The 48,061-nt window shown below is 67.0% G+C and carries 51 protein-coding genes and 2 tRNA genes; 21 read left to right on the top strand and 32 right to left on the bottom strand.

The genetic code is table 11. The features are described from left to right. The 6 genes from AAG801_RS12030 to AAG801_RS12005 form a co-directional block, all read right to left on the bottom strand. Positions 1 to 473, bottom strand: a 473-nt coding sequence (locus AAG801_RS12030; protein ID WP_341888578.1) for a PepSY domain-containing protein, incomplete at its 3' end; no start/stop codon positions are given. A gap of 1 nt (position 474) precedes the next feature. After that, positions 475 to 2,640, bottom strand: a complete 2,166-nt coding sequence (locus AAG801_RS12025; protein WP_341888577.1) for a TonB-dependent receptor — start codon at positions 2,638 to 2,640, stop codon at positions 475 to 477. A gap of 118 nt (positions 2,641 to 2,758) precedes the next feature. Further along, the gene (locus AAG801_RS12020; protein ID WP_101492588.1) at positions 2,759 to 3,118 is read right to left on the bottom strand and encodes a hypothetical protein; all 360 of its coding nucleotides are present in this window, start codon (positions 3,116 to 3,118) and stop codon (positions 2,759 to 2,761) included. A 76-nt stretch (positions 3,119 to 3,194) separates the two neighbouring features. After that, on the bottom strand, positions 3,195 to 3,515 hold the full coding sequence (locus AAG801_RS12015) for a multidrug efflux SMR transporter (RefSeq protein ID WP_341888576.1): 321 nt from the start codon (positions 3,513 to 3,515) through the stop codon (positions 3,195 to 3,197). 5 nt (positions 3,516 to 3,520) lie between these two features. Then, on the bottom strand, positions 3,521 to 3,988 hold the full coding sequence (locus AAG801_RS12010; protein ID WP_341888575.1) for a carboxymuconolactone decarboxylase family protein: 468 nt from the start codon (positions 3,986 to 3,988) through the stop codon (positions 3,521 to 3,523). Positions 3,989 to 4,095: 107 nt separating this feature from the next. Further along, complete coding sequence (locus tag AAG801_RS12005; protein WP_341888574.1) at positions 4,096 to 5,517, bottom strand: PLP-dependent aminotransferase family protein; 1,422 nt, start codon at positions 5,515 to 5,517, stop codon at positions 4,096 to 4,098. A 141-nt stretch (positions 5,518 to 5,658) separates the two neighbouring features. Between AAG801_RS12005 and AAG801_RS12000 the strand changes: the two genes are divergently transcribed. Beyond that, on the top strand, positions 5,659 to 6,273 hold the full coding sequence (locus AAG801_RS12000; RefSeq protein ID WP_341888573.1) for an NAD(P)H-dependent oxidoreductase: 615 nt from the start codon (positions 5,659 to 5,661) through the stop codon (positions 6,271 to 6,273). Here the strand turns inward: AAG801_RS12000 and AAG801_RS11995 are convergent. From AAG801_RS11995 to polA, 3 genes are all read right to left on the bottom strand, one after another. Continuing rightward, positions 6,270 to 7,172, bottom strand: coding sequence for a LysR substrate-binding domain-containing protein (locus AAG801_RS11995; RefSeq protein ID WP_101492593.1), 903 nt, complete (start codon positions 7,170 to 7,172; stop codon positions 6,270 to 6,272). The genes AAG801_RS12000 and AAG801_RS11995 overlap by 4 nt on opposite strands. 22 nt (positions 7,173 to 7,194) lie before the next feature. After that, positions 7,195 to 8,481: a M20/M25/M40 family metallo-hydrolase gene (locus tag AAG801_RS11990; protein WP_341888572.1), complete on the bottom strand. Its 1,287-nt coding sequence runs from the start codon at positions 8,479 to 8,481 to the stop codon at positions 7,195 to 7,197. Between the two features lie 61 nt (positions 8,482 to 8,542). Continuing rightward, the gene (gene polA / locus AAG801_RS11985) at positions 8,543 to 11,356 is read right to left on the bottom strand and encodes a DNA polymerase I (RefSeq protein WP_341888571.1); all 2,814 of its coding nucleotides are present in this window, start codon (positions 11,354 to 11,356) and stop codon (positions 8,543 to 8,545) included. Positions 11,357 to 11,453: 97 nt separating this feature from the next. On the opposite strand from polA, the gene AAG801_RS11980 reads away from it, so the two are divergent. The 3 genes from AAG801_RS11980 (at position 11,454) to AAG801_RS11970 (ending at position 13,788) form a co-directional block, all read left to right on the top strand. Continuing rightward, positions 11,454 to 11,828 carry a hypothetical protein gene (locus tag AAG801_RS11980; RefSeq protein WP_101492779.1) on the top strand — a complete coding sequence of 125 codons (375 nt, stop codon included), beginning with the start codon at positions 11,454 to 11,456 and terminating at the stop codon, positions 11,826 to 11,828. 73 nt (positions 11,829 to 11,901) lie between these two features. Continuing rightward, a complete protein-coding gene (locus AAG801_RS11975; protein ID WP_341888570.1) occupies positions 11,902 to 12,948 on the top strand; it encodes a homoserine kinase in 1,047 nt (348 codons plus the stop codon). 9 nt (positions 12,949 to 12,957) lie between these two features. Continuing rightward, positions 12,958 to 13,788, top strand: coding sequence for a BPSS1780 family membrane protein (locus tag AAG801_RS11970; protein WP_101492597.1), 831 nt, complete (start codon positions 12,958 to 12,960; stop codon positions 13,786 to 13,788). A 15-nt stretch (positions 13,789 to 13,803) separates the two neighbouring features. On the opposite strand, the gene AAG801_RS11965 is transcribed toward AAG801_RS11970, so the two are convergent. From AAG801_RS11965 to AAG801_RS11955, 3 genes are all read right to left on the bottom strand, one after another. Then, entirely contained in the window at positions 13,804 to 15,291 is a 1,488-nt protein-coding gene (locus AAG801_RS11965) for a DUF3999 domain-containing protein (protein WP_341888569.1), read from the bottom strand. Continuing rightward, positions 15,288 to 19,118 carry a DUF2339 domain-containing protein gene (locus tag AAG801_RS11960; RefSeq protein WP_341888568.1) on the bottom strand — a complete coding sequence of 1,277 codons (3,831 nt, stop codon included), beginning with the start codon at positions 19,116 to 19,118 and terminating at the stop codon, positions 15,288 to 15,290. The genes AAG801_RS11965 and AAG801_RS11960 overlap by 4 nt, the downstream gene beginning before the upstream one ends. 109 nt (positions 19,119 to 19,227) lie before the next feature. Then, positions 19,228 to 21,681: a UvrD-helicase domain-containing protein gene (locus tag AAG801_RS11955; RefSeq protein ID WP_341888567.1), complete on the bottom strand. Its 2,454-nt coding sequence runs from the start codon at positions 21,679 to 21,681 to the stop codon at positions 19,228 to 19,230. Positions 21,682 to 21,883: 202 nt separating this feature from the next. Here AAG801_RS11955 and AAG801_RS11950 point away from each other — a divergent pair, with 202 nt between their 5' ends. Both AAG801_RS11950 and AAG801_RS11945 read left to right on the top strand, forming a co-directional pair. Beyond that, positions 21,884 to 22,537, top strand: coding sequence for an OmpW family outer membrane protein (locus tag AAG801_RS11950; protein ID WP_341888566.1), 654 nt, complete (start codon positions 21,884 to 21,886; stop codon positions 22,535 to 22,537). Between the two features lie 220 nt (positions 22,538 to 22,757). Further along, the gene (locus AAG801_RS11945) at positions 22,758 to 23,735 is read left to right on the top strand and encodes a GMP reductase (protein WP_101492602.1); all 978 of its coding nucleotides are present in this window, start codon (positions 22,758 to 22,760) and stop codon (positions 23,733 to 23,735) included. A gap of 34 nt (positions 23,736 to 23,769) precedes the next feature. Here AAG801_RS11945 and AAG801_RS11940 read toward each other — a convergent pair whose 3' ends face one another. Beyond that, entirely contained in the window at positions 23,770 to 24,636 is an 867-nt protein-coding gene (locus AAG801_RS11940) for an alpha/beta hydrolase (RefSeq protein ID WP_341888565.1), read from the bottom strand. Between the two features lie 88 nt (positions 24,637 to 24,724). Between AAG801_RS11940 and AAG801_RS11935 the strand changes: the two genes are divergently transcribed. Then, positions 24,725 to 24,799: transfer RNA gene (locus AAG801_RS11935), tRNA-Ala, on the top strand. A gap of 75 nt (positions 24,800 to 24,874) precedes the next feature. On the opposite strand, the gene AAG801_RS11930 is transcribed toward AAG801_RS11935, so the two are convergent. Beyond that, positions 24,875 to 25,582 (bottom strand): SDR family oxidoreductase, encoded by a 708-nt coding sequence (locus tag AAG801_RS11930; protein ID WP_341888564.1) that lies wholly within the window; start codon positions 25,580 to 25,582, stop codon positions 24,875 to 24,877. 150 nt (positions 25,583 to 25,732) lie between these two features. On the opposite strand from AAG801_RS11930, the gene AAG801_RS11925 reads away from it, so the two are divergent. The 3 genes from AAG801_RS11925 (at position 25,733) to AAG801_RS11915 (ending at position 27,174) form a co-directional block, all read left to right on the top strand. Beyond that, a tRNA-Lys gene (locus AAG801_RS11925) sits at positions 25,733 to 25,808 on the top strand. 124 nt (positions 25,809 to 25,932) lie between these two features. Next, the gene (locus AAG801_RS11920; protein ID WP_341888563.1) at positions 25,933 to 26,217 is read left to right on the top strand and encodes a hypothetical protein; all 285 of its coding nucleotides are present in this window, start codon (positions 25,933 to 25,935) and stop codon (positions 26,215 to 26,217) included. 24 nt (positions 26,218 to 26,241) lie between these two features. Then, positions 26,242 to 27,174, top strand: coding sequence for a Na/Pi symporter (locus tag AAG801_RS11915; protein WP_341888562.1), 933 nt, complete (start codon positions 26,242 to 26,244; stop codon positions 27,172 to 27,174). Between the two features lie 6 nt (positions 27,175 to 27,180). Here AAG801_RS11915 and AAG801_RS11910 read toward each other — a convergent pair whose 3' ends face one another. Beyond that, positions 27,181 to 28,182: an alpha/beta hydrolase gene (locus AAG801_RS11910; RefSeq protein WP_341888561.1), complete on the bottom strand. Its 1,002-nt coding sequence runs from the start codon at positions 28,180 to 28,182 to the stop codon at positions 27,181 to 27,183. 90 nt (positions 28,183 to 28,272) lie between these two features. Here AAG801_RS11910 and AAG801_RS11905 point away from each other — a divergent pair, with 90 nt between their 5' ends. Continuing rightward, a complete protein-coding gene (locus AAG801_RS11905; RefSeq protein ID WP_257884982.1) occupies positions 28,273 to 29,325 on the top strand; it encodes a DUF2272 domain-containing protein in 1,053 nt (350 codons plus the stop codon). A gap of 24 nt (positions 29,326 to 29,349) precedes the next feature. Here the strand turns inward: AAG801_RS11905 and AAG801_RS11900 are convergent, their stop codons facing one another. The 4 genes from AAG801_RS11900 to AAG801_RS11885 form a co-directional block, all read right to left on the bottom strand. Further along, complete coding sequence (locus tag AAG801_RS11900) at positions 29,350 to 29,604, bottom strand: DUF3297 family protein (RefSeq protein ID WP_101492608.1); 255 nt, start codon at positions 29,602 to 29,604, stop codon at positions 29,350 to 29,352. 64 nt (positions 29,605 to 29,668) lie between these two features. Continuing rightward, on the bottom strand, positions 29,669 to 30,133 hold the full coding sequence (locus tag AAG801_RS11895) for a ribonuclease HI family protein (RefSeq protein WP_341888560.1): 465 nt from the start codon (positions 30,131 to 30,133) through the stop codon (positions 29,669 to 29,671). A gap of 39 nt (positions 30,134 to 30,172) precedes the next feature. Next, entirely contained in the window at positions 30,173 to 30,640 is a 468-nt protein-coding gene (locus AAG801_RS11890) for a DUF4124 domain-containing protein (protein ID WP_341888559.1), read from the bottom strand. Between the two features lie 120 nt (positions 30,641 to 30,760). Next, positions 30,761 to 31,729: a LysR family transcriptional regulator gene (locus AAG801_RS11885; RefSeq protein ID WP_341888558.1), complete on the bottom strand. Its 969-nt coding sequence runs from the start codon at positions 31,727 to 31,729 to the stop codon at positions 30,761 to 30,763. A 108-nt stretch (positions 31,730 to 31,837) separates the two neighbouring features. Here AAG801_RS11885 and AAG801_RS11880 point away from each other — a divergent pair, with 108 nt between their 5' ends. From AAG801_RS11880 to AAG801_RS11855, 6 genes are all read left to right on the top strand, one after another. Beyond that, entirely contained in the window at positions 31,838 to 32,914 is a 1,077-nt protein-coding gene (locus AAG801_RS11880; protein ID WP_341888557.1) for an aromatic ring-hydroxylating dioxygenase subunit alpha, read from the top strand. A 3-nt stretch (positions 32,915 to 32,917) separates the two neighbouring features. Beyond that, positions 32,918 to 33,868, top strand: coding sequence for a PDR/VanB family oxidoreductase (locus AAG801_RS11875; RefSeq protein ID WP_341888556.1), 951 nt, complete (start codon positions 32,918 to 32,920; stop codon positions 33,866 to 33,868). Positions 33,869 to 33,930: 62 nt separating this feature from the next. Beyond that, positions 33,931 to 34,890 (top strand): tripartite tricarboxylate transporter substrate-binding protein, encoded by a 960-nt coding sequence (locus AAG801_RS11870; protein ID WP_341888555.1) that lies wholly within the window; start codon positions 33,931 to 33,933, stop codon positions 34,888 to 34,890. Positions 34,891 to 35,078: 188 nt separating this feature from the next. After that, positions 35,079 to 36,029 (top strand): hypothetical protein, encoded by a 951-nt coding sequence (locus AAG801_RS11865; protein WP_341888554.1) that lies wholly within the window; start codon positions 35,079 to 35,081, stop codon positions 36,027 to 36,029. Positions 36,030 to 36,085: 56 nt separating this feature from the next. After that, positions 36,086 to 36,574, top strand: a complete 489-nt coding sequence (locus AAG801_RS11860; protein WP_341888553.1) for a GFA family protein — start codon at positions 36,086 to 36,088, stop codon at positions 36,572 to 36,574. Between the two features lie 585 nt (positions 36,575 to 37,159). Further along, entirely contained in the window at positions 37,160 to 38,047 is an 888-nt protein-coding gene (locus AAG801_RS11855) for a toll/interleukin-1 receptor domain-containing protein (protein WP_341888552.1), read from the top strand. A 90-nt stretch (positions 38,048 to 38,137) separates the two neighbouring features. Here AAG801_RS11855 and AAG801_RS11850 read toward each other — a convergent pair whose 3' ends face one another. From AAG801_RS11850 to AAG801_RS11815, 8 genes are all read right to left on the bottom strand, one after another. Next, positions 38,138 to 38,407 (bottom strand): hypothetical protein, encoded by a 270-nt coding sequence (locus AAG801_RS11850; RefSeq protein WP_341888551.1) that lies wholly within the window; start codon positions 38,405 to 38,407, stop codon positions 38,138 to 38,140. A 167-nt stretch (positions 38,408 to 38,574) separates the two neighbouring features. Further along, a complete protein-coding gene (locus tag AAG801_RS11845) occupies positions 38,575 to 39,183 on the bottom strand; it encodes a hypothetical protein (RefSeq protein ID WP_341888550.1) in 609 nt (202 codons plus the stop codon). Positions 39,184 to 39,186: 3 nt separating this feature from the next. Continuing rightward, positions 39,187 to 39,546 (bottom strand): hypothetical protein, encoded by a 360-nt coding sequence (locus tag AAG801_RS11840; protein WP_341888549.1) that lies wholly within the window; start codon positions 39,544 to 39,546, stop codon positions 39,187 to 39,189. 32 nt (positions 39,547 to 39,578) lie between these two features. Then, the gene (locus tag AAG801_RS11835; RefSeq protein ID WP_341888548.1) at positions 39,579 to 40,739 is read right to left on the bottom strand and encodes an ABC transporter substrate-binding protein; all 1,161 of its coding nucleotides are present in this window, start codon (positions 40,737 to 40,739) and stop codon (positions 39,579 to 39,581) included. Between the two features lie 41 nt (positions 40,740 to 40,780). Continuing rightward, positions 40,781 to 41,359, bottom strand: coding sequence for a dihydrofolate reductase family protein (locus AAG801_RS11830; protein WP_341888547.1), 579 nt, complete (start codon positions 41,357 to 41,359; stop codon positions 40,781 to 40,783). Positions 41,360 to 41,390: 31 nt separating this feature from the next. Continuing rightward, on the bottom strand, positions 41,391 to 41,765 hold the full coding sequence (locus tag AAG801_RS11825) for a hypothetical protein (RefSeq protein WP_341888546.1): 375 nt from the start codon (positions 41,763 to 41,765) through the stop codon (positions 41,391 to 41,393). Positions 41,766 to 41,828: 63 nt separating this feature from the next. After that, on the bottom strand, positions 41,829 to 42,623 hold the full coding sequence (locus tag AAG801_RS11820) for an ornithine carbamoyltransferase (RefSeq protein ID WP_341888545.1): 795 nt from the start codon (positions 42,621 to 42,623) through the stop codon (positions 41,829 to 41,831). Positions 42,624 to 42,657: 34 nt separating this feature from the next. Continuing rightward, complete coding sequence (locus AAG801_RS11815) at positions 42,658 to 43,080, bottom strand: hypothetical protein (RefSeq protein ID WP_341888544.1); 423 nt, start codon at positions 43,078 to 43,080, stop codon at positions 42,658 to 42,660. A 151-nt stretch (positions 43,081 to 43,231) separates the two neighbouring features. Between AAG801_RS11815 and AAG801_RS11810 the strand changes: the two genes are divergently transcribed. Then, complete coding sequence (locus tag AAG801_RS11810; protein WP_341888543.1) at positions 43,232 to 43,516, top strand: helix-turn-helix transcriptional regulator; 285 nt, start codon at positions 43,232 to 43,234, stop codon at positions 43,514 to 43,516. Here AAG801_RS11810 and AAG801_RS11805 read toward each other — a convergent pair. Next, a complete protein-coding gene (locus AAG801_RS11805; RefSeq protein WP_341888542.1) occupies positions 43,513 to 43,797 on the bottom strand; it encodes a hypothetical protein in 285 nt (94 codons plus the stop codon). The two genes, AAG801_RS11810 and AAG801_RS11805, sit on opposite strands and share 4 nt — an antisense overlap. A gap of 173 nt (positions 43,798 to 43,970) precedes the next feature. Here AAG801_RS11805 and AAG801_RS11800 point away from each other — a divergent pair, with 173 nt between their 5' ends. Both AAG801_RS11800 and AAG801_RS11795 read left to right on the top strand, forming a co-directional pair. Then, complete coding sequence (locus tag AAG801_RS11800; RefSeq protein WP_101492631.1) at positions 43,971 to 44,957, top strand: LysR family transcriptional regulator; 987 nt, start codon at positions 43,971 to 43,973, stop codon at positions 44,955 to 44,957. A 4-nt stretch (positions 44,958 to 44,961) separates the two neighbouring features. Next, on the top strand, positions 44,962 to 45,426 hold the full coding sequence (locus AAG801_RS11795; protein WP_341888541.1) for a GNAT family N-acetyltransferase: 465 nt from the start codon (positions 44,962 to 44,964) through the stop codon (positions 45,424 to 45,426). Between the two features lie 15 nt (positions 45,427 to 45,441). Here the strand turns inward: AAG801_RS11795 and AAG801_RS11790 are convergent, their stop codons facing one another. Together AAG801_RS11790 and AAG801_RS11785 are read right to left on the bottom strand one after the other, a co-directional pair. Continuing rightward, on the bottom strand, positions 45,442 to 45,786 hold the full coding sequence (locus AAG801_RS11790; protein WP_341888540.1) for a hypothetical protein: 345 nt from the start codon (positions 45,784 to 45,786) through the stop codon (positions 45,442 to 45,444). Positions 45,787 to 45,874: 88 nt separating this feature from the next. Continuing rightward, a complete protein-coding gene (locus tag AAG801_RS11785) occupies positions 45,875 to 46,360 on the bottom strand; it encodes a DUF2165 family protein (protein ID WP_341888539.1) in 486 nt (161 codons plus the stop codon). A gap of 95 nt (positions 46,361 to 46,455) precedes the next feature. Between AAG801_RS11785 and AAG801_RS11780 the strand changes: the two genes are divergently transcribed. Next, complete coding sequence (locus AAG801_RS11780; protein ID WP_341888538.1) at positions 46,456 to 46,809, top strand: hypothetical protein; 354 nt, start codon at positions 46,456 to 46,458, stop codon at positions 46,807 to 46,809. A 6-nt stretch (positions 46,810 to 46,815) separates the two neighbouring features. Here AAG801_RS11780 and AAG801_RS11775 read toward each other — a convergent pair whose 3' ends face one another. Next, entirely contained in the window at positions 46,816 to 47,448 is a 633-nt protein-coding gene (locus AAG801_RS11775) for a heme-binding beta-barrel domain-containing protein (RefSeq protein ID WP_341888537.1), read from the bottom strand. A gap of 78 nt (positions 47,449 to 47,526) precedes the next feature. Continuing rightward, positions 47,527 to 47,952, bottom strand: a complete 426-nt coding sequence (locus AAG801_RS11770; protein WP_341888536.1) for a hypothetical protein — start codon at positions 47,950 to 47,952, stop codon at positions 47,527 to 47,529. Positions 47,953 to 48,061 lie beyond the last annotated feature (109 nt).

The following is a 48,061-nucleotide window of genomic DNA, read 5'->3' as shown; positions in this document are numbered from 1 at the left end:
CGCGAATGGGTGAATGCGTCTTCGTCGATGGTGCCCCGGTACCTGAGCAGCACGCCCTGGCCCCCATAGGTCTGCGCGCTCACCAGCGCACGGGCACGGTCGACCTGGCGCAGCACCGCGCCGGTCTGCGCATCGACGACGACCACGCCGCGCCCCGGCGGCGACCGTCGCGCGCCGGGCTCTGCTGCGCGCGCCGGCACCGCCAGGTACACCGGCCGCCCGCCGCTGGCCACGGCCAGACGCAGGTCCTGCAACGGCCCCGCAATGCCGGCCGCGTCGAGCGCCTGCCGCGGCCCCAGCAAGGGCGCCGACGCATCGAGCGGCGGCAGGTGCTGCAGGCGCTCGGCCTCGGTGAGCTTGGGGTAGCCCACGTACATCATCACCACGCCCGAGACGAACCACATCGCGAAGAAGGCGCAGACGACCACGCCCAGCCAGCGGTGGATCAGGAACAACCAGCGTTTGGCATGCATGTCAGAAGCTCACGCGCAGCGAGACGTCCGCCGTGCGCGGCGCGCCGAGGTAGGCGAAGCCGGCGCCGACGTTCGCGGCATACACCCGGTCGGTCGCGTTGCGGATGCGGCCCACCACTGTGACGGTGCGGTTCACCTGCCAGCTCAACCCGAGGTCGAGCAGCGTGTAACCGGGCCAGTGCATCGTGTTGGCCGCATCGGCATACACCTTGCCCACGTGCCGCACGCCCGCCGTGGCCTGCAGGCGCGGCGTGAAGGCATAAGACACCCAGAGGTTCGCGACGACCGCCGGCGTGTTGGTCGGCGTGCGGCCCGCGAGCGACACGCCACCCTGGCGGAACTGGTCGTAGCGCGCATCGACATAGGTGAGGTTGCCCTGCAGCGACCACTGCGGCGTGGGCTGCAGCCCGAGTGCCAGTTCGACGCCCTTCGACGACTGTTCGCCGACGAGCACCGTGAGCGCGCTGTTGTTCTGGTCCTGCGTCGCGATGTTCTTGCGGCGGATGCTGTAGGCCGCGAGCGTGGCCGTGCCCTTGCCCTGCCAGAAGTCGAGCTTGGTGCCGACCTCGACCTGCCGGCCGGTGGTGAGCTCGCTGTTGTTGCGCACGTCGGCGAACGAGGCGGTCGAGAGCACGCCCGACGGCGGATCGGCCGCCGTCGCGTACTGCGCGTACAGGTTGGCACCGGGCGCGAAGTCCCACACCAGGCCGATGCGTCCGGTGGTGGGCTTGTAGCCGCGATGGAAGGTGGCCGGGTTCGCCGCGTCCACGGTGCGGCGGTTGACCAGGTCGAGGTCGATGCGCTCGTGACGCAGCGCCGTCACGAGGTGCAGCGACGGCTGCAGCGCGGTGCGGTTCTCCAGATACAGCGCGGTGGTCCGCACCTTGTTGTCGCGGTCGGGCCGAAAGCCCGGCGTCATGCCCGGCACGTCGAAGAAGCGCTCGGTAGCAAAGACGTACGGGTTCACCGTGCTCACGGTACCGGGCAGGCTGTTGGGAAAGCGCGTCTGCCGGTTCACGCTGAAGTCCAGCCCGAAGGACCAGTCGCTCTTCAGCCCGCCGATCTGCCCCTTGTAAAGGCCCTCGACGCGGTTGCCCCACACGTCCTGGTCGTGCCGCTGCAGCAAGGCGCCCGAGCGGATGACGGCCGTGTTGCGCGCGTTGTAGCGGTAGTTCTCGACGTTGCGGTAGTCGCGCAGCGCGTCGTAGGCATAGAAGGTGTTCTTGAACTGCAGCGCGTCGCTGGCCTGCCATTCGGTGACCGAGCGCAGCCACTGCACGCGCTGCGCGTAGAGGCCGTCGGCGCTGTTGTAGTTCTTGAAGCGCGTGCCGCGGTCGATGCGCATCTCGCCACCCGCCGGGTTCAGCACGGGCGTGCCCCAGTAGGGCCGCGTCACGTCTTCGTCCTGGTATTCGTAGGCCAGCGTGTGCTTCAGGCCGCCGCCGAAGTCCGACAGCAGCGAGGCGGCGAGCTGCGTCGACTTGCTTTTGGTGCCGTCGGTCCAGCCGTTGGCGTCACGGTGGTTCACGTCGATGCGCGCGTAGTGGCTGCCCGCGCCGCCATCACCGGCGATGCGGCGGTTCAGGCCGAAGGAAGCTTCCTTCAGGTGCTGCGTGCCCAGGCGCAGCTGCGCTTCGGCGAAGTCGCTGCGCTCGGGCGCCTTGGTGATGTAGTTGATCGAGCCGCCCAGCGCGCCCGAACCGAACAGGAAGCTCGACGGGCCACCGATGGCCTCGACGCGGTCGTAGATCCAGCTGTCGACCGGACGGGCCGCGATCGAATACTGCAGGTTGATGCCGTTGAACAGCTGCGCGATCGAGCCGCTGCCAAAGCCGCGGTAGCTCACGCCGACGTTGCCGGGCGCGTCGTGCGCGGTCACGCCGGGCACCGCACGCAGCGCCTCCTGCGTGTTCTGCGCGCCGCGCGCGTCGAGCACCGCGCGGTTCACCACCGTGACGGAAGCCGGTGTCTCGCGCGGCGTGAGGCCCAGGCGGCTCGCGGTGTCGGCGGGCGTGTCGAGGTCGAGCCGACCGTTGGGGCGCGGGGCGTCGTCGGCCACCTCGATCAGGGGCAACGACGAGACAGTGGTCTGGGCATGGACAGGCGAACTGACGGCGCCGAACAAGGCAAGCAGCCCCAGGGCGGGGGCACGGGAAAGGGTAGGCATGGCATCTCTCTTGCGACGGCGCTGGCGCAAAACAAAGGCGCACAGCGCCGGCCGCACAACGACCGGGAACGCACCGCGCGGCCCGTTCAGGCGGCGTCAGGTGCAGGAACGACGAAGCTCAGGAGAGATGCGTGGGCGGCGCTCGCGCCGGCGGCGGCGAGGCCGTGGCTGCCGCGAGGCGGGCAGCGGGAATCGATTGCAGCGCGCGGCCCAGCGGCAGCGGCGTGGGCAACGTCACCTGCACGGTGGCAGGCGGCGGGCCGGAGACCATGCACAGCGGACAGTCCATCGCCGCCATGCCGACTTCGGTCGCGCCGTCGTCGCCCTGCACGATGAGCTTGACGGTGCCCGCAGCGGAACACACCAGCTCCATCGCCTGCGGATTCACGAGCGGCGACGCGCCCGCGATCAGCAGCGACGCCATGAACCACGCCAGCACCAGGCGGTGCATTGCGCAGAAGGTTCGAAGGGCGTGCATGGGCGCGAATTATGGCGTGCCCCGGCGCCGCGCGTTCGTATCGCCAACGGGCGCTGCGGGGCTTTGCCGTGTTCTTTCAGGGGGTCGAGACGAGCTTCAGCCCGACCACGCCCGCGAGGATGAGCCCGATGCACAGTAGCCTCATCGGCGCGGCCGAGTCCCCCAGCACCACGATGCCCACGATGGCGGTGCCCGCCGCGCCGATGCCGGTCCAGACCGCATAGCCCGTGCCCATCGGCAACGTGCGCATCGAGAGCGCGAGCAGCACCACGCTCGACAGGCCAGCAGCGACCGTGAACAACGCCGGCACCAGCCGCGTGAAACCCTCGGACGACTTCATGGCGAAAGCGAAGGCGATTTCCAGCAGCCCCGCGATGCCGAGCCATACCCAGGCCATGCCGTTCAGGCCCTGGCAGCAGCGGCAGCCGTGGCGGCCGGCGTGGCGCGGAACGTGACGCCGAAGCGGTTGAAGGCGTTCATCAGGCTGATCGCGTAGGTGAGATCGACCAGCTCCTTCTCGCCGAACTCGGCAACGGCGGCTGCGTAGTCGGCGTCGGGCACGCCGGTCTCGGCGACGCGCGTCACGGTTTCCGCCCAGGCGAGCGCCGCGCGCTCGCGGGCACTGAACACGGCGCCCGCGTCGTGCCACACGGGCACCAGCACCAGCTTGTCGACCGCGAGGCCGGCCTTGAGCAGGTCGCGCGAATGCATGTCGATGCAATAGGCGCAGCCGTTGATCTGCGACACCCGCAGGTAGACGAGATCGACCAGTTCCTTGGGCAGGCCGGTTTTCTGGACGGCCACGTACACCCCGCCGAAAGCCTTGTAGACCTCGGGCGAAACTTTGGCGTAGTCGATGCGATGGCTCATGAGAAGTCCTTGTGTGTGTGAATGAAGAAGGACTTGATCGTCGGCCATCTTGGCTCAGTCAAGAAGAGCCATGAACAGCCTTCGGTTCTAGGCCATGATTCTTCGGATCACATCAAGGCCAGGATGCGCTTGCCCAGCTTCTCGGCCGTGGCCCGGGAGTCGATGTTCGTGAAGTTGACGAGCAGTGCCGAGCTGCCTTTGCCGCTCTGCGTCCACTCCGACAGCGCCTCCGCGAACAGGCCCGCTTCGCGCATGCGCGCCACGAGCTTGCGGTCCGACTGGCGGCCCGCGAGCCGCAGGATCAGGTGCATGCCGCCGGGCAGCGCGTCGATGCGCACCTGCTTGCCCAGCACGCTCGCCAGGCCCGCGCTCGTCGCTTCGCGGCGCTCGGCGTAGAGCTTGCGCATGCGCTGGATGTGGCGCGCGAAGTGGCCCTCCTGGATGAACGCCGTGACGATCGACTGCGTGAGCTCGGGGCTGCCGCCCGCAAAGGTCTGGAGGATCTGCTCGAAGCGCTCGACCTGCGCCGGCGGCACCACGAGGTAGGCCAGCCGCAGGCTCGGAAAGAGCACCTTGCTGAAGGTGCCCGCATAGAGCACGCGCCCGTCGCGGTCCAGGCTCTTGAGGGCCGGCAGGGGGCGGCTCACGTAGCGGTACTCGCCGTCGTAGTCGTCCTCGACGATCCAGGCGTTGTGGCGCCCGGCCCAGTCCAGCAGCGCCATGCGCCGCTTGAGCGAGAGCGACACGCCCAGCGGGCTCTGGTGCGCCGGCGTGACCACGGCCGCGCGCGCACGCGGCGCCGACTTGATGCCTTCGGCCACCACCATGCCTTCCGCGTCCACGGGCACCGGGACGGTCGCGATGTGCATCTGCGCGAACAGCTCGCGTGTCGGCGGATAGCCCGGGTCTTCGAGCCACACGCGGTCGCCCGCCTTCAGCAGCGCCAGGCCGATCAGCTCGATGGAGTGGCGGTAGCCCGAGGTCACGAACACCTGCGACGGGGCGCAGGTGATTCCCCGCGACACCTGCAGGTAGGCGGCGATTTCCGCGCGCAGCGCCGGCTGCCCGTAGACGGAAGGATGCGTCATGTCGAGCGGCTGCATCGCACGCACGCACCGCGCGCCCAGCCGCGCCCATATCTTTCGGGGGAACTCATCCAGCGCGGGCAGGCCCATCTGGAACGGCAGGATCGATTGCGGGCGAAAGCCGATCGACGACGTGGCGGGCTCGGGCGCAGGCGTAACCGTCGCGGGCGTTCGCGGCTTGAGGCCCGGCGTCACGATGGTCCCGGCCTGGCCGCGCGCCTGGATGTAGCCCTCTGCGGCCAGCAGCGAGTAAGCGGCGTCGATGGTGCCGCGGGCCAGGCCCAGCTCCTGGGTCAACGCGCGCGCCGAGGGGACGCGGTCGCCCGGCTTGAGCAGGCCACTGGCGATGGCGCTGCGGAAACGCTCGTAGATCTGCCGGTAGAAGGGCTCGGCCGCTGCGGGGTCCAGAGGCGAGAGGTTGCTGCTGGTCTTCGCGGCGGTCATGGTTTGTGGAGCCCGCTCGGGATGAACGCGCTGTGGTGATGACGCCAAATTATGGCTTAGCACCAAGCTTCATTCATGGCTCTATGACCTAGGCCATGTACTTCCTAGACTTCCCGTTTCACAAGCACCGAAGTCGTCACCATGAAGATTCTGCATGTCGTCTGCAGCCCCCGCGGGGAAGCCTCCGAGAGCCTTCGGCTCTCTCAACAAATCGTCGCGCGACTCATGGATCGAGAGCCAGCCGCCACGCTGGTGCGCCGCGTGATCGGCGGCAACGCCCTGCCCCACATCGACGCGAACTACGCGCTGACCCAGCATTCGGCCACGGCGCAGACCACGCAAGACGGCTCTGTCGCCCGGTCCGACGAACTGATCCGGGAGCTGGAAGCTGCCGATGTCGTGGTCATCGGCACGCCGATGCACAACCTGGGGGTGCCCTCTGCGCTGAAGGCGTGGATCGACCATGTCGTCCGGGCGCGCCGGACCTTCAACACAGGCCCGGGCGGCAAGGTCGGCACGCTGCGCGACCGCCCGGTGTTCATCGCGATCGCCTCGGGCGGCAGGTTCATGGGAGAACACGCGCGCCAGCCGGATTTCCTGACGCCCTACCTCAGCGCCATCCTGGGCATGGTCGGACTGAAGGACCTGAGTTTCTTCGCCGTGCAGGGCACCGGCCTCGGCGACCAGGCCGTCGCCGAAGCCCGCACGCAGGCGGACCACGCGCTGCAAGCGCACTTCGCCGCGCGCGTCGGCTAGATGGTTTCCTGGATCGCCTGCTGCATGCAGCGCGTGATGCCGCGCACGGCCACCGAGTCGGGCCGGCCCGCAAAGCGCAGCGCGCGCACCGGCACGGGAATGTGCGGCTCGAGCGTCAGCACCTCGACCTTGGTGCGGTCGGCCGAGCGCGCCGTGCAGCCGTCGACCAGCGCCACGCCCAGCCCGTGGTGCGCCATGGCCAGCGCCGCGTGGTAGGTCTGCACCGTGACCACGGCCTGCTGGAAGCCCACGCCGGCCTGCCGGCAGGCCTGGCTCAGGCTGGTGCCGACCGGGTCGCGGCCGTCCAGGCCGATCACCGGGCGGTCGATGAGGTCGTGCAGCGCCACCGAGCCGTTGCGCACCAGCGCGCGCGGCAGCATGCCCTTGGGCGCGACGCACACCATGCGGCTGTCGGCCAGCGTCTCCTGCGTGAGCGACGGATGCACCGCGGGGCTGAACGCAAAGCCCACATCGGCCTCTTGCAAGAGCAGCGCCGACATGATCTGCGGCGAGTGCAGCGACTCGACCGTGATCGCGTAGCCCGGGTGCATTTCGCGAAAAGCCTTCAACGCGCGCGGCAGGATTTCGTAGCTCAGCGCGAGCACGCTGAGGATGCGCAGCTCGCCGGTGTCGTTGCCCGCGCGCAGGTTCGCCGCCAGCCGCTGCACCTCGTCGAGCTGCGCAAACAGCCGCTCGATGTGCGGGTACAGCGTGAGCGCCTCGGTGGTCGGCGTGAGCCGCCCCTTGGTGCGCTGGAACAGCGGAAAGCCCAGCTGCAGCTCGGCATGCTGCAGCGTGCGGCTCACGGCCGGCTGCGTGATGTTGATGAGCCGCGCAGCCGCGCTCACGCTGCCCGCGAGCATGATCGCGTTGAAGACCTCGATGTGGCGCAGCCGCATGGCCGACAGTGGTCGGTGGCGGTCAGCGAACGGTGGTCTTGCCGGTGGCGATGTCCATCACCATGCGCACGCCCAGATAGAGACGCGGCTCGATCGAATCGATCAGCACGTACTCCGCGTCAGCCGAGTGCGCGCCGAAGCCCTGCAGGCCGAAGCGCTCGATGACCGGCGCCTTGGTCTTGAGCGAGGCAAACGCCGCGTCGGTGCCGCCACCGGCCGCCTTGTCGTCGGCGCCCAGCGGGCGGCCCAGCTCGTCCTTGTAGATGGCCTGCGCATGCTTGGCGAGCGCGCGCGACGCGTCGGTGGCCTCGAGTGGCGGACGGCGGCGTTCGAACTTGAGCTCGACCTTGGCCTCGGGCACCAGCTGCTTCTTCACGCGCTCGTTCACCTGCTGCTCGATGCGGTCGTAGTCGGCCACCTTGAGCACGCGCACGTCGGCGCCCGCGGTGGCGCTGGCCGGGATCACGTTGCGGTTGGAGCCCGACTTCGAGATGGTCCAGTTCATCTTCAGGCCCGTGGCCGGGTCCGACAGGTCGCGCATCTGCAGAATTTGATGCGACAGCTCGTACAGCGCGTTCACGCCCAGCTCGGGCGCCGAGCCCGCGTGCGAGGCCTTGCCCGAGACGTTCAGCGTGACCGAGGCGATGCCCGCGGTGGCCAGCGAGAGCTTGTCGTCCTTGATGGATGCGCCTTCGAACGACAGCACGGCGTCGTGCTCGCCGCCCAGCTTGGTGAGCAGCGCGCGCGAACCCGGCGAGCTGATTTCTTCGTCGCCGTTGATCAGCACGGTGAGCGTGCCGTAGTCCTTGAACTTCAGCGTCTGCAGCATCGACACCAGGTGCGTGATGACGGCCACGCCCTGCTTGTCGTCCGAAATGCCCAGGCCGTAGGCCTTGTCACCGTCGATGCGGAACGGCTGCTTGTTGAGCATGCCGATGGTGTAGACCGTGTCCATGTGCGCGATGAGCATGATCTTCTTGGTGCCCGTGCCCTTGAAGGTGGCGCGCACCACGCGGCCGATTTTCTCGGGCGTGTCTTCCATGCGGTAGGCGTCGGCGCTCGGGTCGATGAGCTCGACCTCGCCGCCCAGCGCCTTGAGCTTGGCGGCAATGAGGTCGGAGATTTTCTCGAGGCCTTCGAGGTCGCGGCTGCCCGACTCGATGGAGACCAGCTCCTTCAGCGTCTCGAGCAGCGCGGGCTTTTCCTTGGCGGCGAGTGCGGCGATGCGGGCATCGGGCGCGGCGGAGGCGGTGCCGAGGAAGACCGCGCAGACGGCGGCGAGCAGGAAGGTGCGGGGCTGGAGTTTCATGGAGGTGCTTCTTGTTTCTGTCGTTTGTCTCGGGGGTCGTGCGAACGTGGATCGATGCGGATCAGTGGGCCTTGTCCCAGTTGGGACCGACGCCGATCTCGGCGAGCAGCGGCACCTTGAGCGCCGCCACGCCGGCCATCAGGCGCGGGATTTCGGTGCGCACCCATTCGATCTCGGCCTCGGGCACTTCGAACACCAGTTCGTCGTGCACCTGCATGATCATCCTGGTGGCGCGCTTTTCTTCGTCAAGCACGTTCTGTACCTTGACCATGCTGAGCTTGATGAGGTCGGCGGCCGTGCCCTGCATTGGCGCGTTGATGGCTTGCCGTTCCGCAGCCTTTTTGCGAGGGCCATTCCCGCCATTGATTTCACTGAGGTAAAGGCGCCGGCCGAACGCCGTCTCAACGTAGCCGTGCTCCCGCGCAAACTCCACGGTCTCATCCATGTACACCTTCACGCCCGGGTAGCGCGCAAAGTAGCGCTCGATGTACGAGGCCGCGGCCTTGGTCTCGATGCCCAGGTTCTTCGCCAGTCCGAAGCTGCTCATGCCGTAGATGAGGCCGAAGTTGATGACCTTGGCGTAGCGGCGCTGCTCACTCGACACTTGGTCGGGCGTGGTGCCGAACACCTCGGCGGCCGTGGCCCGGTGCACGTCGACACCGTCGGTGAAGGCGCGCAGCAGCGACTCGTCGCCGCTGATGTGGGCCATGATGCGCAGCTCGATCTGCGAGTAGTCGGCGCTGGCGATCACGCAGCCCGCGGGCGCCACGAAGGCCTCGCGAACGCGCCGGCCTTCGGGTGTGCGGATCGGGATGTTCTGCAGGTTGGGGTCGTTGCTGCTCAGGCGGCCCGTGACGGCCACGGCCTGCGCGTAGTGCGTGTGCACACGGCCGGTGCGCGGGTTGGCCAGTTGGCCGAGCTTGTCGGTGTAGGTGCCCTTGAGCTTGGACAGGCCGCGGTGCTCGAGGATCTTGGCGGGCAGCGGATAGTCTTCCGCCAGTTTTTCGAGCACTTCCTCGTCGGTGCTGGGCGCGCCGCTCGGCGTCTTCTTGACCACGGGCAGCCCCAGCTTGGTGAAGAAGATTTCGCCGATCTGCTTGGGCGAGCCAAGGTTGAAAGGCTGGCCCGCGATCTCGTTGGCCTCTTGCTCCAGCGCCATGATGCGCGTGCCCAGGTCGTGGCTCTGCGCAGCCAGCGTGGGCGCGTCGATCAGCACGCCGTTGCGTTCGATGCGGTACAGCGCCTCGCTCGAATCCATTTCGAGCTGGTAGATGTAGCCCAGCTTCTCTTCCTTCTGCAGCTGGGGCCAGAGGGTGCTGTGCACGTCGAGCGTCTGGTCGCTGTCTTCGCACGAGTATTCGGCGGCCTTGGCGATGTCGACCTGGCTGAACGAGATCTGGTGCGCGCCCTTGCCGCACAGGTCTTCGTACGAGATGCCGCTGCGCCCCAGGTGGCGCTCGGCCAAAGACGACAGGCCGTGCGGCTTGTTCACTTCGAGCACGTAGCTTTGCAGCATGGTGTCGTGCGCGTAGCCCTGCACTTCGATGCCGTGGTTGGCGAACACGTGGCGGTCGTACTTGATGTGCTGGCCGAGCTTCTTCTTGTCGGCGTTCTCGAGCCAGGGCTTGAGCTTGGCGAGCACCTCGTCGATCGGCAGCTGCGCGGGCGCGTCGGGGTAGTTGTGCGTGAGCGGAATGTAGGCGGCCTCGCCCGGCGTGACACTGAAGCTGATGCCCACGATCTGCGCGACCATTTCGTCGAGCGAGGTGGTCTCGGTGTCGATGGCCGTGAGTTCGGCCGCTTCGAGCTTGGCGAGCCAGGCGTCGAACTGCGCCCATTCCATGACCGTGTCGTACTTGAGGTTGCTCGCAGGCGCGGCGGCTTCTTGCGCTTCCAGCTCGGAAGGCTCGTCGAACAGGCCGCCCTGGTCGCGGTCGGCCTTGGCGGCCTTCTTCTTGAGGTTCTCTTCGATCAGCTCGGGCGGCACTTCCTGCGCTTCGAGCGACTTGACGAGGCTCTTGAAACCGAACTTCTCGTAGAAGGGCTTCAGCCCGGCCGCCTGCGGCGCGCCGACGGGCAGGCCTTCGAGCGACGGCAGGCCTTCAACATGGCCGTTCAGGTCGCAGTCGGTGCGGATGGTGACGAGGCGCTTGCTCAGCGGCAGCTTGTCGAGCGCCTGGCGCAGGTTTTCGCCGGCGGCGCCCTTCACTTCGGCAGCGCGTTCGACCAGCGCATCGAGCGAGCCGTATTCGAGCAGCCATTTCGCGGCGGTCTTGGGGCCGACCTTCGGCACGCCGGGCACGTTGTCGACCGTGTCGCCGATGAGCGTCTGGTAGTCGACCATGAGGCTGGGCGGCACGCCGAACTCGGCCGTCACGCCGGCGATGTCGCGCTTCTTGCCGTTCATCGTGTCGATGATGGTGATGTGCTCGTCGACCAGCTGGCTCAGGTCCTTGTCGCCGCTGGACACGATCACCTCGACGCCCTGCGCGGCCGCCACCTTGGCGAGCGTGCCGATCACGTCGTCGGCCTCGACCTCGGGCACGGTGATCACCGGCCAGCCGAGCAGCTTGACCACTTCGTGGATGGGGTCGATCTGGCTGCGCAGGTCGTCGGGCATCGGCGAGCGGTTGGCCTTGTACTCGGGGTACCAGTCATCGCGGAAAGTCTTGCCGGGGGCGTCGAAGATGCAGGCCGCGTAGTCGGCGCGCACCTCGCGGCGCAGCGCGGTCATCATGTTGATCATTCCGCGAATGGCGCCGGTGGCCGGGCTCTTCGGGTCGCCGGGCACGGCGCGCAGATCGGGCATCGCGTGGAAGGCCCGGTACAGGTAGCTCGAGCCATCGACGAGCAGCAGCGTTTTCTTGTCGGTCATCGGGGCATTTTGCCGTGCCCGGACCGGCGTCCGGAACGACACCAGGGTCGGCTGGCGGCCGACACGCCGCCAGCGGGTGCACGCCTACAATCTGCGCATGCCTAGCTCCCCACTCCTGGTCGCCCGCCGCATCCTGCTGGCGCTGGCTTTCGCCACCCCCGTTGCCGCCCTTGCGCAGGCGCCGGCCGCGCCCGCCGCCCAGCCGGCACCGGCGGAACCGCTACAAAATCAGGAGCAGGCCGACGGCCGGCGCAACCAGAAGGTCGAGCACATCCACACGGAAGACAGCGGCGCTTCGGTCGACGAGGTGCGCTACGGCGGCCGCACGCAGAGCATCAACGTCAAGCCCAAGTCGAACATGCCCGGTTACGAAGTGCTGCCCAACGACGGCGGCAGCGCCCGCCCCGGCACAACGGGCGACGCGAACAGCGGCGGCAACGGCCCGCGTGTCTGGAACGTGCTGAAGTTCTGACCGTGACGCTGTCGTTCTCCTTCCCGCCCTCCCTCTTTTCTCCCGCAGCCGCCGTCCGGCGCTGAGCATCGCCATGGCAGTTTTTACCGAAGTCCAGTTCGGCGAGGCAGACGCGCTCGTCCAGCGTCTTGGCATGGGCGCCCTGCGCGAACTGCGCGGCATCGAGGGCGGCATCGAGAACACCAACTACTTCGCCACCACCGAGTCGGGCGAGTTCGTGCTGACGCTGTTCGAGCGCCTGAGCGCCGAACAACTGCCGTACTACCTGTGCCTGATGAAGCACCTGGCCGGTGCCGGCCTGCCGGTGCCCGCGCCCGTGGCCGACCCGGCCGTGGCGCCGCCGACCGGCCATGCACTGTCGATTCCCGCGCAGGCGCCTTGCGAGCTGCTGCACCGTGTGGCCGGCAAGCCCGCGGCGCTGGTGCAGAAGCTGTCGGGCCACAGCGAGCTGGCCCCCACGGCCGCCCACTGCGCCGAACTGGGCGCCATGCTGGCCCGCATGCACCTGGCCGGGCGCGACTACCCGCGCATCCAGCCGAACCTGCGCGGCCTGCCCTGGTGGAACGAGACCGCCCCGGTGGTGCTGCCCCACATGGACGAGGCCCAGTCGGCGCTGCTGCGCGCCGAGCTGGCCTACCAGAACCATGTCGCCGAATCGTCGGCCTACGCGGCGCTGCCGCGCGGCCCGGTGCATGCCGACATGTTCCGCGACAACGTGATGTTCGCGACCGACGGCGCGCCCGATGCGCCGCCGCGCCTCACCGGCGTGTTCGACTTCTACTTCGCCGGCACCGACACCTGGCTGTTCGACCTGGCCGTGTGCCTGAACGACTGGGCCATCGACCTGGCCAGCGGCCGGCATGACGCCGCCCGCGCCGACGCCCTGCTCGCCGCCTACGAAAGCGTGCGCGCGCTGAACGCCTCCGAGCGCGCCCTGCTGCCCGCGATGCTGCGCGCCGCCGCGCTGCGCTTCTGGATCTCGCGCCTGTGGGACTTCCACCTGCCGCGCGAAGCCAGCATGCTCAAGCCCCACGACCCGACGCACTTCGAGCGCGTGCTGCGCGAGCGCGCCACCCACCCGCACGCCATCGCCCACGTCCTAGAGCCGTTGGCAGCCTGACCCTACACAATGAAACTCAACCTCGTGCCGGCGCGCACCGGCTTCGTCTGGGTCCGCCTCGGACTCAAGACCTTCTGGCGCCAGCCGCTGGCCTTCATCTCGCTGTTCTTCCTGCTGATGGCGATGATCTCGACGGCGTCGATGCTGCCGGTGCTCGGCAGCGTGCTCGCGCCGATCCTGCTGCCCTTCCTGACGCTCGGCCTCATGGTCGCGTCCTCGGTGGCCGCGAACGACAACGCCGACGGCCTGGGCAACGCGGGCGACCTGCAGCGTCCCACGGGCTCGGCGATGTTCATCGCCGTGTTCGACGCCATGCGCACCGAATGGCGCTCGCTGGTGGTGCTGGGCGTGATCTCGGCCGTGTACTTCGTGCTGGCCGTCACGCTGACGGCGCTCATCGACGGCGGCCAACTGATGCGCGCCTACCTGTTCGACGAAACGGTGACGCCCGAAGTCATGAAGAGCAGCGAGTTCCTCACAGCCCGCACGCTGCTGATGTGCCTGAACCTGCCGCTGTCGCTGGCCATGTGGCACGCGCCCGCGCTGGTGCACTGGCACCGCGTGGAGCCGGTGAAGAGCATCTTCTTCAGCATCGTCGCGCTGTTCCGCAACTTCGGCGCCTACGCGCTGTTCGGCCTGGCGTGGTTCGGCGTGTTCATGCTCGCGGGCATCGCCATCGGCCTGCTCGCCACCGTGCTGATCGGCGTCGGCGCCATGGGCTCCGACGGCGCAGCCCTGGCGATCGGCAACATCCTGATGATCGGCACGGCGCTGGTGCTCGCGGCCATGTCGCTGGCCTCGACCTGGTTCACCTTCCGCGACAGCTTCGACGCGAACTGAGCCCGGTCGGGCCGGTCAGTCGGTTGCAGCCCCGTCCTTGCGCAGGCTCGCGAACAGCGACCACGCCATGCCTGCGAGCAACAGCAGGCCCCCACCCAGCGCACCCCAGAGCCACCACTTGCGCGATGGATCGTGCGGTGCCGCTTCGGGAACCGGCGCGAGCGCGGCGGCTGCGACAGCGGCCTCGACCGCCGCCACAGGCAGCGTGACCGAAGCGCCGTCGGCTGCGACGGGCTTGTCCGCGGCGTAACCCGGGATCAGCGTGGACAGCGCGAGCGGCGCACCCGGCACCGCCCCTTGAACCGCGCCCTTGTCGGTTGCCGCGCGCCAGGCCAGCGAGAACGGCGCACTGCCCTGCGCAAGAAACACCAGCGTGCGCGGCGTGGCCCCCACGGCAATCGTCGGCGGCGTGGCGCCGAGCACGCTCACCGGGCCTGAAGTGCGCAGCCGCAGGCGCGAATACACCGCACCGTCGAGCGCCAGCACCGGCGAACGCGCTTCGCCGCCGGCTTGCGCGAGGCGGTACACCACCGTGTCGAGCAGCGGCGCCTCGCCCGGGCCCGTGGGCAGCGCGGTCGTTCGGCGCTGCGAGTGCCGCAACGCGTAGAGCGGATTGCGCGGCACGAACTGCGGCGGCGTCGCCGAGGCCGGTGCGGCATCGACCAGGCCCGACACGCCGACCTGCGCCAGCGTGTTGATGTCGGCCAGGTCGATGCGCAGGCTCTGCACCGGCAGGCCGCGCGGCAGCAGGTAGTCGCAGTAATCCTCTGCGCAACGCTCTGGCTTCAGCGCGCCGGACCATTCGATCGGCGCGACCGGCTCGACCTCCTGCACGCTGTCGATCTCCACCTTGGCGAGCGGCGCGCCGTGCTGCGGATCGCTCCAGCGCAGGCGCAGGAAGCGCGTGCGCAGGTTGCCCAACTCGACCGCCATGCGCTCGATAGTCTGGCCGCCATGCGCCAGGCGCACCAGTTGCTCGTCGCCGCTGACCGGTCGCCATTGCCGCAGGTCGTCGCTGGCCTCCAGCCGGAAGGCGAACAACCCGCGCGCATCGGGCGCGACCTCGAAGCGCGCCTGCAGCAGGCTGCCCTTGACCTGGCTCACGTCGATGAGCCACTGCGTCGCGTCGCTCGGCTTGGCGGTGGTCTTGCTGTCGAGTGCCAAAGAGCCGTCGGGGCGCACGGTGAAAGCCAGCGCGGTGTCGACCGATGCCGCGTTGCCGGGCAGCGCGAAGATCGGCACCGCCTGCGACGCCGTGCGCGGCGCGGCCGCTTCGTTGCGCAGCCAGGCGTAGGGCACGGCATGCCCGGCGGCGTTGTGGACCCGCAGGTCGCTCAGGTCGCCGTAGGCCGCCCGGCCGTAGATGGCGAGCGGCAGCGTGAGTCGGTGGTACGGCCCTGCGCCCTGCAGCGCGATGGGCGCAGAAGTGACCGACTGCGCCTGCGCAGCGCTCGCTGCGGCTATCAGCGCGACAAGAACCCCATGAATCGAACGACCGCTCATACCGCACCTCCTTCAACCGGCGCCGGCTTCGGCTCCGCCTCTTCCTTCTTCGGCGGCACCGGCGCGAAGTACCCCACCAGCAACAGCAGCGCGCCCACGGCAATGAACGACACGATGCGGAACAGCCCGCCGCGGTCCGCCAGTTCGACGAAGAACAGCTTCAGCACCACCACGCCGAGCAGCGCGGCACCGGCCATCCACAAGGTCCGCACCCGACGCCCGTGGCCGAGCACCATTGCGACCACGCCGCAGATCGCCCAGGTGATCGACAGCGCCGCCTGCGTGAGCCACGAGGCGTAGAGCGCGTCGAAGCGCCATGCCACGCCCGCGTAGTGGTGGCAGGTGCGCAGCACCATGCCGGTCAGCAACGCGAGGCCGGTGAAGCCGACCGCGCCCTTGGCGACCATCGGCTGCACCCGCGCGAACGAGCCCTGCGGCAGCGCGCGCCACCAGAGCACCAGCGCGAACAGCACGAGCCATTGCGCGAGCTCGAGCGGATTGAGCAGCGGCACATACGGCAGCGGCGCCGCATCGCCGGGGCTCACGGCGTTGGTGACCCACACCCATGCGAGCAGGTACACCGCCACCGGCGTCGCGGCCAACTCCAGGTAGGCGCTGCGGTATTCGCTGAGCGGCCAGCGCTGCAGCAGCACGCGCGAGCGCAGCGCCCACAGCACGAGCGCCGGCACGAGGGCCCAGCCCAGCAGTTGCCAGCTCGACCACTCGGCGCCGATGCGTCCGAGCTGCCACTGGCATTCGCGCGCCGCGAGCAGCAGGAAGAGCCAGAAGCCTGCCACGTGGAACGGCGTCAGCGCCGAGGCGTCGAGCCAGCGCTTCTGCGCACGCAGCAGGCGCAGGTGCCATACGAGCGCCAGCGGCCACGCGATCCAGCCGAGCGCGCTCGACGGCACGTAGAACAGCGTCGGCCCGCCCGCGATGCCGTAGGCGGCGATCAGGCCGAAGCCGGGCAGCGTGGCCAGCGTCGCCCGGCCGAGCTGCGACCAGTCGCGCCGGTGCGCCACGAGCGCAGACAGCACGGACGTCACGAGCACCACTGCCATGGCGGCCGCGGGCACGTAGCGCGCCAATGCATGGAGGTTCAGCACCCGGACGCTTTCGTCCAGCATGCCGATCAGCCACCAGCCCAGGCCCCAGACCACCGGCGTCCACAGCACCGCCGGAAGCGCGCACCACGCGTTGACCCAGCGCTTGCGCGCCACACCGACGACCCCGGCTTCGCGCTGCCGCGCTTCGTCGCGCAGCCAGTCGCCGGCCAGGAGCGCCGTGAGACCCAGCACCACCGGCGTCCAGAAGCCGAGATGCCCGAAGGCGGGACGCAGCACGCGCATGTCGCCGCTCGTCTCCGCCAACACGATGAAGAGGACCGCCGAGATCGCATGCAGCACGCCCGCGAACGCCGCGAGCGGCAGGTGCGCCATGCGCAGCGCCACCCACAGCACGACGGTGGCAGTCAGCGGCCACAGCAGCGCCGCCTGGGTGAGGCTGATCTGGAACAGCATCGCCAGGTGCAGCAGGCCCACGCCCGCGATCACGCCCACCACATTGCCGACCGACCACACCGGCTGCACGCCGCGCGCCAGTGCCGCGCGGTGCGCCTGCAGCATCGACCAGGCCGCACTGCCGAGCACGCTGAGCGCGATGAGGCATGCAGCCGCGGCGCCCTGCCAGCCGCTTTCTAGCGCTTGCGTGGCATCGAGGCCATCGCCCGCGCGATGCAGCGTGGCGACGAAGCCCGCCACGGCCAGCGCCTGCATGCCGAAGCTCACGTACGTGAGCGGCAGCAGCGCGAAGCGCACCGCCACCGCGAAGGTGACCGATGCGAGCACGGCCGTCGCCGCCGCAGCCCAGGGCGGCGTGAACCACTGCCACAGCAGCAGCGTGAGTGCGGCCATGCCGAGCCACGGCAAGGCGCTGCCGACGATGGCTTCGAGGCTGTCGCCTTCATCGAGCTTCGCTCGGCGGTGCATCGCCCACATCGCGAAGGCGCTGACAGCGACCAGCAGCGGGCCGATCACCGAGCCCTGCAGCAGCGGATGCCCCGCCGCCCCATCCAACTGCGTGGCTTCCAGCAGCTTCCACACCGCGCCGGCGAACACCAGGAACGAGAAGGCCCGCGCATAGACGCGCCCTTGCCGCGCACCCAGCCAGTACATGCCGGCCGCCTCGACCGCCCACGCCGCGCCGGTCCACTGCCCTTCGAGGCCGAGCGGAATGGCGAGCGTGCCGAAGATCACGCCGACGATGGCGTAGGCCTCCGCCAGCAGCGCGAGGCCCTTGGGTTGCGTGGCGAATACCAACCGGCCCATCACGAGGTAGAACGCCGCGAGCGCCATCGCCGAGAAGGCGGCGCCGTAGGGCCACGGATGCATCAGCAGGACCTGCATGCCGAAAGCGACCATCGGCGTGCCGAACACGAGCGAGCTGTCGACCCGGCCGGCACGGCGCAGCGTGTCGAGCGCGCGCGTCGCCAGCGGCTGCGCGGGCTGCACCGGCGCATCGAACAGCGTGCGGCGCGCAAAGAACAAACCGATCGCGGTGAACAGCAGGAAGAACACGATGAGGAACGGCTGCACGGTGCCGTACTGGTCGTCGGTGTAGTACTTGTGCGCCCAGCCGGCCGCGAGCGTGAAGGTGCCGACGAAGCCGATCAGGTTCAGCACGCGCCAGGCCTTGAACCACGCGATCAGCACGATGCCCACGTCGAGCACGAGCAGGTAGGTGAAGAGGCCCACCGGCTGGTTCGAGCCGGTCGATGCCAGCACCGGCGCCGCAAAGCCTTCCAGCGCGGCGACGATCGCGAGCACAGGCGCGTTCTGCAGCACCGCGAGCGCAGCGCTGAGCACCGCCACGCCGAACAAAAACGCGAAGCCCACGCTGGCCGGCAGCAGGCCGCTGAGCTTCATGGCCGCGAGCGTCGTGAGATAGAAGACGCCGATGCCCGCGCCCTGAAGGATCAGCGCGTAGCCCGCGCGCTTGTGGCGCAGCAGCCAGCCCAGCACCAGCAGGCCCGCGCCCACCAGCGCGACGGCCGCATAGCGCAGTTCGATGGGCACGGTCACGCGTTCGGCCGTGTAGCGCAGCAGGAAGGCCAGGCCGAGGAACAGGATCAGCACGCCAAGCTTGACCAGCATGTTGCCGCCGAAGATCAGGTTGGCGATCGGTACGGGCAGGCGGTCGCGCAGCGGGACCGGTGGGGGTGGCGGCGGCGGTGGCGGGCGGCGGACCAGCGGCGGCACGGCGACCGGCGGTGGGGGTGCTGCGACGGGTTTTTCAGCGACAGGAACAGCAGGAGTAAGGGGCGCGGCGGGCGTGACCGGCGCTTCCGCAAGGGGCTCCTTGGGAACCACGACAGGCGGCGGGACTTGCAGGGTCGCGATGCGCGGCCGCGCCATCTCCGCGGCGCGTGCAGTGGCCGGCGGGCCCAAGGGCAGTGAAGGCGACTCCGCGAGCGGCGTGCCGGCCATGGACGTGGCGAGATCGCCGACCGACGCAGTGACCACCGGGGCAGCAGGCACCTCGCCCGTGCCCAGCGCGAGCCGGCGTTCCAACTGGCCGACACGCGCCTCGAGTTCGGTCACCCGCTGCTGCAGCTTCAGCACCGCGCCTGCCGGCGCAGACGGTGGACTGGCGACCCGGCCGTCCGACAACGCGCTTTCGGCCTCGGTGCGCTGCGGCGCGTCCTTTTTCTTCTTGCCGAACAGCTTCTGGAACGCGAACGCGCCGACCAGCGCGAGAAGCAACGCCATGGGCAGCGATTCGAGCATCGCCCCCATGAACAGGCCGGCCATCATGCCTACGAACCACATCCCTGACTCCCCTTGTTTTGGCGAGCCCGGAGTGTACGACTGCTACAGAAGAAAAGACGCCCTGACGCCCGTCCCGCCTTTGCAGTTAGCTACAACTTTCGTAGCAAATTCAAACAGGCGTGAGCTTCGCCACCGACAGCGCCAGCCACTTCACGCCGTGGCGCGCGAACTTCACCTGCGCCCGCGCGTCGTCGCCCGTGCCTTCGAGCGCGGTCACCGTGCCCTCGCCGAATTTGTTGTGGAACACCTGCATGCCCGAGCGCAAACCGTGCGAGGGCGCGGTCTTCTGCGGCGGCACGGGCGGGCTGGCGAAGGTGTCCTTGCCGGCGCTGCTGCCGCCCCCGCTGTAGCGGTTGCCGCCGCCTCCACCGCCGCCGTAGCCACCGGCACCACCGCGCGTGCTGCCGTAGCCGCCGCCATAGCCGAAGGCCGAGGGCGCAAAGCCCTGGTTCTTCGGCGTGAGCCACTTGAGCGCGCTCTCCGGCAGTTCGTCGAAGAAGCGGCTCTTGACGTTGTAGCGGGTCTGGCCGTGCAGCATGCGCGTCTGCGAGTGGCTCAGGTACAGGCGCTTGCGCGCTCGCGTGATCGCCACGTACATCAGGCGGCGCTCTTCCTCGAGACTCTCGAAATCGCTCATCGAGTTCTCGTGCGGGAACAGGCCCTCTTCCATGCCGGTGATGAACACGCAGTCGAACTCCAGGCCCTTGGCGGCGTGCACGGTCATGAGCTGCACCGCGTCCTGGCCGGCCTGCGCCTGGTTGTCGCCCGACTCGAGTGCCGCGTGCGTCAGGAAGGCTGCGAGCGGGCTCAGCGTTTCGCCGGTTTCGGCATCGGGTGCCAGCGGCTCGTCGAGCACGGGGCGGGTCAGGTCGATGCCCTGGCTCGCGAGCGACTGGCGCAGCTCGTCGACCGGCAGCGCCACGGCATCGCGGCCGAAGCCTTCCTGCGTGACGAAGCTTTCGGCCGCGTTCACGAGTTCGTCCAAGTTCTCGAGACGGTCGGCGCCTTCGCGGTCGGCCTTGTAGTGCTCGACAAGGCCGCTGTGGTCGAGCACCAGCTCGATGATCTCGCGCAGGCTCACGCCTTGCGTCTGCTCGCGCAGCACGTCGATCTTGGCGACGAAGGCCGTGAGGTTCGAGCCGGCCTTGCCGCCGACCGCGCTCACCGCGTCGTGCAGCGAGCGCCCGGCGGCGCGTGACGCGTCCTGCAGGCTTTCGAGCGTGCGCGCGCCGATGCCGCGCGGCGGGAAGTTGACGACGCGCAGGAAGCTGGTGTCGTCGTCCTTGTTCTCCAGCAGGCGCAGGTAGGCCAGCGCGTGCTTGATTTCGGCGCGCTCGAAGAAGCGCAGGCCGCCGTACACGCGGTACGGCACCGAGGCGTTGAACAGCGCCGTTTCAATCACCCGGCTCTGCGCATTGCTGCGGTAGAGCACGGCCATTTCCTTGCGGTCGAAGCCGTCGCGCACCAGCTGGCGCATCTCTTCGACCATCCACTGCGCCTCGGCGAGGTCGGTGGGAGATTCGTACACGCGCACCGGCTCGCCCGGGCCCTGCTCGGTGCGCAGGTTCTTGCCCAGGCGCTTCTTGTTGTGGCTGATGAGTTCGTTGGCCGAATCGAGGATGTTGCTGTAGCTGCGGTAGTTCTGCTCCAGGATGATCTGGTGGCGCACATTGAACTCGCGCACGAAGTCGGTCATGTTGCCCACGCGCGCACCGCGGAAGGCGTAGATGCTCTGGTCGTCGTCGCCCACGGCGATCACGCTGTTGTGCTCGCCCGGCGTGAAGTGGCCGCCTGCGGCGGTGTGGCCCGAGAGCATCTTCAGCCACGCGTACTGCAGGCGGTTGGTGTCCTGGAACTCGTCGACCATGATGTGACGAAAGCGCCGCTGGTAGTGCTCGCGCACCGGGTCGTTGTCGCGCAGCAGTTCGTAGCTGCGCAGCATCAGCTCGCCGAAGTCGACCACGCCTTCGCGCTGGCACTGCTCCTCGTAAAGCTGGTACAGCTCGACTTTCTTGCGGTCATCGTCGCTGCGCGCTTGCATGTCGCCGGGACGCAGGCCGTCTTCCTTGGCGCCGGCAATGAACCACTGGGTCTGCTTGGCCGGAAAGCGCTCGTCGTCGACGTTGAACTGCTTCATCAGGCGCTTGATGGCCGAGAGCTGGTCTTGCGTGTCGAGGATCTGGAAGGTCGAGGGCAGGTTGGCCAGCTTCCAGTGCGCGCGCAGCAGGCGGTTGCACAGGCCGTGGAAGGTGCCGATCCACATGCCGCGCACGTTGACGGGCAGCATCGAGGTCAGCCGCGTCATCATTTCCTTGGCGGCCTTGTTGGTGAAGGTGACGGCCAGGATGCCGCCCGCGGACACCTGCCCTGTCTGCAACAGCCACGCGATGCGGGTGGTGAGCACCCGCGTCTTGCCGGAGCCGGCACCGGCGAGGATGAGCGCGTTGCCCGCGGGCAGCGTGACGGCAGCAAGCTGCTCGGCGTTGAGGTTGTTCAGCAACGGCGAGGCAGGGCCGCCCGTATCGGCTGCGGACGCGCCGGAAAACAGGTCGTGAGGGAGCATGGGGCCCATTGTAGAAAGCTGCCCCGCGGCGGGCGCCGCCGGGCCCGGGTGACCTTGCGGGCATGACCTGGATCAAGGCAGCGCCTGCTGGCGTGCGCAGGCCTGCCGCCCTTGCGGCAGATCAAGCGGCGCGGCCTGGCCCGGCAGGAGACTGCCTTCCAGTTGCCGGCCCTGCGCGCCGGCCGTCACCCCTGGAACACACATGCAAAAGAAACTCGCCCCCGCCTGCATCGCCGCCCTGCTCGCCGCCACGGCGGCCCTGCCGGCCGCGGCACAGGAAACGCAAGGCAACTGGCTGGTGCGCGCCCGCGCCGTGTACCTGAAGCCGGCGAACCACTCGGCCCCGGTGGCCGACCTGTCGATTCCGGCCGACGCCATCACCATCAACAGCAAGACCATCCCCGAGCTCGACGTCACCTACTTCTTCACACCGAACATCGCCGCCGAGCTGGTGCTGACGGTGCCGCAGAAGCAGACGGTCACCGTGCAGCAGAGCGCGCTGGGCGGACCCGTGGGCATCGGCACCTTCAAGCACCTGCCGCCCTCGCTGATGCTGCAGTACCACTTCATGCCCACCGCGAAGATCCGCCCCTACATCGGCGCGGGCCTGAACTACACGCGGCTGAGCAGCGTCAACCTGCAGGTGCCGACGGTCGGCCGGCTTCAGCTGCAGAACGAAAGCTTCGGCTTTGCGATGGGCGCCGGCGTCGATATCGAGGTGGCGAAGAACACCTACCTCAACCTCGACGTGAAGAAGCTGCGCATCCGCAGTGCCGTGAACATGAACGGCGTGCAGCTGTCGACCGTGAAGGTCGACCCGTGGCTGTTCGGCGTGGGCATCGGCTACCGGTTCTGACGAAGAACCGCACCCTGGTCGTCGGGTATACGCAGCAACCCATAGGGTCAATACGACCCGGCGACTTGCGCATCGCGACCATGGCCGTAAAATCAATCACCGGGCCCAAGTTTCTTGCGTCCGGTTTTTTTTGGCCGTCATTTTCATGACGCGACCGCGAGAACCGGCCGGACCAAGCGCTCATTCGTTCCACTCAACGATTCCTTTCTGGAGCCTGGTCATGCAAATCTTCGATTACGACAACATCCTTCTGCTGCCGCGCAAATGCCGCGTGGAAAGCCGCTCGGAATGCGACGCCAGCGTCACGCTGGGCGAGCGCACCTTCCGCCTGCCGGTGGTGCCTGCCAACATGAAAACGGTGGTCGACGAGTCGATCTGCCTGTGGCTCGCGCAGAACGGTTATTTCTACGTGATGCACCGCTTCGACCTGGACAACATCCAGTTCGTGAAAGACATGCAGGGCAAGGGCGTGTTCGCCTCGATCTCGCTCGGCGTGAAAAAGCCCGACTACGACACGGTCGACCAGATGGTCGCGCAAGGCCTCGTGCCCGAATACATCACGATCGACATTGCGCACGGCCATGCCGACAGCGTGAAAAACATGATCGGCTACCTCAAGGCCAAGCTGCCGAAGTCGTTCGTGATCGCCGGCAACGTCGGCACGCCCGAAGCCGTGATCGACCTGGAGAACTGGGGCGCCGACGCGACCAAGGTCGGCATCGGCCCGGGCAAAGTCTGCATCACCAAGCTCAAGACCGGCTTCGGCACGGGCGGCTGGCAGCTGTCGGCGCTCAAGTGGTGCGCGCGCGTGGCGACCAAGCCGATCATTGCCGACGGCGGCATCCGCGACCACGGCGACATCGCCAAGAGCATCCGCTTCGGCGCGTCGATGGTCATGATCGGCTCGCTGTTCGCGGGCCACGAAGAGTCGCCCGGCAAGACGGTCGACGTCGACGGCGCGCTCTTCAAGGAGTACTACGGCTCGGCCAGCGACTTCAACAAGGGCGAGTACAAGCACGTCGAAGGCAAGCGCATCCTCGAGCCCATCAAGGGCAAGCTGGCCGACACGCTGGTCGAGATGGAGCAGGACGTGCAGAGCTCGATCAGCTACGCGGGCGGCCGCACGCTGATGGACATCCGCAAGGTCAACTACGTCACGCTGGGCGGCGACAACGCCGGCGAACACCTGCTGATGTAAGCGCGACGGGCGGCCTTTCCGCCCGTCTCTCTTTTCAGGCCTCGAGCAACTGCACTGCGTAGCGGTGCAGCGCGTGCGCCGGATCGGCCAGCGCATCGACCACGCCGAAGTGATCGAGCCCCGGCAGCACCTCGCACACCGGCACGGTGTGACGACCCCACGCCTCGCGGATCATCGCGTTGTGGCGCAGGAACTCGGCGCTCTCGTTGCCCCCCACCGCCGCATAGAGCTGGCCGCGCGCTGGCGCAGGCCACAGCGCCGGGCTCGCACGCCGCGCGTCGGCATCGGTGAGCTTCAGCGTGTGCTCGAGGAACGGCGTGCGCTGCAGCGGCCGCAGGTCGAACAGGCCTGAAACCGACAACGCATTGCGCACGAGCTGCGCGGGCAGATCGGGCGCCACCGCCTTCCAGTCGCAGGCCAGCAACGCAGCCGCCATGTGGCCGCCCGCGGAATGCCCGGCGACGGTGATGCGCGACGGGTCGCCACCATACGCTGCCACGTGGCGCCACGTCCATTCGAGCGCCCGCACCATCTGCAGCAGGATGCCCGGCACGGTCACCGGCTGGTCGACCGGGCCCGGGCACAGCGCGTAGTTGGGCTGCACCACGCAGATGCCGCGGTCATGGAACGCGGGGCTGATGAACGAGTGGTCTTTCTTGTCCATCGCGCGCCAATAGCCGCCGTGGATGAACACCAGCACCGGCGCATCGGGCACGGGCGCCGGAAAGACATCGAGCGTTTCGTTCGGGCCCGTGCCGTAGGGCACATCGATGCGGCACGGCAGCGTGTCGCGCGCCGCGGCGGAATCGCGGGCCCAGCGCGCGAAGTACGCGGGGTGGTCCTTCACCCGCGCCAGGTTGTTGTACATGCCTTCCAGCCAGGCGGGATCGTGCGCTTCCATGCGGTGCTTGCTCCTAGTTTTTTCCAGTCGGCATCTTGGCACGACAGCGTGCATGGAAAGGCGCAGCTCGATAAAATGCGGCCTGTGTGGGGGGTAGCTCAGCTGGGAGAGCGCCGCGTTCGCAATGCGGAGGTCGTGAGTTCGATCCTCATCCTCTCCACCAACCGACCCAGCAAAAAGGCCTTGGCAATCGCCAAGGCCTTTTTCGTTTGCAGCTGTGTGTTGTCGACGGGGAATATCAGGCGTCGAGCGTCAGGTGCTGGCCGTGCAGCGCCGCGGCGCCCGGCGACGCCAGGAAGCCGATGGTCTGCGCCGCGACCGTCGTGGAAACCCACTCCGCCGGATTCGCGTCGGGCATCGCCTGGCGGTTGGCCGGCGTGTCGAGCACGCTGGGCGCCACGCTGTTGATGTTCACGCCGTGTGGTGCGGCTTCGGCCGCCATCGATTCCACGAGCCGCTGCAGCGCGCTCTTCGATGCGATGTAGGCCGCCATCGCCGGCAGGCCGCGCGCCGCCACCTTGGCCGTCACCGCGATGATGCGGCCCGCGCGGCGCTCGATCATCGAAGGCAGCACGGCCTGCGTCACGGCGACGAACGACCAAGCGTTGAGGTTCATCATCCGGTCCCAGCTCTCGCGCGTGAGCGCATGCGTCGCCTCGCCCATCTCGAAGCCGCCGGCGATGTGCACCAGCGCATCGACGCGGCCGAAGGCCTGCAGCACCTGACCGGTGAGCGCGGCCATGTCGGGCGCCGAGGTCACGTCGCCGGCGAGCAGCAGGTGCTGCGAGTTGTCCAGGCCCGGAAAGACTTCAGCCAGGCGGCCGGCGTGGTGGTCGACCAGCGCAAGGCGTGCGCCCTGCTCAAGAAAGTGCTGGGCCACGGCCCGGCCCAGCGCGCCCGCGGCGCCGGTGATCAGGACATGGGGGGTGTTGCTTGCATCGCTCATTGAAAACTCCTCGGATAGGGGGTGGGGCCAGGCCCCGACGGTCGCGCATCCTAGCGCCCTCGTACAAATGTGCAGAAAGTTTTTGAAGTGCCAAAAAGATTGGTATATACTCGTGGTCTTGCCAGAAAACACTAACGGTTTTCAAAGCAAGGGCTCTTAGCTCAGTTGGTAGAGCAGCGGACTCTTAATCCGTAGGTCGAGTGTTCGAGTCACTCAGGGCCCACCAACCAACATCGCGGAAACGCTGAAAAGCCTGCTACCCACAAAGTAGCAGGCTTTTTTCATGGTGCGTTCACTTGTACGTTTGCTTGCGCCAACGCTACCCTTCGCAAGCCCCTCCCCGACATCCCGTGAAGAAATCCAAACCCGCGTCATCGCCAACCTCCTTCGACCTCAAGCAGCACTGGCATTGGGGCCGCGGCATGCGCCAGTTGCGCATTGCCGACTTCCTGAAAGACGGTCGCCTGCTCGTCCCCGGCGACCTCACGGGCGAAGGCCCGGCCACCGATGACGGCACCGGCGCGCTGCGCACCGTGGGCGGCGTGCAGGTCGGCAGCGCCGACTACGCCACCGGCCTGATGTGGGTCGGCCGCAAGCTGCGCGAAGGCGACCTGCCGAGCAAGCCCCAGGGCTGACGTCACACCCGCCTGGCATCGCCCATGACCGACTGGCAATGGATCTTTTCGGCCGTGAGCGCGATCGCGCTGTTTCTCTATGGCCTGTCGGGCTTCTCCCGCGAACTGCTCGAGGCCGGTGGCACGCGGCTGCAGCAATGGCTGCACCGCGCCACCTCCAACCGCTTCGTCGCAGCACTGCTGGGCGCCGGCTTCACGGCGCTGATCCAGTCGTCGTCGGCGGTGACCTCGCTCGCGATTGCACTGGTCGACGGCGGCGTGCTCAGCTTCAGCGCGTCGCTGGCCATCCTGATCGGCGCGAACGTCGGCACCACGGCCACGGCCTGGCTGGTCTCGCTCAAGCTCACGGCGCTCGGCCCGATCGCGCTGTCGCTGGGCGCACTGCTGTCCGCGCTGGCACCCGCGCGCTGGAAGCCGATCGGCAAGGTGCTGTTCTATTTCGGCTTCGTGCTGTTCGCGCTCGACCTGATCGGCACCGAGCTCCTGCCGCTGCGCAACAACCCCGCCGTGGTGACCGCGCTGGCGCAGGCGGGTTCGCCCTGGATCGGCGTGCTGGCGGGCATCGTCATCACGGCCCTGCTGCAAAGCTCGTCGGTCACGACGGGCCTGGCGGTGGTGCTGGTGCAGCAGCAGGTGCTCGCGACCGAGGCCGCCATCTACCTCGTGGTGGGCGCCAACATCGGCACCACGGTCACGGGCCTGATCGCCTCGGCGTCGATGGGCACGCTGGCGCGCAAGACCGCGCTCATCAACACCGGCTTCAAGCTGGCCGGCGCGGCCTTGTTCGCGCCCGCGCTGGTGCTGTTCGCGCAGACCGTGGCACGGCACGCGCCGACGCCCGAGATGGCGGTGGCGATGGCGCACCTGATCTTCAACGTGCTCAGCTCGGCGCTGTTTTTGATCCTGCTTCCGCTGTACGTCAAGCCGCTGGAGCGTTGGGCGCGCCGCACCGGCTGAGCACGCTCACGGCGCCGTGACGCGCCGAAGAAACTGCAGCGAGCGCTCCAAAGCGAGTCGCCCCGGCGCATCGTCGAGGTTGAACTGGTACTCGTGCGGCAACGCCGGCGTCTGGTCGGCGGGGAAGAACAGGCTGTCGACCTGCACGCCCTTTGCCACCAACGTCTCGGCCATCGACCGAGACTGCCCTTCGAGCGGATCGCCGTTGCCCGCGGTGATGAACGACGGCGGAAAAGCCCCGGTCACATAGCGGCGCACCGACGCGGTCTCGAAGGCCGGCGCATGCTGGAAATTCTTGCTGCCGCTGTACGACCAGAACACGGTCCGCAGAAAGCCGCCGAATGCACCATCGAGCTTCGCCTGCGCGGCGTCGTAGGCGCCGCAGTGCAACAGCAAGCCGCGCAGTTGCTCGCGCGCGATGACAGGTGCAAGGCCGACAGCTTTCGCGTAGCTGGGCACGGCCACGGCATTCGCAACCTGCGCGACGATGTGCGCGCCTGCCGAGTCGCCGGCCAGCACGAGCCGCGTCGGGTCCACGCCGAGCCTTGCTGATTCCCGCACGAGATAGCCCAGCGCCGAGTTCACCTGTCGCACCGGCACCGGGTAGCCCTGGCCGGGCGCGATCGAATAACCGACAGCCACCACGGTGAAGCCCTGCCCCGCCAGCACGCGCGCGTAGTTGGCCACGTCGCGCCGATGACCCGAGACCCAGGCGCCGCCGTGCACCCACACCACCGTGGGCAAGGGCCGGTCGCCCGCCGAGACCGGGCGGAACACGTCGAGGTAGGCATCGGGATCGGCCTCGTCATAGCGCTGGTCGAGCACCGCCGCGATGCCGGGCGGCACGTGCTTTTGCAGCGACTGCGATGCGGCGTCCGATCCCTTGCCGAAGGCATGGCGGATCATCAGCACCGAGGGCCACGGGCTCCACTGGAACGCGGCATAGCCCGCAATCACGAGGCCGGTGATGACGCCGAGGAGCGACAGCAGGATGTTCTTGAGCTTCACGGTGGAGCGCCTGCGCCGGTCGGTCCGGCGCTTCAGGAGCGCCCCTGCATTCTGCGTGCCGCCGGGACCGCCCCGCTATGCTCGCCTCACATGCCGCCACCGCCCGTCACCTCGCCCTCCTTCACTCACAGGCCAACGCTGCGCCGCGCTGCGCACACGCTGTGCGTGGCCCTGGTGTTCACGGCGGCGCCCACCCTCGCATCGGCCGCCGCCGGCTGTCTTGCCACGGCCTCGTATCTTCCGCCGCCGCCACGCGCCCTCGCGATGGCCGCGCTGGCCCGGCACGAGCACACCGCTTTCGGCAGCCAGACCATGGACGCCGAGGGCCGGCTCACCGAGTCCGGCTATTCGGAAGCGGAAGACACGCGCTACCCCATCAGCGCGCTGCCCGCATGGCAACGCGTGCTGCGCTACTGGCGCGCAGTCGATCCGTCGAACGAGCGGCTGCCGTCTCTCGTGCGCTTCGGCGCCGTGCGCGCGGCCGACCGCTCACTGCTGACCGACGCACTGAACCAGGCGAGCGCGGCGCGCCTGCAAGGCCTGGGCGTCGGCCCCGACCAGGGGCTGGACTCATCGGACCAGCGCGCGATCGAGACGGCCCTGCAACGCGTCGCGGTGATCGACACGCCCTGGTCCGCCGCGTTCATCAGTTGGGTGGCGCGCGAGGCCGGGCTCGGCGCCGACGAGTTCGTCTTTTCCGAGGCCCACGTCGACTACGCGGGTGCCGCATGGCAGGCCGGCATCGACGAAGCGACGGGCCGCTCGACACCGCAAGCCTTGCGCGCCTGCGATCTGATGCGCACGTCGCCGCGCCCAGGCGATCTGGTCTGCCATGCACGCGGCGCGCGCGGTGCGTCGCTCGAGCGCTTCGCGCAGATCGGCGAGGTGCTCGCCGGGCGCCCCACGGGCGGCGCGCCGTTGCCGATGCACTGCGATGTGGTGGTGAGCGTGGACGACGCGGGCTTCGACGCCGTGGGCGGCAACGTGCTGCAGTCGGTCACCAGGCGGCGCCTGGCCTTTGCGCCCGGCACGCGGCTGCTGGACCCGAGCTACCTGCCCGAAGGCTGCACGACGGGCAGCGCGGCGTGCGTCGATCGCCACATGAGCCGACAGCCGTGGTCGCTGCTGCTGCAGTGGCGTTGAGAGAGGGCAACGCGCCCCCAAGCGTCAGTCGCGGTAGTACACCTCGACAGCGCCCTTGAGCTTGATCAGCAGCGGATGGCCCTTGCGGTCCAGCGTGCGGCCGGCGGGCACCTTGATCCAGCCTTCGCTGATGCAGTATTCCTCGACGTCCAGGCGGTCCTTGCCGTTGAAGCGGATGCCGATCGGGTGCTCGAACACGGCGGGAATGTGGTGCGGGCTGCGCGGATCGGTCGAGAGGTGATCGGGCAATGCGGGCTTGGAGGTGGCTTCGTCGGTCATGGGCAAACAGGTTTCTGAATCGACCCGAATGATAGAACCTGCCGCCCTGCCCGCTTCGGAACGTCTAGCGCCGCTTCTTCCAGGGCTTGGCGGGCGGCTTCGGCCCGAAGCCCAGCGCGGCCCGTGCGAGCGCGTCGGCCTCGGCGTTGCGGTGGCGCGGAATCCATTGCACGCGCGCCTCGTCGAAGCCCTGCAACAGCGTGCGCGCCTCCTCGAACAGCGGCGCCATGCGCACGATCGGCCGCACGTCGGCACCGCCGCTCAACTGCTCGACCAGCGTGCTGTTGTCGCTGTAGGCCTGCACCGCCGTGGCGCCGCGCGCCTGCAGTTCGCGCAAGGCAAGCGTGAGCGCCCGCAGCTCTGCTTCGTTGTTGCAGCCCGTGGTGTGCGTGGCCTGCGAGAAGGTGTGGCGCGTGCCGTCGGGCTGCGTGATGACGACGCCGATGCCCATGCGCCCGGGGTTCGGCATGGCGCTGCCGTCGCAGTGGACGACCCACGGGGGAAGGCGCTCCGGCGCGGCAACGGTCATGAAGAAAAAGAAGGAAGCGAAGGAAAGCGACGAACGCGCTCAGCAGTTGCTGCGCTTGATGCCCGCGAGATTGCACGGCCGCTGGCCGGGCGGCGGCCCCGGGTCATGCGGGGGACGCGGTGGCCGGTGGTAGCCGGGGCGCGGCGCGCCGTAGTACGGATCACCACCCCAGATGTAGGTCGGCCCCGGGTCGACCGCAGGCGCCTCACCCACGGGGTAGCGCGGAATGATGGCCGGCCCCGAGGGCGCAGGCTGCGGCGGCGGTGCGGACGGTGCCGCATAGTCCGGCCGGCGACGCGTGTCCTCGTCGCCCGGCGCACGCGACGATGCGGGCGGCGGCTCGTCGATCCGCAAGTGCCGCGACTGCTTGGTGCCCGACGGGCAGGCGCCGTCGGTGTAGACGATGCGGCCGTCGACGTCGGTGCAGCGCACCACCTCCGCCTGCGCGGCCGGTGCGACCGCGACAAGCCAGAGCAGCGAAACGAAAAGGATGGAGGGCGAACGCATGGAGACGCTCTTTGTAACAGTGCGCGGGCGCGCGAACAAGCGAAAGAAAGCACGGTGGCGTTCACGCCTTCTCGTCGACGGAGCGTCGCCGCGGCCCCGGCACGAAGGCCGCTTCGCGCATCAACGCGACCTGGTTCGAACCTTCTTCGTGGCCGGCGCACTGGCCTGCGTGGTGATGTGCGGGTAGTGCTCGAAGGTATGTTTCATCACATCGCGCAGCCAGACCACGGCCGGGTCGTGATGAAAGCGCGGATGCCAATGCTGGTTGAGTTGAAACTGGGGCACGGGCACCGGCGGCTCGAAGATGCGCACCGTGCCCATGCGGGCGAAGACCTCCCCCAGCTCGCGCGGCACGGTCGCGAGCAGGTCCGGATGCTGGTCCATCAGCAGCGGAACCATCAGGAAGTGGGGCGTCGTCACGGCCACGGTGCGGCGAACGCCCTGGTCTTCCAGCACCTTGTCGTAGCTCTCCGCCAGATGACCGGTGAGCGAAACCACGATGTGCCGCATCGCTTCGAAGCGCTCGCGCGTGAGGGTGGCGCCGATGTCCTTGTTCCGCGTGCTGGCGATGGTCACGATGGGGTGCAGGAACAGGCGCTGATGAAACAGCCCCTCGGGCGCCGCACGGATGGACCCCACCGCCAGGTCGGCCTCGCCCGAGGCGAGCAGCCCTTCGACCTGCTCGAGCGGCACCTGCAGCGTGCGCAGCGAGCATCCGGGCGCCTCCTTGTTGAAGCGCTCGAGCAGCGGGGGCAGGAACACCAGCTCGCCCATGTCGGTCAGGCACAGGGTGAAGATGCGCTGCGCCAGCGCAGGCTCGAAGCGGGCGCCGGCCAGGATCTGCTGGCGCACGGTGGACATCACCTCCACCACCGCGGCGCGCATGCCCTCGGCCTTGCGCGTGGGTGCCATGCGGCTGCCGACCTTGACGAACAACGGGTCGTCGAAAAAAGCGCGCAGCCGGTTGAGCGCATGACTCATCGCGCTCTGCGTCAGCCCGAGCCCCTGCGCGGCCTTCGTGACATTGGCTTCACGAAACATCGCGTCGAAGACCGCCAGCAGGTTCAGGTCGAGGTTTTCCGCATGCATGCGGCGCATTCTAGGAATGACTGGCATGACGTTGATACATGAGAACCCTCACCCTACGCTGTGCCCATGCCGTGACCCGAACGCGGCGAACAACAAAGGAGACGCCCCATGTTCATCAAAAACACCTGGTACGTGGCTGCCTGGGACAACGAGCTCACGCCGGAGGGCCTGTTCGCCCGCACCATCATCGGCGTGCCCGTTCTCATGTACCGCAAGGACGACGGCGAGATCGTCGCCATGGAAGACCGCTGCTGCCACCGCGGCGCGCCCCTGTCGGTGGGGCGGCGAGAAGGCAACTGCGTGCGCTGCATGTACCACGGCCTGAAGTTCGACGCCTCGGGCCAGTGCATCGAGGCACCGGCCCAGAAGCGCATTCCCATCCAGGCCCGGGTGCGCACCTTTCCCGTGGTGCAGCGCCACCGCTGGGTCTGGATCTGGATGGGCGCCCCCGACAAGGCCGACCCGGCACTGATCCCCGACACGCCCTGGCTGGACGATCCGCACTGGCGCAGCCTGGACGGCTACATCCACTACGACGTCAACTACCTGCTGATCTGCGACAACCTGCTGGACTTTTCCCACCTGCCCTTCGTGCACCCGACCACGCTGGGCGGCAGTGCGGACTACGCCGCCGCGCAGCCCAGAGTTGAACGCATCGACCACGGCGTGCGCATCACCCGCTGGGCCCTCGACACCGAGCCTCCGCCGTTCGCCCAGGCGGTGAAGGACTGGGGCAGCAGGGTCGATCGGTGGAACATCTACAACTTCACCCTCCCGGCCATCCTGCTGATGGACTCCGGCATGGCGCCCACCGGCCAGGGCGCCGCTGAAGGCAACCGCGACGGCGCGATCGAGTTCCGCGGTTGCCAGGCCATCACGCCCGAGACGGAAAACTCCACCCACTACTTCTTCGCGCACCCTCACAACTTCGCCATCGACAAGCCCGAAGTCACGCACTCGATCCACCAGGCCGTGGTGGAGGCCTTCGACGAAGACCGCGACATCATCACCGCGCAGCAGAAGAGCCTGGCGCTGGCACCCGGCTTCCAGATGATGGCCTTCGGCATCGACGCCGCGCTGAACCAGTTCCGCTGGATGGTCTCGCGCCGGCTGGAGCAAGAGGCGCTCGAAGAAGCGGCAGCGCGCCCGGCTCCCGCGGCAGCGCCCGAACCCGCCAGGGCCTGAGCCATGAAGCTCGTCGTCACCCGCCTCACGCACGAGGCGCAGGATGTGCTCGGCTTGGAGTTGCGTGCGCAGGACGGTGCTGCGCTGCCGCCCTTCACCGCAGGTGCCCATGTGGACCTACTGCTGCCCGGCGACATCCGCCGCCCCTATTCGCTGGCCAACTCGCCGCTGGAGCGTCATCGCTACGTGCTCGGCGTGGGCCTGGCACCGGCCTCGCGCGGCGGTTCGGCTTTCGTTCACCAGCGCCTTGCCGTGGGCGATGTGCTCGAGGTCAGCACGCCGCGCGCGCTGTTCGGCATCGACCCTGCCGCCACCGAACATGTGTTCGTGGCCGGCGGCATCGGCATCACGCCCCTCCTGAGCATGATCCTCTGGTGCGAGGCCCACGCCAGGCCCTGGAAGCTGCTGTACTGCGTGCGCACCCGGGCCCGTGCCGCCTACGCGTGGACGTTGGCGCGCCACCCTGACCGCGTGCAACTGCACGTGGACCAGGAAGCGGCAGGCACGCCGCCCGATCTGGCGGACTGGCTGGCCGGTGCGGCCCCGGGCGCCCACGTCTACTGCTGCGGCCCCGAAGGTCTGATGAACGCCGTCGGCGCGGCTGCGGACGTTGCCGGCATCGACAAGGCGGCCACCCATTTCGAGCGCTTCGCGCCGCCGGAACACGCCGCGCCCGTGGCGCCGGCCGGCACCTTCACCGTGGTGCTGCATCGCAGCGGCCAGCGGATCGACGTCGCGCCGCAGCAGAGCCTGCTCGATGCACTGGAAGGCGCCAACGTCAGCATTCCCTTCTCGTGCCGCGAAGGCATGTGCCGCAGTTGCGAGGTGCCGCTGCTCGAAGGCGAGGCCGAGCACCGCGACTTCGTGCTCAGCGACGAGGAGCGCGACAGCCACACCTGCATCCTGCCCTGCGTGTCCCGTGCGCGCAGCGCCGTGCTCGTCCTCGATCTCTGACGTTCCCTTCCCACAAAACAAACAACTCAACCCCACCACTAGAGACAACCATGTTCAAAAGAATGACTGCCGCCTGCGCAGCGATCACGCTGGCGCTGCCCATCGCCGCGCAGGAAAGCTACCCCTCGCGGCCGATCCGCCTCGTCGTGCCCTACGCCGCCGGCGGCGCGACCGACTTCGTGGCGCGCACCCTCGGCGATCGCCTCTCGAAATCGATGGGGCAGCCCGTGGTGGTGGACAACAAGGCGGGCGCAGCGGGTGCCATCGGTGCCGGCGAAGTTGCCCGCGCCAAGCCCGACGGCTACACGCTGCTGATGACCATCACCGACTCGCAGATCAACAACACGGCGCTGTTCAGGACCCTGGCGTACGACCCGCAGAAGGACTTCGTCGGCGTCACGCAGGTGGTGCGCAGCCCGGCGCTGATCTCCACGCACCCCGGCACCGGCATCAAGAGCATCGAAGACCTGAAGGCCAAGGTGGCCAAGGGCGGCGCGAAGCTGAGCTACGGGTCCTGGGGCGTCGGCGGGCTGGGCCATCTGGCCGGCGAGAGCCTCAACCGCGCACTGAATGCCGGCATGGTCCATGTGCCGCAGCGCGGCGAAGGGCCCGTGGTGACCGACCTGCTGTCGGGCACCATCGACCTCGGCCTGTCGTCGGTGCCCAGCGCGATGCAGCATGTGCCGACGGGCAAGGTCGTGCCGCTGGCCGTGCTGGGGCGCCAGCGTTCCACCACGCTCCCGCAGGTTCCCACCATGAGCGAGCTGGGCTTCAAGGACCCGCTCTACGACACCAACGTCTGGGTCGGACTGCTGGCACCGGCCAGGACGCCACAGCCCATCGTCGACAAGCTCGCCCGCGAAGTGCGCGCCATCGTCGGCTCGCCCGACGTCAGCCAGCTGTTCGTGAGCCGTGGCTTCGAGATGATGAACAGCACGCCCGAGCAGTTCGCGGCGTCGTACAAGGACGAATTCAACGTAATCACCAGGCGGATGCGCGACCTGGGCGTCGAGGCGCAATGAGGGGGCGACCACCCGGACCGTCATGCGAGGGCGACCTGCGCCGACCGCCAGTGACTGTGCTGCCGGCTGCATCAGGCCCATCGGCGATGGGATCAGGCGTTCCCTAGGCGACAGGCACGACCGGCGGACTTTGCCATCATCGTCCGTTCGACTGACGCCCACCGCTGGACACACGGAGCCCCCCAACAATGACCTCGCCTTTCCCCATCACCGCCCTGGGCCTGTGCGGCCCGCTGCGCCAGCCGCGTCAGATGCTGGCCGACCAGACCTACGACAACCACAAGTCCATCCACGACGACGCGACGGCGGAAAACCTGGGCCTGCGCGCCGGACCGATCGAGGGACCGACCCACTTCAGCCAATTCGACCCCCTGCTGTTCCATGTGTTCGGCCAGGCCTGGTTCGAAACCGGCTGCATCAGCGCCCATTACCAGAACATGGTGGTCGAGGGCGAATCGGTGCGCGCCTTTGTCGACCTGCCCGCGCCCGGCGCCACCTTCGTGCGCCTGCGCGCCGAGAAGGCCGACGGCACGCCGGTGCTGACCGGCACCGCATCGATCGGCGATGCGTCGCAGCATCCGCACGAGCTGCCCCAGCGCATCGCCAAGCTGCGCCCAGCCCAGGGCCTGGTCATCAACCGCGACCTGCGCGTGGGCCAGCGCGGCGCCGTCGTCGAAAAAATCCGCATGGGCTTCGACCAGCACATGGGCGACCACTACCCCTTCACGCTCGCCGACAAGCTCAAGGTCATCACCGAGCCCTGCGACTGGCACACGCCCGAAGGCGGCAAGCACTCGCCGTGGGGTCGCGCGATCATTCCGACCGAGATGATCAGCGTGCTGCTCGGCGCCACCAGCGCCGAGGCGCAACTGAGCGGCCGCAAGCCGGCGGTGGGCCTGTTCGCCGGACAGGAGATTCGCCTGATCAAGGGCCCGCTCTTCGTCGATCAGGACTACGAACTCGAGCGCGAGATCGTCGCGCTGAGCGAGAGCGCGCGCACCGAGTCCGTGTGGATACGCACCCAGGTCTATGAGATGCCGTCGCGCACGCTGGTGGCCGAGATGATCCTCAATGGCGCGACGATGAAGGCGTCGTATCCCACCTACGAAGCCGAAGCCAAGGAGCTGGGGCTGGCCTGAGCGGAGCATCGGCCCCGATCCGTCGGGGCAGAATCCGATCTTTTTCCGGGTGCCGTATGCCAGCTGTACTTGAAGGGGGTTGCCTCTGCGGCAAGGTCCGATTCAGCACGACCCAGCCGCCGCTGCGCACGTTCGCGTGCCATTGCACGTTCTGCCAGCGCATGACCGGCACGTCCTTCTACGCCGAGTCGCTCTTTCCGATGGACGCCGTGCGGTTCAACGAAGGCGAGCTTCGGCAGTACGAACATCGCTCGGACGGCAGCCGCAAGAAAGTCTTCGTCCACTTTTGTCCCTCGTGCGGCACGACGATGGGCCTGACCTTCGAACGCTGGCCCGAGGTCCGTGCCATCTCGCGCGGGTGCTACGACGATCCGAACGCGGCCGAACTCACGAGCCACATCTGGACGCGTTCTGCGCAAAGCGGCGTGGCCTTGCCAGCCGATGTGGATTGCTTTGCCAGGGCACGGGCCACGTTCGATGGCCAGCCGGAGGTGGCCTCGCGGCATGAGGTGCCGGTGTTGGCTCGACAAGAGGGAGATATTTGACCCTTTGCCGCTGCTCATCTGCTGGAGCTTGCTTTGCCAAACAACGTCCGCAAGCCCCTCAGCTCAAAACGCTAAAGGTCTGCCATCAAGGGGACATGGTACTTGGCGCTACAGCCACTTCGAACTCTTTGTGGACGGTGAGTTCAAGGTGTCGACGCAGTCAATCAAGCAGTGATCAGGCTACAGTCATCCGTGATGTCTGCCCATGTGCAGAATGTAGTGTCTATAAGTTGCGCTCGATTTAGTACTGGTGCTCGCTCTGCCCCATTTTGATCAATCACTCTATCCTGCTCACCGATGAATCATTGGAATCGAATTCGTAGTGCGGTACGTGGCGCCCAGGCAGCCATCGCCTCTGAGCCAAAGCATCTCGCATCAATAGCACCACGGGTTGAGGATGCTCTCGCTCTTTTGGTTAAGCGCCCATCGAAGGAATCAATAGACGAGGTTGAGTACTTACTGACGCGGGCCCAGGAGTTTGTTGCAAGGTGGCGTCCGTCGCCTCGGCCATCTCCGGGAGTTCTCTACATTCAGCCGGGATGGGCGCGAAGCACGGACGAACAACTTGGTGAGGCACGATCCCTATTGAAAGAATTCCGAGAGCTTGGTTTGATGGAGTCGATAAATCCCGAGATGCCTACATCCATGAAAATATTTGTCAGCCATAGTAGCGACGACGCAGAGCTCGCCACGATACTTGTCCAACTGATCGCTACGGCTTTAGTAATGAAGTCGCAGGATATTCGATGTACAAGTGTCGACGGTTATCGGTTGCCCGGTGGATCTAATTCCGATGAACAACTGCGCGATGAAGCTTTAGCGGCAGAGTGCTTTCTTGGAATAATTTCCCCTCAAAGCCTTGCGTCGGCATACGTTCTGTTCGAACTGGGCGCACGCTGGGGTGCAAAACGCCATCTTGTTCCGCTGCTCGCGCCAGGGCTGAAACCCCAAGCGCTTAAGGGACCACTACGCGGGTTAAATGCACTGAGTTGCGACAGCATGGCGGAGGTTCATCAGTTGATCTCCGAACTCGCTTTGCGATTGCAGATTCAAAGTGAACCTCCTGCCGCTTACCAACGCCAACTCGAAGCGCTCGTTTACTACGCCACAACACGCGAAACGCCAGTTGATCCGACGCCAGTGAAAAAGCAAACCGACGGCGGTCCCCGTGCGCGGTCAAGCGTCCATCATGCAGCGACTTCTGAGGATGACTATGCTGCTTCGGATGAGATCATCGCGCAGCACTGCGAGCGAGAGTGGCCCGACGACTTTTCCATGCGCGAATATTGCGTAACTCAGCAGCAAGAGGCCGTCCAGAAGCTTCGACAAGGCAGACCTTCCGACATCCCTGAAGATGTGTTTCACAAAATTCGGCGCAAGTGTGCACGAGAGTGGCCAGATGACTTTTCGATGAGGCAATACTCAGAAGAACAGCAGATAGCCGCGTACCGGAAGTTGCACGTACGGCGCTAGTGCACATGACCGAGTCTTCTGACAGTCTTGGCGGTTAGCGCTACAGTCGCTTTGAATCCGTTGCGCGACGGCCTGCGCAACGACACGCCATCAACGGCCATTCGCTCGACGACGGCGGAGCACGACCCCAAAGTAGTAGATCGAAACGCAGGTAAAAAAGATGGCGACCACGGACCAGACAGCGCCTCCGCCGATCAGGTTGGCGCCGCCAAATGCGATGCAGCTTGACGTCGATGCTTCGATGCAATCCCTGTGCTTGTAGTAACGCTCGTAGAACGCCCACCAGAAGAACGCCGCTGCGGCGGCAAACGCGGCGCAGAGGATGGCGGGCCGGGTGATGGAAAGGGGGTGGGTGGTCATGGGTTTGAATGGCGATCTCGCACCACATCCATAGGAGCAGCGCAGGACTCGACGCGAAGATTATTTCGGAGGAAGTCTGTCACGCCACCAAGGGCCCGCTTGAGACATTGGGCGTCCTCCGAAGCTGGCGCTCGCCAGCACGAGATATGCGATGCAAGGGTCAGGAATCACGGCGGTTCCAATGGAACTTGCAGGTAGTCCGCATACTTGCCAGTGAGCGCATCGATTCGTTCCAGATCCAAAGGAACATGCCGGATGCTGAGCACGTCTTGCAGGAATTTCAATTGTTCCTGCTGAGTCTCATCACCCTCGTCGTCAGGCGAACTGAAGTGCTCCAGCGCCCAGTCCGGGTCATACGCAATCTGCTCAAGCGCAAACCATCCCGCGTAGAAGCCCAGGCCCAAGAACTCATCGAGCGTTTCCGCGACAACGTAGTTGAGCTGATCATTTGCGGGCAACGTCATGACGATCGGACCGCTTTCACCGTTCAGATTCGGCAGATCCAGGTAGCTGTAGTGAACGCCGTCACCACCCGTACTCGCGAACGTGAAGGCTGTGTCTGGAGTGCACCAGTAGTAGCCCTGAAGTGGAGGGCTGTTGAGAATGAGGCCGCACGGATCGAAGACGGCTTCGATTGAACTTCCGAACCGCTTTGCAGCCATCTCGGCTGCTTTGTAGAGCGCCAGAACGGCGTGAGGAATAGGGGGCATACGTCTGACTGGCTTGTGAGGGGGGAAGCAGCAGCGTCGGATATTCAGCGCGACTGCCGACTTCATTTTCTACACCGCATCTTCCGGCATGCCATCCACACCAAATGCCACACCGCGCGCTTCCAGCTTCGCGCGCGCTGCGTGGTGCACCACTCCGCGTTTGCGGGTATCGGACTCCAGCAGCCTGCGCAGCGTGGCCTGGCTGACATTGGCATTGCGCACCACTTCCATGCGCACACCCCAGAATTTGTCATTCGCAAAACGATCCAGGATCTCTGCGTCTGCGTCGGGGTTCATGGCCGCCACGGCGCGTATGGATTGATTGGGGTCCGTCACAAAGGGCTCAAGCTCGACCGCATTGGCCGCACCACTGGCAGCGATGTAGCGAAGCTCCTCTGCAGCTTTCTGCTCAATTGATTTTTTGACCATTGCGTTCTTGAACGTATCGGCGGGAGCGAACCCTAGCGGCACTCGTTCCAGTACCCGTCCGGATTCGCCTCCAGCGGCGTGGCGATCCGCTTGAGTGACGTGCGGCCCTGCGCGTCTTTCGCGACAACGAAGATGTGCCCGTCCTGAACCGGGAAACCGTTGCGCAGAAACTTGAAGCCACTGCGCACCGACGAAAAATGAGCTTCGTTGAGTGCGTTGCGCAAGGCTCCGCGATCGGCGACGGAGCCCTTGGTCTCGTTCAGCGCGCTGTCGATCAAGAGCGCCGCGTCGAAACCTTGCGCGGCGTATTGCGAGGGAATGCGGCCGTGCTTCTTTTCAAAGGCGGCAACGAAGGCCTTGCTCGTCGGGCTGGGTAGGTCGGGGCCCCAGACCGTGCCGGCCAGCACGTTGAGCGCGGCATCCTTGAGCAACGGCAATGTGGTGCCATCGACCGTGCCCATGGTCAGCAAGGGCACCTTGTTCAGCAGGCCCGAGCGATTCATCTGCTGGATGAAGTTCACACCCATCTCGCCCGGCAGAAAGGCGACCACCGCATCGGGCGCGACGCGCTTGATTTGCGCCAGCGCTGCCGCGTAGTCGGTCTGCTCGGGCTGAACGTAGATTTCGCTGACCACCTCGCCCGAGTAGTAGCGCTTGAAGCCCCGCAGCTGGTCTTTGCCCAACGCGTTGTCCGGCGCCAGGAACAGCGTCTTCCAGTAGCCCTTGTCGACGGCGTACCGTCCCACGATCCCGGCCTGGTATTCGTCCTGGTACGAGGCGAAGACGAACTTGTTGTTGCACTGCTTGCCGGCGATCGGCGCCGGGCCGGCATTCGAGCCGACGAACAGCATGCCCGCCCTGGCCATCGGCTTGGCCATCGCCATCATCACGTCGGAGAAGGTCACGCCAGTGATGAAGCTGACCTTGTCTTTCTCGATGAGTTTTTGCGCCAGCTGCGCCCCTAGTTCGGGGTTGTGCTGGTCGTCTTCCTTGAGGACCGTCACGGCAACGCCGCCGAGCATGCCTTGCCGTTGCTCGACCGCGAGCATGAAGCCGTCGTACTGTTCCTGCCCGAGCGCGGCCCCTGGTCCGGAGAGCGTGCCGATGAAGCCGATTTTTACTTGGGCGGAAACGGCCAATGCTGCGGCACTCAGGGTGCAGGCCACGAGGACCGTGCGGATGCGGTGGATCAATGTGTTCCTTGTGATTTCGCTCGCGATGTTTCGCTGTTCGGCTACCCGGCCTTCAAAGGACCGACAACCTTGTAGGCACTGACGAGGATGCCGGACGGCATTGCTTTCGTGCTGACGAGCTCGAGGGAGCGCGGCGGAGTTCCCTGCGCGAAGAAGCGCTTTCCAGCGCCCAGCAGAACCGGATAAACGAGCAGCAGCACTTCATCGGCAAGGCCGTGCGCGAGCAGCGTCGATGTCAGCGTGGAGCTGCCCCAGAGAATCAGGTTCGGGCCAGCCTGCGACTTGATGCGGCGAACGCCCTCGACGATGTCCGGCCCCAGGCTTTCGAACGGACCCCACGCCAGACTTTCGGGGCGGTGTGTTGCGACATATTTGGTCGCTGCATTCAAGCCGTCTGCCATCGCACCGCTCGGTGCCTTGGGCCAATAGCCCGACCACAAGTCGTAGGTGCGGCGGCCGAGCAGCAGATCGAAGCGCCCGCCATGCGCGGCGAGCACTTCATCCCGGCCAGCAGGGCTGCGATAAGGCGCGGTCCAGTCCGCATAGGGGAAAGCGTCTTCGCCCGAGGTCTGGATCACGCCGTCCAGCGAGATGTGCTCCATGATTTTCAGCGTTCTCATGCGGGTCTCCGTGCTTGGGGTTGGAGGGTGTTCAATGGGCCTGCGCATCAAAGTACGCCGTCCATGACAGCTGCGAAGCCTGGAGCCCTTCGGCCCCACGGAATGCAGACATGGCTTTCGCGCGCGTGCCGAAGTTCATCGTTGCCACGCCGAGGTTGAAGAACGTATTCCGATCGGTGGAGCCGAGTTCGACTGCACGCTTCAGGGCGGATGCGGCCTCCTCGTGCTTGCCTTGATCGGAAAGCACTGCGCCCAAGCACGTCAGGGCAAGGACATTGGCAGGGGATTCAACGAGCGCCTTCGAGAGCAACGCTTGCGCAGAGGCAAGGCTCGCTTCCCACTTGTCGGGGTTGTTCCATGCGTCCTCGACAAGCGATCGACTGATGGAGATGAAATCCTCGCTCATAGGCTGTTCAGGTTTTTTTCGACTCTATTCCGTCCAGCACTCGACCGACCGGCCCCGGTCGATTCAGGTTGCAAGCAGATGTTGAAGCACCGCTCTTTGCACCGGCAAGAGGAGCTTCTTCTGCTCGTAGCCGGCGAAGTTCGGATAGCGACGAGGGTCCACCGAAAGTTCACCACCGACAGTGAACGGTGGCGTTGGCAACAGTACAGGGTTGCCCATCCGAGCCAGATCTTCGATCGACAACGGGCGGCTCAACTGCTCCATACCCCGAGGCCAGCCATCGGTGATGACCACGTCCGCTGCTTCTGGGGAAGACGATGAAAAGGCTACGTTAGGGGCCGTCTCGTGGAAGCTCTCATGGCAGACATGAACCAGCGAAAGGCCCATCACGCCTGCCAGTTCGTGCCATGAACGAAACACGTTGGTCGGCGGGCCCCAAAGGCAGATGCGCATCTTCTGGATCGGGCCGATGGTCGTTTCGATGAAGTAGGCGTCCGTAAGAACTTCGCATGGATGACCGGCGTTCGACATCGCATTGACAACAGGTCTGCAGGACGACGCAGCGAACTCCGCGAGGCGTTCGTGGTTCGATTCCCGGATGACGTAGATGTCATAGAAAGGGTCGAGATAGCCTGCGAGATCGCACACGCGTTCGCCGGTTTTCAGAAGATTCGGCAGCTCGATGACGGACAGGTTCAGTTCCCGGAACGCCTTCAGGAACGTCGTGCGCGTGCGAATGCCATTTCCCTCGAACGACCAGGCGGCGGTGCCTTGAACATCCACAGCGGGCGATGCGGCCAGGCGCCAGATCGCGTGAACATCCCCGGGGGCAAGTACTGACAGGCTGATTAGGTTCATGGCTGGGGATGCATCAGAGGTCCTTCCCACCCTATCAGGCGCGGCTATACGCATGAAGCATCGGGCCTGCACTCTCATTGCGGGCGATGTGCAGCAAGATCGCTTGAGGTAGCTCCACTATCGGATGAGTGGCAGTGCGTTTGCAGAAATCGAAAACCTCATCCAGTGGTTCACGGGCATGCCATGTTGTCACGACGAATCGATCCTCAGGAATGTCCTTGAAGGGGAATTGACCCATGTTCGCCCAGTCGACCGAGTCGTCCCACAAACTGCAGTCCAGCCCCCACGCCATCATGTAGAGGCAGCCGGAATTCACCAACCAGTTGCTGACGTCGTCGCGCCACTCAATGGAGACTTCCTCGTCGATGATCACAACAGCCCGAAAGGGGGCCAAGTACCCGATGTTGGGCAGCGTGGCGCCAGGTTGTATATGGAAGTAGACCGGAAGTTCTGACATGAAATCCAAGCAATAAGGGACTGAAGCTCTTCTTGAACGACAGGCCCTGCCCGCCGACGCGAACGTCCGGCTGTGGTCGCCAAGAACCGTTCCCGCCTGATCGTACCTACCCGCCCCGGACGCCTCCCCGGCAAGCGGAGACAATCACCCCATGGCCCAAGGAAAACGAATTTCTTCCGACATCGGAGACGACGCGATCCAAGCGATCAAGGCGTTCGGTGCTGCTGCCAAGCTGGCGCGCACAACGGCTGGCGAGGGCCAGTCTGCCGCTGCCACGCGCCTGGGCGTTCATGTCCAGACGATCGCGCGGATTGAATCGGGTGAGCCGGGCGTCGCAATCGGGCACGTGCTCGGCATGCTGGCGCTCTACGGCATCTCGACCACGTTGCAGCAACCGGCGGAAAACGGCGAGCGCCCCACCGGTCGGCCCGGCTAGGTATCGCCAACGACAGCACGCAGCGACTGCAGCGTGGCCTCGGCCGTGTCGATGCGCCGTTGCAGCTCTTCATTGACCAGCCGCACGAGCGCGCCGAGTTCGGTGCGCGTCGGGTACACGTCGTCGGTGTCGTTCACGTGTTGCGGCACGATGAGTTTTTCGATGCACGCATACGCGCGACGCACCGTGTGAAAACTGTCGAGGTCGTCGCAGGCCTGAAGGGCGAGCGATTCGGCGCAGAGAGTTGCCGAGGATTCGGGGAGCAAGGGAGCGAGCGCCATCAGGCCTCCAGGAGGTGAGCGCAGAGGTGCTTCGGGAGACCAAGCCCGGCCGCGCCTCCTCAGGCGCAACGGCCGCAGTATAGCCACGCACCCCCACCCCATTTGCAGCCCAAAACCGGGATGCCCCTACGACCCGTGCCCCCTCCCCCGATGCTGGAACAATGGGCCGATCTATGGATGGTCTCGATCTCATCAAAACGTTCCGCGAAGTCGCGTTCCGGCGCAGCTTTTCCCGCGCGGCCCTGTCGCTGGGCATGTCCAAGGCGACGGTCAGCCGCTATGTGGCCGAGCTCGAATCGCGCAGCGGCGTGCGCCTGCTCAACCGCTCGACCCGCTCCCTGAGCCTCACCGATGCAGGCGAGGTGCTGCTGGAGCGCAGCACCGAGCTGGTGACGATGGCCGAGAACACGCTCAACGACCTGCAGGCGCACGGCTCGCACCCGCGCGGGCGCCTGCGCATGAGCGCACCGCACGGACTGATTGCGGGCTGGCTTTCGGACGTGATCGCGGAGTTCATCAAGCTTTACCCCGACGTGTACGTGAGCCTGAATTTCACCAACCACGACATCGATCTGATCGAGGCAGGCATCGACATCCACCTGACGGGCGGGCGCATCGACGACATGAACCTGATCGTGCGCCGGCTGGTGCGCTTCGACATGGTGGTGTGCGCGTCGCCCGCGTACTGGGCGCAGCGCGGCATTCCGCAGGTGCCCGAGGACATGGCCCGGCACGACGTGCTGAGCTATTCGCCGATGCCCACGACGAGCCTGCCTTTTGAAACCGACGGCAAGCCGCACGAAGTGGCGGTGCACAGCCGCATGGAGGCCAACGACGCGGTTGCGCTGATCGAGCTGGCGCTGCGCGGCGTGGGCGTGGCCTACGTGCCCGAGCCGCTGGCGCAGTCGCACCTGGAACGCGGCGCGCTGGTGCCGGTGCTGCGCGACCACATGCCGCACGAGCACTGGCTGTACGCCGCCTACTCGCAGCGCCGCCACAACAGCGCAGCGATGCGCGCGATGCTCGACTTTCTCGAGAAATCGATGGGGCCGGTGCCCGAGCCCATGCCCGCGGCAGTGCCGGTGGCGCTGCCGGCCTGTCCCGTCAGCGCCGCCATCGCGGCGCGCAACACACCCGTACCCAATGGAAAGGCCCCCTGACCTTATGACCACGCCCGCGCTCCTGATCCGCCCGCCAAAGCCCGACGACTTCGCCGCGTGGAAGCCGCTCTGGGACGGCTACAACGCCTTCTACGGCCGCGAGGGCCCGACGGCCTTGCCCGATGCGATCACGCAGGTCACGTGGCAGCGCTTCTTCGATGCGTACGAACCGGTGCATGCGCTGGTCGCCGAACGCGAGGGGCAGCTGGTGGGGCTGGTGCATTACCTGTTCCACCGCAGCACGACGCGCATCGAGCCGACTTGCTACCTGCAAGATTTGTTCACGCAGTCGTCCGAACGCGGCCAGGGCGTGGGCCGGCAACTCATCCAGGGTGTGTACGACGAGGTGCGGCGCGCAGGCGGGTACCGCGTGTACTGGCAGACGCACACGACCAATGCGGCGGGGCGGATGCTCTACGACAAGGTCGCGAAGCACGAAGGCTTCATCGTCTACGCGACGATGGTCTGACGCCCGCGCTGAAGATCAGTACTTGATGGTGACGCCGGCTTTCACGCCGGTGTTGGCCTTGCCGTCCGAATGGGCACCGCCCGAGAAGGAGACGTCGCCGCCGGTCTTGGCGCCCACCGAGTAGGTGGGCCGCTTGCCCGACGTGTCGGTGCCGGCTTCGAGGGCGCTGCCGTCCGGGCGCTGCACGCCGACCGTGGCGCCGTTGGTGCGGGCCGAGGTTTCGGTGGAGTCCACGTTGGGCGTGATGTAGGCCGTACCCTTCTCGTCACTGTCGATCGGCACTTTGACGGGCTCCGCGATGGCTACGACGGCCGCTGCGCAGGCAGCGACACCCAGGAACGCAAGAATCACTCTGTTCATGGGCACCGATGGTGGGGGCTGGCCGTCGCGCGGGCTGTGGGGGTGGCCTCCCCTGCCGCGTAGGACAAAGGCGGTGTTTTCGGCGGCTTCAGTGCCACGGCATGTTGAACAGGAAGAACGCCGCCAGCACCCACAGCATCAGCACGAGGTGCGTGAGCTGCAAGCCTTCTTGCCGGATCCAGTAGCCGAACCACAGGCCGCCCAGGTGCATGGCGAAGAGGAACGCGGCAAAGCCGGCCAGCCCCAGGTTGAGCCACGGCCGCGCGACGGCCAGGTCGTCGCCGACGACCAATGCGGCACTGCCCGCCCAGAACGCGAGCGCCGCGCCGAGCTGCAGCGCCAGCACGACGCCCAGCGCCGTGCGATGCAGCGCCACCGAGCGGACGGCGCGCGTGAGCAAGGGCGTGTCGATGGCAGGCTCGGCGCGCAACGGCGCCATCGACATCGTGTCGCCGACCGCGAACGCCGAGCCCGCGAAGCCGCGCCAGTTGTTGCGCACGGCAATCGAAAGCCACAGCGCCATGCCCAGCGCGTGGAGGGACTGGAACAGCCAGACGGAGGTAGGGAGATTCATCGGGGAGCCTGCGGCATTAAATATCAAAGATTATTCTTTGATATTGACGCGCCCGCCGGTCGGCGGTCAAAGTCTCTCAAGAAAGCGCGAATGCCATGAACACCGCCACCACCCCACCCGGCCCGTCACCCGAGGCGCTCGAGCGCCTGCTGGCCGCGGGCCGTGACAGCGCCCTGCTGCGCATGAGCCTTGCGCTGGCGCATCACCGGCGCGACGACGCACCCACGGCGCTGACGCATATCGAGAAAGCGCTCGCCTTCGACCCCGAGTTCACGGCCGCGTGGCGGCTGCAGGGCCTGCTCGCGCTGGCGCTCGGCGATGCCGCGAAGGCCGAAACCTCGTTCGCGCACGCGCTGGAGGTGGCGCAGCGGCGCGGAGAGCTTCAGTTGGTGAAGGAACTCACCGTGCGGCTGCGGCGCCTGCGCACGTCGAAGCCAGCTGCAGACTGACCTGCGTCAGCCCGCCATCTTCGCCAGCGGATTGAGCCCGGGCTCGCCGACGCGCGTGAGCGTGTTGCGATCGGTGTGATGGAAGGGCTCGGCCTGGCCCTGGATCTGCATCACGGTGTCCTGGTCGTACGACCAGGTGCCGTCGGGGTTGATCTTCACCGTGATGTTCCACGCCAGCGTGGTGAAGGCGCGCTCGATGAACGGGTTCGACACGATGCCGTTCACCAGGCTGCCGTGCTCGGCACTGAGCGTGAACTGCGTGTCGCCGGGCTTCACGTGCCCGCTCGCCATGGCCACCTGTCCGCGCGGAATGGCCAGCGTGTGGAACACGGTGCCGGTGGCCGGCTCCCACAGCCAGTAGCCGACCTGGTCGTGGTACATCTTGGTGAGGCCGGGCTTGTGGATGTAGGTGTGATAGCGCAGGCCGTACAGCAGCTGCGGGCCGTTGGTCTGCGCGTCGATGGGCTGCAGCTCGTAGTGCTCGACATACACCTGCGTCTTCGGGCCCTCTTTCTTCGGCTTGACGTCGACGCCCTTCATGCCCTCCCAGATGCCCGCCATCGGCCGCAGCGGACCGAGGTTGGCGAGCGTGTCGGGATCGGCCGGGGGTTCGGTGTAGATGTCTTCGGGTGTGGTCATGGGATCGATCGTGGGAGGGAGAAACGGAGAGAAGCTTTTCGGTTCTGATTCTGCTTGAGCACTGCAGCGGTTCGGTCGTCAGAGCGTGTCCCAGACCTGCACGAGCCCGACGAGGTGGACCACGCCGTAGACGAAGCACACGAGCGAGCTCCACACCCAGAAGGCGTTGAGGCGGCGCCGGTCGAACAGCCACATCGCCACGGCGACGAGCCCGCGCAGCAGGTACACGGCAGTGATGGCAGGCAGCACCAGCGCCTGCGAGGGCAACGGCTGCAGCACCCCGGCGCCCGCGAGCGCGTAGGCGGCCCACACGCCCAGCATGCCGGCAATGACCAGCGTGACAGCCACGGGGTACAGGTGGCCGGCCTCCGCGCTCGCGGCCATGCGCTCGCCCGCGCCGAAGAAGCGGTACCAGGCCGGGCCGCCGAAGATGATGCAGACATGCAGCAGCGCGGCAATGGCGCTCAACACCGCACCGGCGATCAGGAAGAGGTTGGGGGTCACGCAGGCTTTCTTATCAGGTCAGAGCAGATGGTCGCGCGCGCGGACGGCCTCGCGCACCGGGCCGAACGCGCCGAAGCGCACGGGCAGGCCGCTGAGGGCTTCCACGCGC

This window comes from Variovorax sp. YR752, from assembly GCF_943372545.1.
Note: the sequence above shows the minus strand (reverse complement) of the source record. Positions and strands in the feature narration are given on the sequence as shown.

Bases quoted from the DNA above. Each gene is read 5' to 3' on its own strand.
- AAG801_RS12005 (WP_341888574.1), bottom strand. From the start codon at position 5,517: ATGACCGCCGCGAAGACCAGCAGCAACCTCTCGCCTCTGGACCCCGCA.
- AAG801_RS11815 (WP_341888544.1), bottom strand. From the start codon at position 43,080: ATGTCAGAACTTCCGGTCTACTTCCATATACAACCTGGCGCCACGCTG.
- AAG801_RS11840 (WP_341888549.1), bottom strand. From the start codon at position 39,546: ATGGTCAAAAAATCAATTGAGCAGAAAGCTGCAGAGGAGCTTCGCTAC.
- AAG801_RS11850 (WP_341888551.1), bottom strand. From the start codon at position 38,407: ATGACCACCCACCCCCTTTCCATCACCCGGCCCGCCATCCTCTGCGCC.
- AAG801_RS11895 (WP_341888560.1), bottom strand. From the start codon at position 30,133: ATGACCGTTGCCGCGCCGGAGCGCCTTCCCCCGTGGGTCGTCCACTGC.
- AAG801_RS11810 (WP_341888543.1), top strand. From the start codon at position 43,232: ATGGCCCAAGGAAAACGAATTTCTTCCGACATCGGAGACGACGCGATC.
- AAG801_RS11975 (WP_341888570.1), top strand. From the start codon at position 11,902: ATGGCAGTTTTTACCGAAGTCCAGTTCGGCGAGGCAGACGCGCTCGTC.
- AAG801_RS11905 (WP_257884982.1), top strand. From the start codon at position 28,273: ATGCCGCCACCGCCCGTCACCTCGCCCTCCTTCACTCACAGGCCAACG.
- AAG801_RS11995 (WP_101492593.1), bottom strand. From the start codon at position 7,172: ATGCGGCTGCGCCACATCGAGGTCTTCAACGCGATCATGCTCGCGGGC.
- AAG801_RS11940 (WP_341888565.1), bottom strand. From the start codon at position 24,636: ATGGAAGCGCACGATCCCGCCTGGCTGGAAGGCATGTACAACAACCTG.
- AAG801_RS11780 (WP_341888538.1), top strand. From the start codon at position 46,456: ATGAACACCGCCACCACCCCACCCGGCCCGTCACCCGAGGCGCTCGAG.
- AAG801_RS11930 (WP_341888564.1), bottom strand. From the start codon at position 25,582: ATGAGCGATGCAAGCAACACCCCCCATGTCCTGATCACCGGCGCCGCG.
- AAG801_RS11785 (WP_341888539.1), bottom strand. From the start codon at position 46,360: ATGAATCTCCCTACCTCCGTCTGGCTGTTCCAGTCCCTCCACGCGCTG.
- AAG801_RS11960 (WP_341888568.1), bottom strand. From the start codon at position 19,118: ATGTGGTTCGTAGGCATGATGGCCGGCCTGTTCATGGGGGCGATGCTC.
- AAG801_RS11890 (WP_341888559.1), bottom strand. From the start codon at position 30,640: ATGCGTTCGCCCTCCATCCTTTTCGTTTCGCTGCTCTGGCTTGTCGCG.
- AAG801_RS11955 (WP_341888567.1), bottom strand. From the start codon at position 21,681: ATGCTCCCTCACGACCTGTTTTCCGGCGCGTCCGCAGCCGATACGGGC.
- AAG801_RS11800 (WP_101492631.1), top strand. From the start codon at position 43,971: ATGGATGGTCTCGATCTCATCAAAACGTTCCGCGAAGTCGCGTTCCGG.
- AAG801_RS12025 (WP_341888577.1), bottom strand. From the start codon at position 2,640: ATGCCTACCCTTTCCCGTGCCCCCGCCCTGGGGCTGCTTGCCTTGTTC.
- AAG801_RS11965 (WP_341888569.1), bottom strand. From the start codon at position 15,291: ATGAGCGGTCGTTCGATTCATGGGGTTCTTGTCGCGCTGATAGCCGCA.
- AAG801_RS11820 (WP_341888545.1), bottom strand. From the start codon at position 42,623: ATGAACCTAATCAGCCTGTCAGTACTTGCCCCCGGGGATGTTCACGCG.
- AAG801_RS11865 (WP_341888554.1), top strand. From the start codon at position 35,079: ATGACCTCGCCTTTCCCCATCACCGCCCTGGGCCTGTGCGGCCCGCTG.
- AAG801_RS11880 (WP_341888557.1), top strand. From the start codon at position 31,838: ATGTTCATCAAAAACACCTGGTACGTGGCTGCCTGGGACAACGAGCTC.
- AAG801_RS11870 (WP_341888555.1), top strand. From the start codon at position 33,931: ATGACTGCCGCCTGCGCAGCGATCACGCTGGCGCTGCCCATCGCCGCG.
- polA (WP_341888571.1), bottom strand. From the start codon at position 11,356: ATGACCGACAAGAAAACGCTGCTGCTCGTCGATGGCTCGAGCTACCTG.
- AAG801_RS11805 (WP_341888542.1), bottom strand. From the start codon at position 43,797: ATGGCGCTCGCTCCCTTGCTCCCCGAATCCTCGGCAACTCTCTGCGCC.
- AAG801_RS12010 (WP_341888575.1), bottom strand. From the start codon at position 3,988: ATGAGCCATCGCATCGACTACGCCAAAGTTTCGCCCGAGGTCTACAAG.
- AAG801_RS11900 (WP_101492608.1), bottom strand. From the start codon at position 29,604: ATGACCGACGAAGCCACCTCCAAGCCCGCATTGCCCGATCACCTCTCG.
- AAG801_RS11885 (WP_341888558.1), bottom strand. From the start codon at position 31,729: ATGCATGCGGAAAACCTCGACCTGAACCTGCTGGCGGTCTTCGACGCG.
- AAG801_RS11790 (WP_341888540.1), bottom strand. From the start codon at position 45,786: ATGAACAGAGTGATTCTTGCGTTCCTGGGTGTCGCTGCCTGCGCAGCG.
- AAG801_RS11990 (WP_341888572.1), bottom strand. From the start codon at position 8,481: ATGAAACTCCAGCCCCGCACCTTCCTGCTCGCCGCCGTCTGCGCGGTC.
- AAG801_RS11915 (WP_341888562.1), top strand. From the start codon at position 26,242: ATGACCGACTGGCAATGGATCTTTTCGGCCGTGAGCGCGATCGCGCTG.
- AAG801_RS11945 (WP_101492602.1), top strand. From the start codon at position 22,758: ATGCAAATCTTCGATTACGACAACATCCTTCTGCTGCCGCGCAAATGC.
- AAG801_RS11860 (WP_341888553.1), top strand. From the start codon at position 36,086: ATGCCAGCTGTACTTGAAGGGGGTTGCCTCTGCGGCAAGGTCCGATTC.
- AAG801_RS11845 (WP_341888550.1), bottom strand. From the start codon at position 39,183: ATGAAGTCGGCAGTCGCGCTGAATATCCGACGCTGCTGCTTCCCCCCT.
- AAG801_RS11970 (WP_101492597.1), top strand. From the start codon at position 12,958: ATGAAACTCAACCTCGTGCCGGCGCGCACCGGCTTCGTCTGGGTCCGC.
- AAG801_RS11950 (WP_341888566.1), top strand. From the start codon at position 21,884: ATGCAAAAGAAACTCGCCCCCGCCTGCATCGCCGCCCTGCTCGCCGCC.
- AAG801_RS11825 (WP_341888546.1), bottom strand. From the start codon at position 41,765: ATGAGCGAGGATTTCATCTCCATCAGTCGATCGCTTGTCGAGGACGCA.
- AAG801_RS12000 (WP_341888573.1), top strand. From the start codon at position 5,659: ATGAAGATTCTGCATGTCGTCTGCAGCCCCCGCGGGGAAGCCTCCGAG.
- AAG801_RS11775 (WP_341888537.1), bottom strand. From the start codon at position 47,448: ATGACCACACCCGAAGACATCTACACCGAACCCCCGGCCGATCCCGAC.
- AAG801_RS11875 (WP_341888556.1), top strand. From the start codon at position 32,918: ATGAAGCTCGTCGTCACCCGCCTCACGCACGAGGCGCAGGATGTGCTC.
- AAG801_RS11830 (WP_341888547.1), bottom strand. From the start codon at position 41,359: ATGAGAACGCTGAAAATCATGGAGCACATCTCGCTGGACGGCGTGATC.
- AAG801_RS11980 (WP_101492779.1), top strand. From the start codon at position 11,454: ATGCCTAGCTCCCCACTCCTGGTCGCCCGCCGCATCCTGCTGGCGCTG.
- AAG801_RS12015 (WP_341888576.1), bottom strand. From the start codon at position 3,515: ATGGCCTGGGTATGGCTCGGCATCGCGGGGCTGCTGGAAATCGCCTTC.
- AAG801_RS11795 (WP_341888541.1), top strand. From the start codon at position 44,962: ATGACCACGCCCGCGCTCCTGATCCGCCCGCCAAAGCCCGACGACTTC.
- AAG801_RS12020 (WP_101492588.1), bottom strand. From the start codon at position 3,118: ATGCACGCCCTTCGAACCTTCTGCGCAATGCACCGCCTGGTGCTGGCG.